48 protein-coding genes and 1 tRNA gene (1 of these 49 cut by a window edge) are annotated in these 57,271 nt (G+C 63.0%); 27 read left to right on the top strand and 22 right to left on the bottom strand.

All coding sequences use genetic code 11. From position 1 onward, the window contains the following. From nuoN to ACP2WS_RS02035, 4 genes are all read left to right on the top strand, one after another. Window positions 1-285, top strand: the final stretch of a protein-coding gene (gene nuoN / locus ACP2WS_RS02050; protein ID WP_374491004.1) for an NADH-quinone oxidoreductase subunit NuoN. 1,212 nt of this gene lie to the left of the window's left edge; 285 of the gene's 1,497 nt are visible here — the last part of the coding sequence; its start codon lies off the left edge, out of view; it ends in the stop codon at window positions 283-285. 30 nt (window positions 286-315) lie between these two features. Next, entirely contained in the window at window positions 316-639 is a 324-nt protein-coding gene (locus ACP2WS_RS02045; RefSeq protein WP_374491002.1) for a DUF2818 family protein, read from the top strand. A 143-nt stretch (window positions 640-782) separates the two neighbouring features. Then, on the top strand, window positions 783-1,403 hold the full coding sequence (locus tag ACP2WS_RS02040; RefSeq protein ID WP_426459572.1) for an NUDIX domain-containing protein: 621 nt from the start codon (window positions 783-785) through the stop codon (window positions 1,401-1,403). Continuing rightward, window positions 1,400-1,879, top strand: coding sequence for a DUF1178 family protein (locus ACP2WS_RS02035; protein WP_426459270.1), 480 nt, complete (start codon window positions 1,400-1,402; stop codon window positions 1,877-1,879). The genes ACP2WS_RS02040 and ACP2WS_RS02035 overlap by 4 nt, the downstream gene beginning before the upstream one ends. Window positions 1,880-1,957: 78 nt before the next feature. Here ACP2WS_RS02035 and miaA read toward each other — a convergent pair whose 3' ends face one another. The 6 genes from miaA to ACP2WS_RS02005 all read right to left on the bottom strand — a co-directional run bounded on the left by miaA (window position 1,958) and on the right by ACP2WS_RS02005 (window position 7,189). After that, window positions 1,958-2,956: a tRNA (adenosine(37)-N6)-dimethylallyltransferase MiaA gene (gene miaA / locus ACP2WS_RS02030; RefSeq protein ID WP_426459269.1), complete on the bottom strand. Its 999-nt coding sequence runs from the start codon at window positions 2,954-2,956 to the stop codon at window positions 1,958-1,960. A 182-nt stretch (window positions 2,957-3,138) separates the two neighbouring features. Further along, window positions 3,139-3,214 (bottom strand) — tRNA-His (locus ACP2WS_RS02025). Window positions 3,215-3,271: 57 nt separating this feature from the next. Further along, window positions 3,272-5,206 (bottom strand): SurA N-terminal domain-containing protein, encoded by a 1,935-nt coding sequence (locus ACP2WS_RS02020; protein WP_426459268.1) that lies wholly within the window; start codon window positions 5,204-5,206, stop codon window positions 3,272-3,274. Between the two features lie 177 nt (window positions 5,207-5,383). Next, the gene (locus ACP2WS_RS02015; RefSeq protein ID WP_426459266.1) at window positions 5,384-5,977 is read right to left on the bottom strand and encodes an LOG family protein; all 594 of its coding nucleotides are present in this window, start codon (window positions 5,975-5,977) and stop codon (window positions 5,384-5,386) included. 196 nt (window positions 5,978-6,173) lie between these two features. Further along, the gene (locus tag ACP2WS_RS02010; RefSeq protein ID WP_426459265.1) at window positions 6,174-6,611 is read right to left on the bottom strand and encodes a diacylglycerol kinase; all 438 of its coding nucleotides are present in this window, start codon (window positions 6,609-6,611) and stop codon (window positions 6,174-6,176) included. After that, the gene (locus ACP2WS_RS02005; RefSeq protein WP_426459264.1) at window positions 6,608-7,189 is read right to left on the bottom strand and encodes an RDD family protein; all 582 of its coding nucleotides are present in this window, start codon (window positions 7,187-7,189) and stop codon (window positions 6,608-6,610) included. Before ACP2WS_RS02005 ends, ACP2WS_RS02010 begins: the two co-directional genes overlap by 4 nt. 252 nt (window positions 7,190-7,441) lie before the next feature. Here ACP2WS_RS02005 and ACP2WS_RS02000 point away from each other — a divergent pair, with 252 nt between their 5' ends. The 7 genes from ACP2WS_RS02000 to ACP2WS_RS01970 all read left to right on the top strand — a co-directional run bounded on the left by ACP2WS_RS02000 (window position 7,442) and on the right by ACP2WS_RS01970 (window position 17,285). Continuing rightward, window positions 7,442-9,211, top strand: coding sequence for an acetolactate synthase 3 catalytic subunit (locus ACP2WS_RS02000; protein ID WP_374490989.1), 1,770 nt, complete (start codon window positions 7,442-7,444; stop codon window positions 9,209-9,211). A gap of 176 nt (window positions 9,212-9,387) precedes the next feature. Continuing rightward, complete coding sequence (gene ilvN, locus ACP2WS_RS01995) at window positions 9,388-9,879, top strand: acetolactate synthase small subunit (RefSeq protein WP_374490987.1); 492 nt, start codon at window positions 9,388-9,390, stop codon at window positions 9,877-9,879. A 141-nt stretch (window positions 9,880-10,020) separates the two neighbouring features. Further along, complete coding sequence (gene ilvC, locus ACP2WS_RS01990; RefSeq protein WP_374490985.1) at window positions 10,021-11,037, top strand: ketol-acid reductoisomerase; 1,017 nt, start codon at window positions 10,021-10,023, stop codon at window positions 11,035-11,037. A gap of 186 nt (window positions 11,038-11,223) precedes the next feature. After that, on the top strand, window positions 11,224-11,865 hold the full coding sequence (locus ACP2WS_RS01985; protein ID WP_374490983.1) for a phosphatidylserine decarboxylase: 642 nt from the start codon (window positions 11,224-11,226) through the stop codon (window positions 11,863-11,865). 308 nt (window positions 11,866-12,173) lie between these two features. Then, complete coding sequence (pssA, locus tag ACP2WS_RS01980; RefSeq protein WP_374490981.1) at window positions 12,174-13,046, top strand: CDP-diacylglycerol--serine O-phosphatidyltransferase; 873 nt, start codon at window positions 12,174-12,176, stop codon at window positions 13,044-13,046. Between the two features lie 231 nt (window positions 13,047-13,277). Continuing rightward, a complete protein-coding gene (locus ACP2WS_RS01975) occupies window positions 13,278-14,819 on the top strand; it encodes a 2-isopropylmalate synthase (protein WP_374490979.1) in 1,542 nt (513 codons plus the stop codon). A gap of 342 nt (window positions 14,820-15,161) precedes the next feature. Next, window positions 15,162-17,285: a D-alanyl-D-alanine carboxypeptidase family protein gene (locus tag ACP2WS_RS01970; protein WP_426459263.1), complete on the top strand. Its 2,124-nt coding sequence runs from the start codon at window positions 15,162-15,164 to the stop codon at window positions 17,283-17,285. 96 nt (window positions 17,286-17,381) lie between these two features. Here the strand turns inward: ACP2WS_RS01970 and ACP2WS_RS01965 are convergent, their stop codons facing one another. Together ACP2WS_RS01965 and ACP2WS_RS01960 are read right to left on the bottom strand one after the other, a co-directional pair. Further along, on the bottom strand, window positions 17,382-18,188 hold the full coding sequence (locus tag ACP2WS_RS01965; protein WP_374490975.1) for an IclR family transcriptional regulator: 807 nt from the start codon (window positions 18,186-18,188) through the stop codon (window positions 17,382-17,384). A 115-nt stretch (window positions 18,189-18,303) separates the two neighbouring features. Next, a complete protein-coding gene (locus ACP2WS_RS01960; protein ID WP_426459261.1) occupies window positions 18,304-19,041 on the bottom strand; it encodes an arginyltransferase in 738 nt (245 codons plus the stop codon). 80 nt (window positions 19,042-19,121) lie between these two features. On the opposite strand from ACP2WS_RS01960, the gene ung reads away from it, so the two are divergent. Next, the gene (gene ung, locus ACP2WS_RS01955) at window positions 19,122-19,796 is read left to right on the top strand and encodes a uracil-DNA glycosylase (protein ID WP_426459260.1); all 675 of its coding nucleotides are present in this window, start codon (window positions 19,122-19,124) and stop codon (window positions 19,794-19,796) included. Window positions 19,797-19,804: 8 nt separating this feature from the next. On the opposite strand, the gene mutL is transcribed toward ung, so the two are convergent. Then, entirely contained in the window at window positions 19,805-21,694 is a 1,890-nt protein-coding gene (mutL, locus tag ACP2WS_RS01950) for a DNA mismatch repair endonuclease MutL (RefSeq protein WP_426459570.1), read from the bottom strand. A gap of 151 nt (window positions 21,695-21,845) precedes the next feature. Here mutL and ACP2WS_RS01945 point away from each other — a divergent pair, with 151 nt between their 5' ends. After that, entirely contained in the window at window positions 21,846-22,514 is a 669-nt protein-coding gene (locus ACP2WS_RS01945; RefSeq protein WP_426459259.1) for a DedA family protein, read from the top strand. Window positions 22,515-22,591: 77 nt separating this feature from the next. Here ACP2WS_RS01945 and ACP2WS_RS01940 read toward each other — a convergent pair whose 3' ends face one another. Continuing rightward, entirely contained in the window at window positions 22,592-23,191 is a 600-nt protein-coding gene (locus ACP2WS_RS01940; RefSeq protein WP_374491634.1) for a 5-formyltetrahydrofolate cyclo-ligase, read from the bottom strand. A gap of 133 nt (window positions 23,192-23,324) precedes the next feature. On the opposite strand from ACP2WS_RS01940, the gene ACP2WS_RS01935 reads away from it, so the two are divergent. From ACP2WS_RS01935 to ACP2WS_RS01925, 3 genes are all read left to right on the top strand, one after another. Further along, window positions 23,325-25,325: a lytic transglycosylase domain-containing protein gene (locus ACP2WS_RS01935; protein WP_426459258.1), complete on the top strand. Its 2,001-nt coding sequence runs from the start codon at window positions 23,325-23,327 to the stop codon at window positions 25,323-25,325. A gap of 156 nt (window positions 25,326-25,481) precedes the next feature. Beyond that, complete coding sequence (locus ACP2WS_RS01930) at window positions 25,482-27,329, top strand: ABC transporter ATP-binding protein/permease (RefSeq protein WP_426459257.1); 1,848 nt, start codon at window positions 25,482-25,484, stop codon at window positions 27,327-27,329. A gap of 85 nt (window positions 27,330-27,414) precedes the next feature. Continuing rightward, window positions 27,415-28,707 (top strand): O-acetylhomoserine aminocarboxypropyltransferase/cysteine synthase family protein, encoded by a 1,293-nt coding sequence (locus tag ACP2WS_RS01925; RefSeq protein ID WP_374490965.1) that lies wholly within the window; start codon window positions 27,415-27,417, stop codon window positions 28,705-28,707. Between the two features lie 147 nt (window positions 28,708-28,854). Here the strand turns inward: ACP2WS_RS01925 and ACP2WS_RS01920 are convergent, their stop codons facing one another. The 3 genes from ACP2WS_RS01920 to ACP2WS_RS01910 form a co-directional block, all read right to left on the bottom strand. Next, a complete protein-coding gene (locus tag ACP2WS_RS01920; RefSeq protein ID WP_374490963.1) occupies window positions 28,855-29,439 on the bottom strand; it encodes a BPSL1445 family SYLF domain-containing lipoprotein in 585 nt (194 codons plus the stop codon). 190 nt (window positions 29,440-29,629) lie between these two features. Continuing rightward, window positions 29,630-30,760, bottom strand: a complete 1,131-nt coding sequence (gene mltB, locus ACP2WS_RS01915) for a lytic murein transglycosylase B (RefSeq protein WP_426459256.1) — start codon at window positions 30,758-30,760, stop codon at window positions 29,630-29,632. 99 nt (window positions 30,761-30,859) lie between these two features. Beyond that, entirely contained in the window at window positions 30,860-32,113 is a 1,254-nt protein-coding gene (locus ACP2WS_RS01910) for a cytochrome-c peroxidase (RefSeq protein ID WP_426459254.1), read from the bottom strand. A 275-nt stretch (window positions 32,114-32,388) separates the two neighbouring features. On the opposite strand from ACP2WS_RS01910, the gene acpA reads away from it, so the two are divergent. After that, window positions 32,389-34,086, top strand: a complete 1,698-nt coding sequence (gene acpA / locus ACP2WS_RS01905) for an acid phosphatase (RefSeq protein ID WP_426459253.1) — start codon at window positions 32,389-32,391, stop codon at window positions 34,084-34,086. 120 nt (window positions 34,087-34,206) lie between these two features. Here the strand turns inward: acpA and ACP2WS_RS01900 are convergent, their stop codons facing one another. From ACP2WS_RS01900 to ACP2WS_RS01890, 3 genes are all read right to left on the bottom strand, one after another. Then, on the bottom strand, window positions 34,207-36,360 hold the full coding sequence (locus ACP2WS_RS01900) for a transglutaminase TgpA family protein (RefSeq protein ID WP_426459252.1): 2,154 nt from the start codon (window positions 36,358-36,360) through the stop codon (window positions 34,207-34,209). Continuing rightward, window positions 36,353-37,402, bottom strand: coding sequence for a DUF58 domain-containing protein (locus ACP2WS_RS01895; RefSeq protein ID WP_426459251.1), 1,050 nt, complete (start codon window positions 37,400-37,402; stop codon window positions 36,353-36,355). The genes ACP2WS_RS01900 and ACP2WS_RS01895 overlap by 8 nt, the downstream gene beginning before the upstream one ends. A gap of 95 nt (window positions 37,403-37,497) precedes the next feature. Continuing rightward, a complete protein-coding gene (locus ACP2WS_RS01890) occupies window positions 37,498-38,430 on the bottom strand; it encodes an AAA family ATPase (protein ID WP_374490948.1) in 933 nt (310 codons plus the stop codon). A 132-nt stretch (window positions 38,431-38,562) separates the two neighbouring features. Here ACP2WS_RS01890 and ACP2WS_RS01885 point away from each other — a divergent pair, with 132 nt between their 5' ends. Next, window positions 38,563-39,519, top strand: coding sequence for a histone deacetylase family protein (locus tag ACP2WS_RS01885; protein ID WP_426459249.1), 957 nt, complete (start codon window positions 38,563-38,565; stop codon window positions 39,517-39,519). A gap of 51 nt (window positions 39,520-39,570) precedes the next feature. Here the strand turns inward: ACP2WS_RS01885 and ACP2WS_RS01880 are convergent, their stop codons facing one another. Continuing rightward, window positions 39,571-39,891 (bottom strand): c-type cytochrome, encoded by a 321-nt coding sequence (locus ACP2WS_RS01880; RefSeq protein ID WP_374490942.1) that lies wholly within the window; start codon window positions 39,889-39,891, stop codon window positions 39,571-39,573. A gap of 127 nt (window positions 39,892-40,018) precedes the next feature. Next, complete coding sequence (locus tag ACP2WS_RS01875) at window positions 40,019-40,720, bottom strand: TetR/AcrR family transcriptional regulator (RefSeq protein WP_426459248.1); 702 nt, start codon at window positions 40,718-40,720, stop codon at window positions 40,019-40,021. Window positions 40,721-40,906: 186 nt separating this feature from the next. On the opposite strand from ACP2WS_RS01875, the gene ACP2WS_RS01870 reads away from it, so the two are divergent. The 4 genes from ACP2WS_RS01870 to ACP2WS_RS01855 are packed head-to-tail and all read left to right on the top strand — an operon-like array spanning window position 40,907 to window position 46,102. Next, the gene (locus tag ACP2WS_RS01870) at window positions 40,907-41,959 is read left to right on the top strand and encodes an HlyD family secretion protein (RefSeq protein ID WP_426459246.1); all 1,053 of its coding nucleotides are present in this window, start codon (window positions 40,907-40,909) and stop codon (window positions 41,957-41,959) included. Beyond that, window positions 41,956-43,809 carry an ATP-binding cassette domain-containing protein gene (locus ACP2WS_RS01865; protein WP_426459244.1) on the top strand — a complete coding sequence of 618 codons (1,854 nt, stop codon included), beginning with the start codon at window positions 41,956-41,958 and terminating at the stop codon, window positions 43,807-43,809. The genes ACP2WS_RS01870 and ACP2WS_RS01865 overlap by 4 nt, the downstream gene beginning before the upstream one ends. Further along, window positions 43,806-44,978, top strand: a complete 1,173-nt coding sequence (locus ACP2WS_RS01860; RefSeq protein WP_426459242.1) for an ABC transporter permease — start codon at window positions 43,806-43,808, stop codon at window positions 44,976-44,978. Before ACP2WS_RS01865 ends, ACP2WS_RS01860 begins: the two co-directional genes overlap by 4 nt. Before the next feature lie 5 nt (window positions 44,979-44,983). Beyond that, on the top strand, window positions 44,984-46,102 hold the full coding sequence (locus ACP2WS_RS01855) for an ABC transporter permease (RefSeq protein WP_426459241.1): 1,119 nt from the start codon (window positions 44,984-44,986) through the stop codon (window positions 46,100-46,102). A gap of 106 nt (window positions 46,103-46,208) precedes the next feature. Here ACP2WS_RS01855 and ACP2WS_RS01850 read toward each other — a convergent pair whose 3' ends face one another. Then, the gene (locus ACP2WS_RS01850) at window positions 46,209-47,234 is read right to left on the bottom strand and encodes a class 1 fructose-bisphosphatase (RefSeq protein ID WP_374490929.1); all 1,026 of its coding nucleotides are present in this window, start codon (window positions 47,232-47,234) and stop codon (window positions 46,209-46,211) included. A gap of 486 nt (window positions 47,235-47,720) precedes the next feature. On the opposite strand from ACP2WS_RS01850, the gene ACP2WS_RS01845 reads away from it, so the two are divergent. After that, a complete protein-coding gene (locus ACP2WS_RS01845; protein ID WP_426459240.1) occupies window positions 47,721-48,203 on the top strand; it encodes an Lrp/AsnC family transcriptional regulator in 483 nt (160 codons plus the stop codon). Window positions 48,204-48,392: 189 nt separating this feature from the next. Here ACP2WS_RS01845 and pepN read toward each other — a convergent pair whose 3' ends face one another. Together pepN and prfB are read right to left on the bottom strand one after the other, a co-directional pair. Continuing rightward, window positions 48,393-51,134 carry an aminopeptidase N gene (gene pepN / locus ACP2WS_RS01840; protein ID WP_426459238.1) on the bottom strand — a complete coding sequence of 914 codons (2,742 nt, stop codon included), beginning with the start codon at window positions 51,132-51,134 and terminating at the stop codon, window positions 48,393-48,395. A 197-nt stretch (window positions 51,135-51,331) separates the two neighbouring features. Next, window positions 51,332-52,454, bottom strand: a protein-coding gene (gene prfB, locus ACP2WS_RS01835; protein WP_426459237.1) for a peptide chain release factor 2 whose coding sequence is annotated in 2 segments (ribosomal slippage) — window positions 51,332-52,372 and window positions 52,374-52,454 — 1,122 coding nt in all. Because the reading frame shifts where the segments join, the coding sequence is not laid out codon by codon here. 307 nt (window positions 52,455-52,761) lie between these two features. On the opposite strand from prfB, the gene ppa reads away from it, so the two are divergent. The 4 genes from ppa (at window position 52,762) to ACP2WS_RS01815 (ending at window position 56,386) form a co-directional block, all read left to right on the top strand. After that, window positions 52,762-53,292, top strand: coding sequence for an inorganic diphosphatase (ppa, locus tag ACP2WS_RS01830; RefSeq protein WP_374490922.1), 531 nt, complete (start codon window positions 52,762-52,764; stop codon window positions 53,290-53,292). Window positions 53,293-53,483: 191 nt separating this feature from the next. Next, complete coding sequence (locus tag ACP2WS_RS01825; RefSeq protein WP_374490920.1) at window positions 53,484-53,693, top strand: hypothetical protein; 210 nt, start codon at window positions 53,484-53,486, stop codon at window positions 53,691-53,693. After that, entirely contained in the window at window positions 53,690-55,201 is a 1,512-nt protein-coding gene (tadA, locus tag ACP2WS_RS01820) for a tRNA adenosine(34) deaminase TadA (RefSeq protein ID WP_426459235.1), read from the top strand. Before ACP2WS_RS01825 ends, tadA begins: the two co-directional genes overlap by 4 nt. Window positions 55,202-55,294: 93 nt before the next feature. Continuing rightward, window positions 55,295-56,386, top strand: a complete 1,092-nt coding sequence (locus ACP2WS_RS01815) for an LD-carboxypeptidase (protein ID WP_426459233.1) — start codon at window positions 55,295-55,297, stop codon at window positions 56,384-56,386. An 81-nt stretch (window positions 56,387-56,467) separates the two neighbouring features. On the opposite strand, the gene ACP2WS_RS01810 is transcribed toward ACP2WS_RS01815, so the two are convergent. Further along, complete coding sequence (locus tag ACP2WS_RS01810; RefSeq protein ID WP_426459232.1) at window positions 56,468-57,136, bottom strand: riboflavin synthase; 669 nt, start codon at window positions 57,134-57,136, stop codon at window positions 56,468-56,470. Window positions 57,137-57,271 lie beyond the last annotated feature (135 nt).

The raw sequence follows: 57,271 nt of genomic DNA, 5'->3' as shown, positions 1-57,271 counted from the left end.
CTGACAGTGCTGCAAGTTCTGGTGGCTTCCGGACAGACATTCCAGATTGGACTTGCCATTTTTGCGGTGCTCATGTCCCTGATTGGTGCGTTCTATTATCTCCGCGTCATCAAGGTCATGTACTTTGATGCCCCGAATCCCCAATTGCCAAAGGAATTGCATGCAGGACTGGATGTTCGTGCCGTACTGTCCATCAATGGCGCGTTGGTGCTGCTGTTTGGATTGATGCCGGCAGGGTTGATGGCTATCTGTGCATTTGCCATCCATCGCATGCTCAATGCCTGAAATTCTCAGTGTAATAACAGGAAATATCCCATGAGTCAGCAGTTCTCTGTGCTGTTGGTTGTGCTGGTGGCCTTTATCGCGGCCAATCTTCCTTTTCTTAATGGCCGTCTTCTGGCGTGTGTCCCCTTGACAAAAAAAGAGGGGGAGCACAGCAGTGGAAAAAGATTAGGGCTTCAGTTTATGGAGTGGATATTCCTGTATATGCTCACAGGGCTGTTCAGCCGTTGGATTGAGTCACGTGCCGGGCAGGTCTATTCACAAGGCTGGGAATTCTATGTCACTACGGTGGCCTTGTTTGCCACTTTTGCATTTCCGGGGTTTGTGTACAGCCATATGACCAGATCAGGAGAATGAGCGACTCCGCTTGCTCTTTCGCCATTCAGGGAATATTGAATGCTTCGCACGGTCACCTTATGGTGACCGTGCGATTGTTTTTTGCAGCATTCTGGTCGAAAAGACATCCAATGGAGTGATCCACCATGCGTAAAAACGAGGAAATGAACCCTCTCGTATCTGACCTTCTTGCTCATATTGCAACAGGATCGTCTGATCTGAATGAGAGCGTCCTTGAATCAGAGACAGTATGGACTGGGCGATTTCTGAAGGTCCAGCGTGACAGGGTGGGGTTACCTGATGGGAAAGAGGCTTCGCGCGAGTTTATCCGTCATCCAGGGGCAGTTGTAATAGTGCCGCTTCTGGAGGATGGAAAATATCTCGTAGAACGCCAGTATCGACATGCTGTGGATCGCGTCATGATCGAATTTCCTGCTGGCAAGCTGGATCCTGGCGAAGATGGTCTAGCATGTGCCCGTCGCGAACTGATTGAAGAAACGGGATTCGATGCGATGGAATGGGCTTATGCAGGCGTGATGCACAATTGCATAGGATATTCGGATGAGCACATCGACATCTGGTTTGCCAGGAGGCTGTGTTTCAAGGGGCAGCACTTGGAAGAAGGAGAGCTGTTGCATGTGCATGCAGCAACCCTGGAGGATCTGCTCGAATGTGTTCGCCAAGGAGAACTGACAGATGCCAAGACACTCAGCTGTCTGCTCTGGATGCAGAACCTTGATGGCAGAGGATGGACTTTGCCATGGAAGCAGGTGACAGTCACATGAAGGTGCTGGATCTGGAGTGTGTGGTTGGACATCGCTTTGAAGGATGGTTCGCTTCTGAGGGTGAGGCTGTTGTACAGCTTGAGCGCAAGGAAGTGCTGTGTCCGGTCTGTGGGAGTTCCTCCATCGTCAGGCGACTGTCTGCTCCTCGGCTGAATCTGGGGCATCATGCATCTACGCCTCCCCCATCTGCTGCCACCATACACAAGAATCAAGACAAGCTACCAGAGCAAAACCTACCCATGTCCCCTGCGATGCTGACAGCGGTATACGAACGCATGGTGCAGCAGGTACTTACCCATACCACGGATGTGGGGACAGAGTTTGCACGTCAAGCCAGGGACATGCACGAAGGTCACAGAAAGCCAGAAGCTATTCGTGGACAGGCGACTGCACAAGAGGTACGTGAGCTGCGGGAAGACGGGATCAAGGTGTTGGCGCTACCTGTGCCGAAAAGCTCCAAGCAGTCCTTGCAGTGAATGTGCGCTTCCTGAGCAGAGGAAGAACAGATGCTGCCGCGAGCAGAAGGCGCAACACACGATCAGCGAGGGGTGGGTTCAGAGCGCGGAGAAAAACTCGTGGGTGCGCAAGGCTGTTTCCGTGAGCTGGAAAACTTGGTGTGCGGCATCGGGAGCTTCGCATGGAACGATTTTCCGAGCAGGCATGCTTCTGAGCCAGGTGAGCTGACGCTTGGCAAGTTGTCGGGTTGCTGCAATCGCCTTCTCTCTCCATGAGGAGAGAGGCTCTTGATTGTCCAATCCTTCCCAGGCCTGGCGGTACCCTACGCACCGCATGGAAGGGAGCCCGACATGCAGGTCGGGTCTGGCTCGCAGGGCATGCACTTCTGCCATGAAGCCCGCGTCCAACATGGCATCGAAGCGTTGAGCAATGCGCTGATGAAGCCAGGCACGATCCATCGGCTCGAGAGAAATCAGAGTCAACGGAGGCCAAGGTGGGAACTGACTGGAGCTGCGGTCTGCCTGCCATTCCGAAAAGGGCTTTCCTGTTGCCAGCCATACTTCCAGTGCACGACCGATGCGTTGGCTGTCTTGGGGGGACAGTCGCTGTGCAGCCAGAGGATCGACACGTGCCAGTTCGGCATGCAGGGCTGGCCAGCCTTGTTGAGCAGCCTGGGCCGCTACTTGCTGCCGTATCTGCGGGTCAGTTTCAGGAAGATGACTCAGTCCCTCGAAAAGAGCCTTGTAGTACAGCATCGTGCCGCCGATCAGAAGGGGGAGATGGCCACGGTCGTGGGTAGCCCGTATGGCTGCCGTGGCATCCTGGAAGAATCGTGCAGCGCTGTAGGTTTCCGACGGATCGAGAATGTCGATGAGATGGTGTCTGGCGCGCATGCGCTCTTCCGCGCTGGGTTTGGCAGTACCAATGTCCATGCCCTGATACACGAGCGCAGAATCCACACTGATGATCTCCAGCGTGATTCCCCAGCGGGCTTCGGTTTCTTCTGCCAGATACAAGGCTGCCGCAGTCTTGCCGCTGGCAGTGGGGCCAGCCAGTGCAAGATAGGGCAGGGATGAGGGAGCGGAGGCAGCAGGCACAGTACTTGAATGTCGGCTTCAGGAGAACCAAGAGCAGATAAATGGGCAAGCACGAGAGAACTCTGCCGTTCTCAGGGCACATGGACGCATGTACGTATCCATGCGAGGAATCCTGCCGGCAGTTTTGCGATGCATGAAACCGCAAAAAAAAGCCCTGATGAAAACTCAGGGCTTTTGATATCTGGGGTGGCTGATGGGGCTCGAACCCACGACAACAGGAATCACAATCCTGGACTCTACCAACTGAGCTACAGCCACCAGAAAGAATAAATTATAGCTTGTTTTTTGAGATGTTCCTCAGCGACACTTCAAAAATTACTTGATGGGACGAGAGGTGGAGCCGAGGGGGTTGGCCACCAGGATTTGTACCTTCAGGAGTTTCTTGAGTGCCTCATAGTACGCCACCATGCTGGCTTCATTGAAGGCTTGTGCCACTTGGGGGCGCTGCTGTGCCTGAGCGGCGGCAGTGACGGCATCTGCGGGAAGGATCTTGTTGACGCGGACCACAGCGTAACCCTGAGGGCCCAGATCGACACCCTGAAGCGCCGGGAGATGAGAAGGGCTGACCCGCAGTGCGCCATTGATGACCGTTTGTGGTGTGCCATTCGGTTGTGTGCGGGACACGTCCATAGTGGCAGGCATGGGAGCCTGCGCAGGATGGGGTTGCCATTGCTTGAGGGCTGCTTCACCTGCAGCCTTGGCCAGTTGTGCTGCCTTGGCTTGAGTCACCTGGCTTTCGATGGTGGCTTTGACCTCGTCAAAGGTCTTTTGTCGTGCCGGGCTATAGCTGATGATGCGTCCACTGGCCAGCTGGTTGGCACCGATCTCCATCGGCGCGATGTTCTGCTTTCCGGACAGGGAGCTGGCTGTGAACAAGGCATTCAAGAATGCGGGCTGAGCCAACGGGCCCTGTGCACCGGGAACAGGGGTACGGCCAATGTTCTGGGCAGTCTGGATCTGCAGGCCAAACTTGTCAGCCACAGCCTTGAGGGACTGCGGTTGTTTGAACACGTCTTCCTTGAAGGCCTCTACGGCTTCGCCGAATTTCTGCTGGGCCTGCTGTTTCTTGAGCTCGGCTTCGATCTGCGGCTTGAGTGTGTCGAAACTCTGCTGCCCACTTCCTCCGCGGATTCCAGTCAGTTTGATGATGTGATAGCCGTAGTCAGTTTCCACCACCTTGCTGATTTCGTTTTGCTTGAGTGCAAAGGCAGCTTCTGCGAAGGGCTTGACCATGGTGGTGCGATCGAAATATCCCAGGTCTCCTCCCTTCTTGGCAGAGCCGGGATCCTGGGAGTACTTCTGTGCCAGCTGTGCAAAGCTGGCGGGGTCTTTCTGGACCTGCGCCAGAATGTCTTCGGCTTTCTTGCGTGCTGCTTCTCGCAGGGTGGAAGAGGCCTTGGCATCGGCTGCGATCAGAATGTGGCTTGCACGGCGCTCCTCGCGCGTACCGAATCGGTCCTTGTTCTGTTCATAGAATTTCTGGAGGTCGGCCTCACTGACCGTGAGGTGCTTCTGCACTGAAGCCAAATCCAGCACCACATATTCGATGGAGGCCTGTTCGGGGGCACGGAATTCTGCAAGATGGCTCTTGTAGTAGGCTTGCAGATCGTGGGCAGAAGGATGAACCTGTGCCTTGTAGGATTCAGGCTTGAAATAGATGACGCTGATGTTGCGTCTTTCGAAGAAAGGGCGTGTTACCAGGTCAGCCAGGGAGGCTGGCATCCAGCCGCCGGCACCCGACACGCCCTGCAATACCTGCCGGCTGGTGAGTTGGCTGCGGACCATGGCCTCATAGCGCTGTGGCGTGAGTCCCTGTGCGGCCAGGAGCTGCGCATAACGGGTTTGATCGAGCTTGCCATCGCTTCCCCGCAGTGCAGCGATTGCAGGATCGCTGATCAGTTCCTGCGCAAGGCGCTGGTCGCTGATGAACAGCTTGAGCTTGGATGCGGCTTCTGCCAAGACACGGTTCTGCACCATGCGCTCCAGCGTGGCGTACTTCGCGGCCGGAGAATCCAGGAGCTGGGCATCGATGCCGGGTTGACTGGCGCGGAGCTGATCCACTTCCTGCCGATGGGCATTGTCCCATTCCGCCTGCGTGATCTTCTGGCCGTTGACAATGGCCACGGTGGTATGCCCCGCGTCGTTCATGCGCTGATAGTTGTCGACGCCCAGCATGACGAATGAGGGAATGACCAATGCGAACAGCATGATCATGAACAGCTTGTTGTGCTTTTGGATGAATTCGAACATGCCATGTCCTGAAGCAATGAAAAAAGGCGAACGATCAGTCCGCCTTTCAGGGGGACAGAGGCCACAGGTGTGGTTCCTCTGAGGGCGCGCAGCGCGGCAGCAGCCCCCGTGCAGGGGTCTGCCTGATGCATTCTGTGGTGCCCGGCCTGGATCGATGGATTGTAGCAGGCGTGATTTTCACGCGCTCCCCTCTGGAGGAGCCTGCAGATCGAGCCGACTCCCTGCGGCATCTGCCACACGGGCTTCCGCCGGGCCAGCAAGATAGTGCAGGACGTCAGGCACCTCTGTGCCTACGTGGATCATTTCCATCTGTGCATGACGCATGAAGCCTGAGGTCACCGATCCTTCGAGGAACTGGAGAAGGGTGTCGTAGTAGCCGGCCGTGTTGAGCAGGGCGACCGGCTTGTGGTGGTAGCCCAGTTGGCGCCAGGTCCAGGCTTCGAAGAACTCCTCGAATGTGCCAATGCCGCCCGACAGTGCCAAAAATGCCGTGGCTCTCTCGGCCATCATGAACTTGCGCTGATGCATGTTGTCCACAATATGGAGTTCAGTGCATCCATGGTGTGCGAATTCACGATCGACCAGTGCCTTGGGAATGATGCCGACGACCCGGCCACCTGCCTGCAGTGTGGCGTCCGCCAGGATGCCCATGAGGCCCGCGTGGCTGCCGCCATAGACGAGCTGTCCGCCGTGGCGTCCAATCCAGTCGCCTACCGCATGAGCGGTCCGGCTATGAATGGGATCCCGACCCTGCTGCGATGCGCAGTACACGCAAATGGAAAACGGAGGGGCGTGGGGGCCGAAGAGGGCGGTATTTTCAGCGAAAGAAGGTGCAGACTTGGAAACTGAGGGATCGCGCATGAGGGAGATACATCAAGGAATAGGCGTGCTTCATCATACGCGTGCACATCCGATGCACTGTGTCGGATCCGTCATCGCTTTCCGCGGGCTTGCCGGCCATGTGTTTTCATGCGGGCATCCAGCGTGACCAGGCGAAGGCTCCCCATGTTCCGATGGCAGTCAGCGTGCTCAGAAATACGGCGGCACTGCCGAAGTCCTTGGCCTGCTTGGAAAGAGGGTGGAGTTCATAGCCCACGCGATCTGTCACGGCTTCGATGCCACTGTTGAGCAATTCGACGATGAGCAGCTGCCAGGTGGCGACCCACAGAATGACCACCTCCATCCAGCTGCGCCCCAACCAGCAGGCTACGGGCAACGCGAGCAGATTGAGGCATGCCTCCAGCCGGAAGGCAGGAGATTCTCGGAAGGCAGCGAACAGTCCGGCCAGAGAGTAGCCCGTGGCGTAGTACAGACGAATCAGGCCCTTGCGCCGTTTCTGGGGATGGGGACCAGCCGGCGCACTGGAGATGGAGTCTGCCGCCGCATGCTGTTTGTCCGCACTCACAGCTGCCACCATTTGCGCTTGGATTCCGCGTCCTTGGGCGGTTCCTGGGAGATCAGGCGGGTTCCGGCCATCAGATCATGTGCGAACTGTCTGCCCGGCATCAGACGGGTCAACAAGGCCCAGAACAGTACCCATCCCAGCAGCAGCATGATGGCCAGTCCGCCATGCCTTTGCCATGTGCCTGCCAGATACAGTGCTGCAAGCGGGGGGAGAAACCACAGCCAGCTCCACATGTACCGCAGCAAGGCGCGCCACTGGGCAATCGGCTTTCCTGTCCGATCCGTCACCCGGATGTGCCAGGTCTTCATGGCCAGGGTCTGACCCTTGCTCCAGAACCATGCGAAATAGATGCCCAGCATCAGAAACATAAAGCCCTGGAGTGCATGGCGGTTCTGTGTTCCGCTGCGGGTCTGGGTGAGGGCGCTGAACAGGTATCCCGTGATGAAGACCACACCGAAGAGCAGGACTCCTTCATAGAGCCAGCATGCCATGCGTCGCCATAGGGGAGGGGCCTGGAGGACGGACGAAGAAGACGAATGCACGGCAGGAAGAGGCGAAGAGGACGACTGCGAGGACATCGGCCGAGTATATCGGGATGTCGCTCGGGGCAGACAGCATGGGCTGGTCATGCAAAAAATGGCGGGGGACTGACTTTTGCATTGCAACAATGCGATAATGAAACTTGTCACGCAATACGGCAAACGGGTCACTGCCCGGCGCGTTACCAGAGCGCTCATGGTTTTGGCCTCAAGTCTCGACGCCCTTCCACAAGAAGGACGCTGAGAGGCACCCAAGGTTTTTCTGTATAGAAAATCACAAAAGGTTCATCAATGGATACAGCTCAAGTTCAGGCGGCAACCGCCAAGCCCGCCCCCAAGGTTCCCATGCTCATGGGATCCGAAGCACTCATCAAGTGTCTCGAAGCAGAAAACGTCAAGCACATCTGGGGATATCCCGGTGGTGCGGTGCTCTACATCTACGACGCCCTCTACAAACAAAGCTCCATACAGCACGTGCTCGTGCGGCACGAACAGGCTGCCGTGCATGCGGCAGACGGTTTTGCGCGCGCGACCGGTGAAGTCGGGGTGGCTCTGGTCACGTCAGGTCCAGGGTTGACCAATGCGGTCACCGGAATCGCCACTGCCTACATGGACAGTGTGCCGCTCGTGGTCATTTCGGGTCAGGTGTCCACTGCCGCCATCGGTCAGGACGCCTTTCAGGAATGCGATACCGTGGGTATCACGCGTCCGATCGTCAAGCACAATTTCCTGGTCAAGGACCCGCGCGACATTCCGCAGGTCATGAAGCGCGCCTTCCATATTGCGCGTACTGGACGTCCCGGACCGGTGGTGGTGGACATTCCGAAGGACGTGTCGTTCCAGAAAATGGCTTGGCATGGCTATCCGGAAACCGTGGAGATGCGTTCCTACAATCCGGTGCGCAAGGGTCATGCAGGCCAGATCCGCAAGGCACTCCAGCTGCTGCTTGCTGCCAAGCGGCCCTATGTGTATGCCGGCGGGGGGGTGGTCATGGGCAACGCCAGCAGTGAGCTTCGAGCCCTCGTCGATGCTCTTGGTGCGCCGTGTACCAATACCCTCATGGGTCTGGGATCCTATCCGTCCACCGACCCCAAGTTCCTGGGCATGCTTGGAATGCATGGTACGGTCGAGGCCAACAATGCCATGCAGAACTGTGATGTGCTGCTGGCTGTGGGGGCACGGTTCGACGATCGCGTGATCGGCAACCCCAAGCACTTTGCGCAGAACGAACGCAAGATCATTCACATCGACATCGATCCTTCCGTCATTTCCAAGCGGGTCAAGGTGGATGTACCCATCGTGGGAGATGTCAAGGATGTCCTGGCCGATCTGCTCACCGCGATCCACGATGCACCGGTACAGCCGGATCCTGCAGCCTTGGCTCCCTGGTGGGACACCATCAACAAATGGCGCAGGACCGAATGCCTCAAGTACGATCGGGATGACAAGGAAGTCATCAAGCCGCAAAAGGTGGTCGAGACACTTTGGCAGATGACCCGAAACGATGATGTGTACATCACTTCGGATGTGGGGCAGCATCAGATGTGGGCGGCCCAGTACTACCGTTTCAGCGAGCCTCGCCGCTGGATCAATTCCGGTGGGCTGGGGACCATGGGCGTGGGGATTCCCTATGCCATGGGGATCAAGCTGGCGCGTCCCCAGAGTGAAGTGTTCTGCATCACTGGTGAAGGTTCGGTGCAGATGAACATCCAGGAACTCTCGACCTGTCTGCAGTACAACACGCCCATCAAGATCTGTGCGCTCAACAATCGCTATCTGGGCATGGTGCGTCAGTGGCAGGAAATCGAATATTCTGGTCGCTACAGCCACAGCTACATGGATGCATTGCCCAACTTCGTGAAGTTGGCCGAGGCCTATGGCCATGTGGGCTTGCTCATCGAGGACCCCAAGGACATTGAGCCGGCACTGCGCGAGGCACGCAAGCTCAAGGACCGCACGGTTTTCCTGGATTTCCGGACCGATCCTTCCGAGAACGTCTATCCCATGGTGCAGGCAGGCAAGGGCATCACCGAGATGCTGCTTGCGTCCGAGGAGCCCTGATCCATTCCAGCCACCGCTGCCGGTCTTTCAGGCAGGAGGGGCTGGTTGGTCTGCGCCGAGTGCTGCAGCAAATTCTGCAGCTGGCCAGCGGTGGCTCTCACGTTGGAATCTATTGTCCGCCAAGTCCCGTGCTTACCGGTACGGGAGGAGGGCGACGAAAAGAGGAAACACTCATCATGAAACACATTATTGCCGTGCTGCTCGAGAATGAGGCTGGCGCCCTGTCCCGTGTGGTCGGGCTGTTCTCTGCCCGTGGCTACAACATCGAAAGCCTGACGGTTGCTCCCACTGAGGATGCCAGCCTGTCGCGCATGACCATCGAGACCAGCGGGTCGGATGATGTCATCGAGCAGATCACCAAACACCTCAACCGTCTCATCGAAGTCGTCAAGGTGGTGGATCTGACCGAAGGCGCCTACATCGAGCGCGAGCTGATGATGGTCAAGGTGCGCGCCGTAGGCAAGGAACGCGAGGAAATGAAGCGCATGGCGGATATTTTCCGTGGGCGCATCATCGACGTTACCGACAAGAGCTACACCATCGAGCTCACCGGGGACCAGTCCAAGAACAACGCTTTTCTCAATGCCATCGAGCCCAGTGCCATTCTGGAGACCGTGCGCACGGGAGCCAGTGGCATCGGGCGTGGAGAACGCATTCTGCGGGTCTGATTCCCCCTTTTACCAGGCCCCAGCGTGTCGACGGGCTCAACGCTGGCGGTTTCTCATGAAGGCGAAATGTCGATGCGTTCGCCCTGAGCCTGTCGTAGGGCAATTTCGCCATTTCCCCCATTCTTTCCATTGGAGAGCTGTATGAAAGTTTTTTACGACAAAGACTGTGACCTGTCCCTCATCAAGGGCAAGACCGTAGCCATCATCGGCTACGGAAGCCAGGGCCATGCCCATGCACAGAATCTGAACGACAGCGGTGTGAAGGTTGTTGTTGGTCTGCGCAAGGGCGGCGCCAGCTGGCCCAAGGCCGAAGCTGCGGGTCTGACCGTGAAGGAAGTCGACGAGGCAGTCAAGGACGCCGATGTTGTCATGATTCTTCTGCCTGACGAGAACATCGCCAAGGTGTACAAGAACAATGTGGAACCCAACATCAAGAAGGGTGCCTCTCTCGTGTTCGCACACGGTTTCAATGTGCACTACAACCAAGTGGTTCCCCGCGCCGATCTGGATGTGTGGATGGTGGCGCCCAAGGCTCCCGGTCACACCGTGCGCAGCACCTACAAGCAAGGCGGCGGTGTGCCTCACCTCATCGCCGTGCAGCAGGATCCGTCCGGCAAGGCCCGTGAGCTGGCTCTGAGCTATGCCATGGCCAACGGAGGGGGCAAGGCAGGCATCATCGAAACCACCTTCAAGGAAGAAACCGAAACCGATCTGTTCGGCGAGCAGGCTGTGCTGTGCGGTGGTGCCGTGGAACTGGTGAAGATGGGCTTTGAAACCCTGGTCGAAGCCGGCTACGCTCCTGAAATGGCTTACTTCGAGTGCCTGCACGAGCTCAAGCTGATCGTGGATCTGATCTACGAAGGTGGCATTGCCAACATGAACTACTCGATTTCCAACAATGCGGAATTCGGCGAGTACGTGACGGGGCCCGAGGTCATCAATGACAAGAGCCGTGAAGCCATGCGCAATGCCCTCAAGCGCATCCAGAACGGTGACTACGCCAAAATGTTCATCCAGGAAGGCGCCATCAACTATCCGGCCATGACGGCACGTCGTCGCAACACGGCGGCTCACCCCATCGAAGTGGTCGGTGGCAAGCTGCGTTCGATGATGCCCTGGATCGCCAAGAACAAGCTGGTCGACCAGACCAAGAACTGATGATGGCAGGGAGCTGTGCCATCCGGCCGGTTCCCGATTCATGCCACAATAGGCCTCTGTCCGCTTCAAGGCGGCAAGGCATGCAGAAAAAGCCACTGTCAGTGGCTTTTTCCGTTTCTATTCCCTCTCCACTGCGCCATGTTCCGGGCATCGCCTGCGGAGCATGCCCCGACGCGAAGAAATGCAATGAGCAAGAACTATCCCCACCCTCTCCTGGCACGCGAAGGATGGCCTTTCATCGCCACCAGCATTCTGGTGGCTGTCCTGATGCAGATATTTTTCGGTTTTGCAGTGGCTGCGGCATTTTGGCTGATTGCCCTGTTCGTGGTGCAGTTCTTTCGCGATCCGCCGCGAAACATTCCCCAGGATGCAGGCGCCGTACTCTCTCCTGCCGATGGCCGCATCGTGAAGATCGAGAAGGTTCGCGACCCGTATGCGGACCGCGATGCGTTGCTCATCAGCGTGTTCATGAACGTGTTCAACGTGCACAGCAACCGTGCTGCGGTCGACGGGGTGGTGCGCAAGGTGGCGTATTTTCCAGGCGCCTTTGTCAATGCCGATCTCGACAAAGCCTCGACGGAGAATGAACGCAATGCAGTCGTGATCGACAGCCATGGCACCACGGTGACCCTGGTGCAGGTGGCAGGACTCGTGGCCCGGCGCATTCTCTGCTATGTCAAGCCCGGGGATACCCTGGCTCGAGGACAGCGCTATGGGTTCATTCGCTTCGGGTCCCGCGTGGACGTGTATCTCCCAGTGACGGCACGGCCGTTGGTGGCGCCGGGACAGAAGGTGTCTGCCACCACCACCGTACTGGCTGCTCTTTGATCGGTGCATGAGCCCTCTTGCCCTGCGTCTAGTGTGGCTTCAGGATGCGGTCACGCATGTGTGCAGGAAGTCGGGGCATGACGTCGGCAGCGCGCTGAGCTCGCTATGATAGGCGGCAACCGTCATGGGAAATTGCGGCGCCTGTTCCTGTGCCCTTCCCGGCATGGTTTCGGGCATCGAGAAATCCTGGCATGCAGGAGCGCGGGGATGAGCCCTCTTTCTTGTCCGGGCGAGGTGCTGGAGGCAAGGCGGCCGTGTGTGGGCCCTGTATGTTCCGCACTTTTTTCCTGCAATCATTGAAAGTTCGTATGGATTCCAACCATCTTTCACCAGCCGAAGGAGGCCTGAGGCCACATCCCCGTCTGCGCAAGGGGATCTACATCCTGCCCAACCTGTTTACGCTGGCAGCTCTTTTCGGAGGGTTCTACTCGATCGTCATGGCCATGAACGGCCGATTCGATCTTGCCACGATCGGGGTCTTCTGTGCCATGGTGCTCGACAGTCTGGATGGTCGTGTGGCCCGCCTTACCCATACCCAGAGTGCCTTTGGGGAACAGATGGATTCGCTGGCCGACATGGTGAGCTTCGGCGCCGCCCCTGCGCTGATCGCCTATGAATGGGCTCTGCGTCCCATCGGGCGCTGGGGATGGATTGCTGCATTCGTCTATTGCGCCTGCGCAGCCCTGCGGCTGGCGCGTTTCAATGTCAATACCGGGGTGGTGGACAAGCGGTACTTTCAGGGGCTCCCTTCCCCCGCAGCCGCAGCTCTGGTCACAGGGTTCATCTGGCTCACGAATGAGATGATCGGGGCGCATCGCGAGGTGCCTTGGTTCAAGGCATTCATCGAGTTGTTCACCGGAAGTGGGATCGTGCGCGGTGATCTGTCCTGGTTCATGTTTGCCCTGACGCTGTTCGGGGGCCTGACCATGGTCACCAATATTCCCTATTACAGCTTCAAGGATTTTGGTGGCAGACGCAGTGTTCCCTTTACCCTCATCGTGGCGCTGGTGCTGGTCATTGCGGTCATCAACATCGAGCCGCCCACGATGCTGTTTGCCTTTTTCGTCTGCTATGCGCTGAGCGGCTACATCGTTTACGCCTGGCGCAAGTCGAGGGGGGAGGCTGTGAGCATCGTCAGCACCTCCACCAGTGAGCCGGACGAGCAGGGATTGCACAAGTGATTGGCGGCTCTGGGCTGCCTGCACAGTGGAAGCCATTTTGTGCTACATTGAATGACATGAAAATATTTGCACGTGCTCTACTACTTCGCAACGTCCAACGGGCGGGGTGATCAGCGCGCGCAATACCCTTTCTGCACAGGCCCGTTTGCAACCGCAACGGGCTTTTTTGTTGTCTGCATTGCGGTTGTCAGGCGAATCTTTTTCACTGCACCATTTGCTGAAGGAATGTCCATGACCGACAAACTCATCATTTTCGATACCACTTTGCGTGACGGCGAGCAATCTCCGGGCGCATCCATGACGCGCGACGAAAAGATCCGCATTGCCCGGCAGCTCGAGAAACTGCGGGTGGATGTGATCGAAGCCGGATTCGCTGCCAGTTCCAATGGCGATTTCGACTGTATTCGGGCGATTGCCAATACGGTCAAGGATTCCACCATCTGTTCGCTGTCGCGCGCCAATGATCGTGACATCAGTCGTGCGGCCGAGGCGCTCAAGGGGGCCAATAGCAGCCGGATCCATACCTTCATTGCCACCAGTCCCCTGCACATGGAGAAAAAGCTCCGCATGTCTCCCGAGCAGGTGCTGGAGCAGGCGCGACTGGCAGTCCGGTTTGCCCGCAATCTCGTGGCCGATGTGGAATTCAGCGCGGAAGATGGCTATCGCAGCGACATGGATTTTCTGGTGCGTGTGTGCGACGCGGTGATCAAGGAAGGGGCTACGACCATCAACATTCCCGATACCGTGGGGTATGCCGTGCCGGAGCTGTATGGCCAGTTTCTCAGAACCCTGCGCGAACGGGTGGTCAACAGTGACAAGGTCATCTGGAGCGTGCATTGCCACAACGATCTGGGCATGGCGGTGGCCAACAGCCTTGCGGGGGTCAAGCTTGGTGGTGCGCGCCAGGTGGAGTGCACCATCAACGGGCTCGGAGAGCGAGCGGGGAACTGCTCACTCGAAGAGGTGGTGATGGCCGTGAAGACGCGACGCGACTTCTTCGGGCTGGAGGTCGGCATCGATACGCACCAGATCGTCCCGGCCAGCCGCATGGTGAGCCAGATCACCGGATTTGCGGTGCAGCCCAACAAGGCCGTGGTCGGTGCCAATGCCTTTGCCCATGCGAGCGGCATCCATCAGGATGGCGTTCTCAAGGCGCGTGATACCTATGAGATCATGCGCGCCGAGGATGTGGGCTGGTCGGCCAACAAGATCGTGCTCGGCAAGCTCAGTGGGCGCAATGCCTTCAAGCAGCGCCTGCATGACCTTGGCGTGTCCATGGACAGCGAGGCGGACATCAATGCGGCCTTTGCACGTTTCAAGGATCTTGCCGACCGCAAGAGCGAGATTTTTGATGAGGACATCCTGGCACTCGTGAGTGATCATCAGGTGGGAGGTTCGCCCGAGCATTTCGGATTCGTTTCGCTTGCTCAACGCAGTGAAACTGGCGAACAGCCTGCAGCGACGGTGGTGTTCACGCTCGATGGCAAGGAAGTCACTGGGGAATCGACTGGCAATGGCCCGGTCGATGCCTCTCTCAAGGCAATCGAGTCGCATGTCAGGAGCGGTGCCGAAATGGTGCTCTACTCCGTCAACGCCATCAGCGGCAATACCGAGAGCCAGGGTGAGGTGACTGTGCGGCTGCAGCAGGGAGGACGCATTGTCAACGGGGTGGGAGCCGATCCGGATATCGTGGTGGCATCGGCCAAGGCCTATCTGAGCGCGCTCAACAAGCTGCACAGTCAGGTGGAGCGTGTGCATGCGCAGGGAGTGTGAGGCTCTGCACGTGCTGGGCTGAAGAACCTTTCCCTGCAGGGTGAATGCAGGGAAAAAGCCGGAGTTCCCCTGGAGCTCCGGCTTTTGTGTTTCAGGAGGAGAGAGCGCAGGTGGCTCGTGTGTCAGCACTTCGACAGGAGAGGTTCGCGATTGCTTACAATTTATCCTGTCATTGCATTATGTTGTTCAAGTGCTTGATATTGTGGATTTTTTTCAATGGCGTATAGTCACGCTATCTTTGAAGACACTGGAAAATCGACCATGCCGACCGATGAAAAGTTTGTGACAGCAGGAATTCTGAAGTACCTGTCACAAAGTGCAATCTGCCTGGGTGCCGCCTGCATGATTCTGGCATTGCCTGTTCAGGCACGTACCGAAAAAACCGATCATTCCAAGGTGGTGGTCAAAAAGCATGTCGTGACCAAGAACAAGTCCAGCCACGACGATGACGAGGAAGATGCAGCGCCGAAACGCAAGGCATCTGCCCGGAGCAGCGGCACGACCAAGTCCAGGACAGACTCCGGCAAGGCCAAGGTATCGCGGTCGGCCAGGGCATCCGACGACGAAGAGGATGATGGAGATTCTGTACGGAATCTCCATGGCAAGCGGGGAACTACCGCCAGCAAATCCAAGGATGGAGCCAAGGCGCAGGACAAGGCTCGCAGCAAGGCTGCTGCCCACAGCCGTGCCGATCAGGCAGACGAGGAGGACGCGTCTTCCTTGCCTCGCAAGGGCAAGAAGGGAGGGGCGCACGCTTCTGCTGATCGGCAAGGCAAGGAAACCAAATCGATGCGCACTGCGCGTCGCAGCGCGGCATCCGACGACGATGAGGATCAGGCGACCGCTCCTGCCACGGCACGTCGACTGAAATCGGCAAAATCCCGCAAGGCGGAAAGGCTGGTCGAGGAACGCAGACAGCAGGTGGCCGAAGAGGCGCGCCAGGCACGCATGGAAGCCGCAGCCCGTGAGCGCCAGATGGCAGAAGCGCGTCGTGCCAAGGAAGCTGCTGCCGCAGAGGCTGCCCGCCAGCAGCAGCTGCGCGAGCGCAAGCAGGCCGAAGCACGTCGGGCGCGTGAACGCGCGCTGGAGGAGGATCGCCTTGCCACGGCTGCAGCTGAGCGCGATTCACGTGTGCGGGAGCTTGCGGCGAATGCGTTGGCCTCAGATGGCAGGTCTGCTGTTCGTGCCGTGCCCGCCGCGCAGCCTCAGGGGATTTCTCGCATGTCGGTGCCTCCCGCGGCCGCTGCGGCCACAGCTGTGCTGGCAACCGAGGCTGTGCGGACCTCGCCGCGCATCGGCAACGGGGCAGAAGGGGGGAGCTCCCATCCCATGACGGTGGCTTCGCTGCCTTCGGTGAACAGTGTGGTGTCGTCCGATGCCTCGCCTGCAGCGCAGCAGCCTTCTTCCCTGCAGAGTGCCACGTCCCGTGTGGCGTTTCCTGCAGCGGCAAGCTCCACCTATCGCGTATCGTCGCGTGCACCTGCATCAGCCATGGGCGTGGCTTCAGCGCAGGGAAGTGGTGCGGTCTATACACCCGTGGCACGCTATGCGCCCACCGCACAGTCGGTCATGCGCATCTCTGTGCCACAGCGGGACAGCATGGGGCAGATTCGCGGCCTGAGCAATGTGCCGCCGGGAGCGCCGACGGATCTGAATTCGCACGTCGCCTACGTGATGGATCAGAACAGTGGGCAGGTGCTGCTCAACAAGAATGGCGGGCTGGTGACTCCGATCGCTTCCATCAGCAAGCTCATGACGGCTGTGGTCACCATGGATGCGAATCTTCCCATGGATGAGATGATCACCATCACCTATGACGATGTGGATCATCTCAAGGGCAGCAGTTCACGCCTTGCCGTGGGCACGACCCTGACCCGCCAGGAAATTCTGCATCTGGCGCTGATGTCGAGTGAAAACCGTGCGGCTCATGCCTTGGGGCGCACGTATCCGGGCGGGATGGAGGCCTTTGTCCGGGCAATGAACATGCGCGCCATGATGCTGGGCATGCGCGACACCCACTATGTCGAGCCGACCGGGCTCAACAGTGCCAACCAGTCGAGTGCTCACGATCTGGCGCTTCTGGTGCAGGATGCCTATCGCTATCCGCTGATTCGCAATTACACGACCTATCCGGCAGCCGATTTTCCGGTCAATGGGCGCATCGTTCATTTTCATAACACCAACCGTCTGGTGCATGACGTGAACTGGAACATTGGCTTGCAGAAAACCGGATACATCTCCGAGGCGGGGCGCTGTGTGGTGATGCAGAGCAATATTGCCGGGCGCAATGTCATCATTGTGCTGCTCGACTCGGGCGCCAGCTCCAAGCGGGTGGAAGATGCCGAGGCCATTCGTTCCTGGGTGGAGAACGGTCAGCAGGGACGGGGCGCCTATCCGGCTACTGTGCGGGTGATTGCACAGCAGGGAAGGCCAGACCGTAACGGGTGGAGAATTTCGGCATCTTGATGCCGCACTGTACGGCAACCGCTTTTGTACAGCGGTTCAGGTGCTGAGCAGAAGCCGCCTCGCATCGTGTGAGAGGCGGCATGGCGTGGGGAGCGGTCAGACGCGGCCAGTGTCCATGCCGGTGCCACGGTAGCCCAGCGAAGCGGAGATGCGCTGGGCGGCCTCGCGCAGCCTGTCCATCCACCCTTCGTCAATGCGGTGGGCAGGCGCGGAAATGGAAAGTCCTGCCACCAGTGTGCCCTGGTCGTTGTAGATGCCGGCGGCCATGCAGCGCACGCCCAGTTCCAGCTCTTCGTTGTCGCGCGCCACTCCTGTCTGCCGAGCCCGTACCAGCTCGCGTTCGAGCTGGGGGAGCTGGGTGATGCTGTTGCGTGTGTTGCCATGCAGGCCTGTGCGCATGGCGTAGGAGCGCACCTTCTGGGGATCATCCATGGCCAGGAAGAGTTTGCCTGTCGAGGTCAGGTGCAGGGGAGCATGGGCACCGATGGCACGCACCACCTGCATGCCGGAACGTTCGCTGTAGGCGCGTTCGATGTAGATGATCTCGTCTCCCTGGCGCACGCTCAGGTTGATGGGCTGCTGGATCTGATGGTGCAGCTCGCGCATCACCCGGGCCGCGGCTTCGCGCACGCTGAGGCGGGCCTTGACGAGATTGCCCAGTTCCAGAAAGTGCATGCCCAGGCGATAGGTGCCGGTGTCCGGGCGTTCCACGAAGCGGCCGATGACCAGATCGTTCAGGATCCGGTGAGTGGTGCTGGGATGCAACCCGGCCTTTTCGCTGATTTCCTTGAGGCTGACCGGCTCGTCATGGGCCGCCAGGATGTCAAGCAGCAGAAACATGCGCTGCAGGACCTGGATGCTGATGCCTTCGTAGGCGGAGGGGGCGAGTTCGGTATCGGACATGGAAAGAGGCCGGAGCGAGGCGCAGGACGGCAGCCGTGTCGGCGTGGGGCTCGGCCCTGCTGGTGGAAGAACAGGTTACATTTTATGTCGTGAAATGATCGGATGGCGCATGCTGTCACTGCGAATGCAGCATGGCGCGTTCCCAGGAGGATTCACGCAGGATTTCACATGGTTGGAAACGGGTCTTGTAGCGCATCTTGCGGCATTCCTCGATCCAGTATCCCAGATAGACATGGGCCTTGCCGGTGGCCCGTGCATGGGCAATCTGCCAGAGTACGGCGTAGGTGCCATAGGCCGCATGGGGGATGTCGTCGTAGAAGGTGTAGACGGCGGACAGCGCCCGTGGGAGGACGTCGACGAGGGCCACCATGCGCAGGATGTCTCCCTCGCGGAATTCGACGAGCACGCTGTGGACGGGGCTCGCGAGGATGAAGTCGCGGTATTCCTGCGGATCGTCCACGTCCATGCTGCCGCCTGCATGGCGGGCATGCTGATAGCGTCGGTACAGGGCATAGTGCTCCTCGCTGAAGTGCAGGGGGAGTACGGTGGCTGCCAGTGTGCCGTGGTGTTTCCAGGCCCGTCTCTGGCTGCGATCTGGATGGAAGGCATCTGCCGGAATGCGCAGCGGGATGCAGGCGCTGCAGTGGTCGCACCAGGGGCGGTAGATGGTCTGGCCGCTGCGACGGAACCCTTTCTCGATCAGCTGGGCATATACCTCCGTATCGATCTCGTTGCCGGGAATCACTACCTGCGAGCGTGCCTCATGTGCCTCAAGGTAACTGCAGTCGTAGGTGGCCGTCGCATAGAGATGCAGCACCAGCTGGCGGGAGTGTGCGGAGGAGGGGGCAGACATGCCGGAATGGTAGCGCAGGCTTCCTCGGGCCGAGAGACGGTGCCGTATGATGGCGGAGCTTTGTGGAGGGATGATGGGTGATGGACGGAGCAGCGATACACACATGGCATGAGGCCATCGGGAACGAGAAGACGCAGCCTTATTTCAGAACGCTGTGGGAGCGTGTGAGACATGCACGTCAGTCCGGGGCTGTCATCTATCCGCCTTCGGCGGAGGTGTTCAGTGCCTTTGCCTCCACCGAATTCGACCGGGTGAAGGTGGTGATACTGGGGCAGGACCCGTACCACAATGCCGAGCAGGCTCATGGACTGGCTTTTTCGGTGCGGCCGGAGGTGGACATTCCTCCATCGCTGCAGAACATCTACCAGGAGCTGTCCAGGGACATTCCGGGATTCGTGCGTCCTTCTCATGGCCATCTGCAGAAATGGGCCGAGCAGGGGGTGCTTCTGCTCAATACCGTGCTGACGGTTCAGGCGGGGCAGGCCCATTCGCATGCGCAGTGGGGGTGGGAGACCTTTACCGATCGCGTGATCCGGCAGCTCAACGATCACCGTGATCATCTGGTGTTCATGCTGTGGGGGAGTCATGCACAGAAGAAGGGAGCCATGATCGACCGGTCACGGCATCTCGTGCTGCAGGCGCCCCATCCTTCCCCTTTGTCGGCGTACCGCGGTTTCTTTGGCTGCAGGCATTTTTCGCAGGCCAACGCCTATCTCGTGGCCCATGGGGAGACTCCCATCGACTGGCAGGTGTGACGCCTTGGTCAGCGGCCGCGCAGGAACAGGGCATCGAGTTCGCGCATGGAGAGCTGCCGCCAGGTAGGGCGGCCATGGTTGCACTGGTCGGCGCGTTCGGTGGCTTCCATCTGCCGGAGCAGGGCGTTCATTTCTTCCAGGGTCAGGTGCCGGTTGGCGCGCACGGCACCGTGGCAGGCCATGGTGGCCAGCAGCTCGTTGCGGGCGCGTTCCAGAACCGTGCTGGCATCATGCAGGGCCAGTTCGGCCAGCACCTGCCGGGCCATGTCCACCGCGTGGTCGGTGGACAGGGTTTCGGGGACGGTGCGGATGGCGAGAATCGTGGGAGACAGCGGTTCGATGTCCAGACCGAGCTGGTGCAGGGTTTCGGCACACTGCACCGCAGTGGCCAGTTCCTGCGGCGTGGCCGTGAAGGTGGGTGGAATGAGCAGGGGCTGGGCCTGCATGGACTGGCGGTCGAACTGCTGCTTGAGACGTTCGTAGACGATGCGCTCATGAGCGGCATGCATGTCCACGACGACGAGGCCCTGTGCATTCTCGGCAAGGATGTAGATGCCATGCAGCTGTGCAATGGCGCGCCCCAGGGGCCAGGTGTAGGGAGACTGTCCCGTCTGGGCAGCAGATGTCTGGGGGTGGGGCACGAGGGAGGCGCCGTCTGCAGAAAAGGGGGCGCCGTCGTCAGCCAGCGTTCTATCGGTGAGACTTGCGGCCCCCGGCACCTGTGAAGAGAGGGGCCAGCCGTTCCTTCCGGGCAAACTGGAGAGCCCATAGGGCACGGTGGCTTCCTGCAGTGCCATGCGCTCCTGCTGCCAGAAGGGGCGGGAGGGCGCCGAAGACGGCAATGCATAAGAGTCAGCAGGCGACATGGACAGGGAAGAGGCCAGGGGGCTGGCGGCCTCGCCGGCATGTGCGGCGCGGGACGGCGCCAGGGCCTGGTCGAGCGACTGGCGCACGGCCTGGTGGATTTCGCGGCTGTCCCGGAAGCGTACCTCGATCTTGGTGGGGTGGACATTCACGTCCACCCGTGCTGGCGGCAGGGCCAGGTGCAGCACATAGACGGGCTGCCGATGACCGTGGAGGACATCTTCGTAGGCGCTGCGGGCTGCATGTGCCATCACCTTGTCGCGTACATAGCGATGGTTGACATAGGCGTACTGCTGATCGGCACGTGACCGGGCAAAGTCTGGGAGACCGCATCGGCCCTGGATCTGCACTTCGCCGCCCGCCGTTCTGAGACGGAAATCCACAGGGAGGCTGTTGGCAAGAAAGTCGCGTCCCAGAACATCCGCGATGCGCTGGTCCAGGCTTTCCACGGCACGCCACTGGTCGAGCAGCTTGCCTTCGTGCCAGATGGCAAATGCCACGTCGGGACGGGTGAGCGCGTGACGGCGAATGGCTTCGAGGCAGTGGGCCAGCTCCGTTGCCTCGCTTTTGAGGAACTTGCGGCGGGCCGGAGTGCTGAAAAAAAGCTCCTTGACCTCGACCGAAGTGCCCCGTGCCCGTGCAGCTGGAGCCAGTTCGCCGCTGCGTGCATCCAGTGCATGGCCGTGCGCAGCGCCTTCCACCGCCGACAGCAGCGTGGTGTCGGAGACCGAGGCAATGGCGGCCAGTGCTTCACCCCGAAAGCCCATGGTGGCCACGGATTCCAGATCGTGGAGGCTGCGGATCTTGCTGGTGGCGTGGCGCAGGATGGCGAGGGGGAGCTGCTCGGCCGGAATGCCGCAGCCATCGTCCTCTACCGCGATGAGCCGGATGCCGCCAGCCCGCAGACGCACGGTGATCTGGCGTGCGCCGGAGTCAAGGGCATTGTCGAGGAGTTCGCGCACCACGGAGGCAGGGCGCTCGATGACCTCGCCAGCGGCGATCTGGCTGATCAGCTCGTCCGGCAGCAGCCGGATGCCAGTGACAGAAGAGAGGGGGGCCGTGACGTCGAAGGCCGGAGAGTCGGAAGGAGGAGGGTTCACGGAGTCATTCTACTTTTGCAGCGTCTTCATCCTGGCGGTGGATAATGCAAGGCTTTCCTGCATCTGGCCTTCCGGCGACATCTCCATGGAAATCATCAGCTTCCTGATCGACTTTATTCTGCATATCGACAAGCACATCCTGACCTTTGTGCAGGCGTATGGGCCGTGGGTGTATGCGCTGCTCTTTCTGGTCGTGTTCGTCGAGACGGGGCTGGTGGTGATGCCTTTTTTGCCCGGGGATTCGTTGCTGTTCATCGTGGGGGCACTCGGCGCCACGGGAAGCCTGCATGTGGGCTACGCGGTGCTGGTGCTGATGGCGGCAGCGATTCTGGGCGATCAGGTCAATTTCAGCATCGGGCGCCGCGTAGGGCCGCGTGTGTTCCAGTGGGAGGATTCGCGGCTGTTCAACCGCAAGGCCTTTGACAAGGCCCATGCGTTCTATGAGCGCTATGGCGGAATCACGGTGGTGCTGGCGCGTTTCATGCCGTTCATTCGAACTTTCGTGCCGTTTGTGGCTGGCGTGGCCGCCATGCACCGCAGCCGATTCACGCTGTTCAACATGGCGGGGGGTGTGCTGTGGGTATGCGGTGTGACGGCTGCCGGTTATCTCTTCGGCAACATTCCCTGGGTCAAGGGAAACCTGGAAATCATCATCTGGAGTCTGATCCTGGTGCCGGGGGGAATTGCGCTCTATGGTGCCTGGAAGGCAGGACGGACTTCGGACGGGGCAGCACCCCGCCCCCGCAGCCATTGATTCCCGGGGCGGCCCAGTCCTGAAGGCTCTTCAGTCGCCTGAGTGGCCGCGCTTCAGGTGACCAGAGCAGAGCCGGCTCAGTAGCCGTCGTCTCCAAGGGGCCAGATGGCCCCGTTTTCATTGAGGATGGCATCCAGGGGAATGTCATGCGGTTCGGGCACGAGATCGTCGACGTAGCCCTGCGTGAATCCCAGCCCGGCGGTGTACGGATGGGGTTCCAGGGAGGCCAGGGTGCGGTCATAGAAGCCTCCGCCGTATCCCAGCCGATACCCTCCCGGCCCGTAGCCCACGCACGGCACGAACAGCAGGGTCGGCACCACGAGCTCGGTGTCCTTGGGCTTGGGAATGCCGTAGGCGTCTTCTTCCATGGGGCAGCCGGGATACCAGGCATGGAAGCTCAGGGTACGGGTCTCCCGGTCGATGACGGGCAGGCCGATGCGGCGCAGCTGGGGATTTTCGAGCAGCTCGCCGTCCTCTTTCCAGCGATGCAGTGCAGGCAGAGGGTCAAATTCTCCCTTGATCGGCCAATAGGCGCCGATGACGGTGTCAGGGCGACTCATGAGCCAGAAGCGCATGACGCGCTGGAGTTCCTCGGATCGTTCCAGCCGATCGGCAAGATGTAACCGTTCGGCGATGAGGCGTTCCCGCAGGGCTTGTTTGTTGGATTTTTTCTCCATAATCGGTTCCATGGAAAACAAAAGAGCTTCCCGGGCCGCATGCGCGCGTGGCCGTGCTTTTCGTCTCATTGTGACATGTCTGGCCGCGTCGCTGGCCTGTCAGGTCGCATCCGCACAGCGTGAAGACGAGAATATGGATGTGTCCGATGGAGGTGTGAGGGAGGTGGTCGGTGGCGCATCCGGTCTGCCAGCCCGCATCGCAGCCAGTGAAGCGACAGGCCAGAATGCCTCGTCCGGGGCCGATGATGCCGTGCTTCGCATGGCCACGGCCTACAGACGCCACGACACTACCACGCTGACTGCCTTGCTGCCCCGTGCGCAGGGCAGCGTACTGGAACCCTGGGCTGCCTACTGGGAGCTGGGAGGCCGGCTTTCCACGGCAACACCACAGGAAGTCGAGGGTTTTCTCCGGCGCTATGCCGGGACCTATCAGGAAGACCGCCTGCGCAACGATTGGCTGCTGCAGCTTGGTCGGCAGCGCGATTTCCAGACCTTTGCACGGGACTATGCCGCCTATCGGATGCGCGACGACCGGGAGGTGGCTTGCTATGCGCTGGTGGCAGGGGTAGAGCGCAGTGCCGATCCTGCAGAGGTGTTGCGGGCCAACTGGTATCCCCAGAAGGACGCAGGTGACGCCTGCCCCCTGGCGGCGCGCACCCTGCTCGCACAGCATCGCATTGCTGCGCGCGACGTGTGGCGCAAGGCGTGGCTGGCGGCGGCCGGCAATCGACAGGCGGCGGCCAAGGCGGCCGTGGCTGTGGTGGACTCCGCAGCGGCAGAAGGGCTGTCGGGCCTGTGGAGCGATCCTGCTGGCTATCTGGCTGCGGCCGGCAGCATGCCCCCAGCACCCGAAATGGCCGTGCTGGCGCTCACCCGCGTGGCGGCTGGCAATCCGGGACAGGCAGCAGGGCTGATGCAGATGGGCTGGGCTTCGCGGCTTGATGCAGCCTCACGCGACTGGGTCTGGGCTGACATCGGTCGGCAGTCGGCACTCAACCTGGAGCCCGATGCCATCAACCACTACAGCCAGGTTCGCGATCTCTCTGTGCTTTCGCCCGATCAGCTGGCCTGGATGGCGCGTGCGGCGCTGCGCATGGGGTACTGGCCGCAGGTGCGTCAGGCCATCGAAGCCATGCCGGCAGCCATGCAGCAGGAGCCTGTCTGGACCTACTGGAAGGCCCGGGCGCTGCAGGGGCGGTTCCATCTGGGACGCAAGCCGGACATCGAAGCGGCCACGCTGTATCTGCGCATTGCGGGCAATCAGGGCTTCTACGCCATGCTGGCACAGGAGGCACTGGGGCAGCGCATCGGCATGCCCACGCCTGCACCCGCTCCCCTCACTGCAGCGGAGCGTCAGGCCGCACAGGCCAACCCAGGGCTGGTGCGTGCGTTGCGTGCCATGGATCTAGGGCTGCGCAGCGAGGCGACCCGCGAATGGAACTACACCACCAATCTCCATACTCCTGGCGGGATGCGGGACCGCGAGCTGCTTGCCGCAGCCGACCTGGCCTGTGCCCGCCAATGGTGGGATCGCTGCATCAACACGAGCGAGCGCACCCGTTCCGTGGTGGACATGCGCCAGCGCTATCCGCTGCCGTTCCGGGACAGCATCGTGACGCACAGCCAGGAAACCGGGGTGGATCCGGCCTATGTGTATGCCGTGATCCGGCAAGAAAGTCGGTTCACCACCTCGGCCCGTTCCGGGGTGGGTGCGGCAGGGCTGATGCAGGTGATGCCCGCCACGGCGCGCTGGACGGCGCGCAAGCTGGGAATTCCGTATGACGGCAGCCTGCATGATCTCGACACCAATCTGCGCATCGGCACGGGCTATCTCAAGCTGCTGCTCGATGACTTTGGAGGATCGTTGCCCCTGGCCGTGGCTGCCTACAATGCAGGGCCCAATCGACCCAAGGCCTGGCGCAACGGCCCGGTGCTCGAAGGGGCCATCTGGGCAGAGAACATTCCATTTGGAGAGACACGCGACTACGTGCAGAAGGTGCTGGCCAACACCACCAACTACGCAGTGGTGCTCGGCGGACAGCCTCAGTCGTTGCTGGCACGGCTGGGGCAGGTGGGGCCGCTGCTGCAGGTATGGAACAATCCCCCGATCCGCGAGGGCGCGGCCTCGGACTGAGGTTCGTTCTCACGATGCAGCGCATCTTGTGGTCGCAGCGATGGTAGGCCTGCCCGGACCCCGTCACAAGAGAGATGGAAGGGCCGGCCGGCCGCATGCACAGCACACCGCAGACCGATCTGAGGCAGCCGTTTTAGCGATCCGATACCGATTCTCATGACCTCTACGCACTCCCTTCCCGATCCCTGGAGCGGCCCGGACCGCACGTGGCGCAACTTTCTGCGGGATGCCTGGCATCTGGCGCGGCCCTACTTTCAGCAGTCCGAAGACCGCTGGAAGGCACGGCTCATGCTCGCGCTGATCGTGGCGCTCAACCTGGGCTCGGTGTACATGAGCGTGCTCTTCAACGAGTGGTACAACGTGTTCTACAGTGCGCTGCAGGACAAGAACGCCTCGCTCTTCTGGCAGCAGATGGTGCGTTTCAGTTGGCTGGCGGCCATTGCGATCGTGATTGCGGTCTACAAGTTCTACGTCACCCAGCTGCTCGATCTGCGCTGGCGCGCGTGGATGACCAGGACCTACATGGCACGGTGGCTGTCGGGCTGCCGTTACTACCATCTGGAGCTGGCGCAGGGCAGTGGTGCCATGCTTTCGGACAACCCGGATCAGCGGATTCAGGAAGACATCGGAGGCTTCACCGGGAGCGCGCTCGGCATCAGCATGGGGCTGCTCAATTCCGTGGTGACGCTGGTGTCCTTCATCACCATTCTGTGGAACGTCTCGGGCAGCATCAGTTTCTCGCTCTGGGGCAGTGCCCACACCGTGCCCGGGTACATGGTCTGGGTGGCTTTCGGGTACTGTGCCGTGGGCAGCGTGATTGCCCACTATATCGGGCGCGCACTGATCCGGCTCAACTTCTGGCAGCAGCGGCGCGAGGCCGACTTTCGCTACAGTCTGGTACGGGTGCGCGAGTACAGCGAAGCAATTGCCTTCGATCGGGGGGAGGCGGCCTCCAGCCAGCAGCTCGACGGCAGATTCTCCCGGGTGCTGGCCAACTATCTGCAGCTCATCAAGGCCCAGAAGCGTCTGGTGTGGTTCACGTCCTTTTTCCAGCAGGCGGCGATCATCTTTCCGTTCCTGGTGTCGGTGCCCCGCTATCTGAGGGGCAGCATCAAGCTCGGGGACGTGATGCAGATCGCCAATGCCTTCGGCAAGGTGCAGGATGCGCTGAGCTGGTTCATCGACAGCTATCCGGCCCTCGCAGGCTGGCGTGCCACCACGGAGCGTCTGACGAGCTTCGACCGGGGCATTGCACCAGCAGAAGTCGCAGCCAGCGAAGCGGTCACGGAGCGAGCGCTGCCGCCGAGCCAATACGACGTGCAGGGCGATACCCTGCACGTCGAGGGACTGACCTGCTGCCTGCCTGACGGTACACCGCAGCTCGGCGCCCAAGCCCTGCAGATGAAACCTGGGGAGACGGTGCTGTTGCAGGGGCCATCGGGCAGCGGCAAATCCACCTTCCTGCGTGCCCTGGCCGGCATCTGGCCGCATGCGCACGGACAGGTGACCCTGCCGGTGGACAGCATGTTCCTGCCCCAGCGGCCCTATCTGCCGGTGGGGACGCTGCGGGCGGCGCTGGCCTATCCGGAAGAAGTGGGGCACTATGCCGATGCCGACATGCGGGCTGTGCTGGACCAGGTGCGCCTGGGGCATCTGGCCGTCTCGCTCGACGCAGAGGACAACTGGAGCCAGAAGCTGTCGGGCGGCGAGCAGCAGCGCGTGGCCATTGCCCGTGCGCTTCTCAAGCAGCCGCGCTGGATCTTTGCCGATGAAGCCACCAGCGCGCTCGATGCAGCCACCGAGACGCGTGTCTATCGCCTGCTGGTGGACATGGTGCAGAGTCGCCAGGGGGGCATGCTGTCGGTGGCGCACCGGCACCGTGTGGCGGAATTCCATGCCGCGTGCTGGTGCATGCGTGCGGCAGCAGAGCCGCAGGGGCCCGCCGAACATGTGTTCTGGACCATCGAGCCGCAGGCGGATGGAGCTCCTTGTCCCGAGGAGTGAGCACCTGAAGAGTGCGTGGCGGGTGATCCGTTGTGGAACAGGTGTGCGACACTAGACGCCGATTTCAATTTCGGAGCACTTCTTCATGGCTATCGACCCTACGCAATACAAGCCCGAAACCCTTGCGCTGCACGCCGGCTACTCGTCGGACCCTACCACCCGCTCGGCTGCCGTGCCGATCTACCAGACCACGTCCTACACCTTCGACAACACGCAGCATGGTGCGGATCTGTTCGATCTCAAGGTGCCGGGCAACATCTACACGCGGATCATGAATCCGACCCAGGAAGTGCTGGAAAAGCGGGTGGCAGCACTGGAGGGCGGCATTGGGGCACTGGCCATGGCTTCGGGGCTGGCAGCCATCACGGGAGCCGTGCTGACCCTGGCCGAAGCGGGCGACAACATCGTCTCGGCGAGCACGCTCTATGGTGGAACCTACAACCTGTTCGGGCACACCTTCCCACAATACGGCATCACGACCCGGTTCGCCGACTATCGTGATCCCGACAGCTTTGCGGCGCTGATCGACGATCGCACCAAGGCCATCTACTGTGAATCGGTAGGCAACCCGCTGGGCAACGTGACGGACTTCGAGCGCCTCTCGGCGATTGCGCATGCCCATGGGGTACCTCTCATCGTCGACAACACGGTGCCCAGCCCGTACCTGTGCCGGCCGTTCGAGCATGGGGCCGACATCGTGGTGCATTCGCTCACCAAGTACATCGGGGGGCATGGCACCACGCTGGGGGGCATCATCGTGGACAGTGGCCGCTTCCCGTGGGCAGAGCACAAGACTCGCTTCCGCCGTCTCAACGAGCCTGAAGTGAGCTACCACGGCGTGGTCTATACCGAAGCGCTGGGCCCGGCTGCCTTCATCGGGCGGGCCCGCACGGTACCGCTGCGCAACATGGGAGCAGCCCTCAGCCCGTTCAATGCCTTCCTGATTCTGCAGGGGCTCGAAACGCTGGCGCTGCGCATGGATCGCATCTGCGAGAACGCGGTCGACATCGCCCGCTTCCTGCAGCAGCATCCCAAGGTGAGCTGGGTCAACTACCCCGGTCTGCCTGACCATGCCGACTACGGACTGGTGCAGAAATACATGGGGGGCAAGGCGTCCGGCCTGCTCAACTTCGGCGTCAAGGGCGGTCGCGAGGCGGGCGCGCGCTTCCAGGATGCGCTGCAGCTCATTCTGCGCCTGGTCAACATCGGGGATGCCAAGACGCTGGCCACCCATCCGGCCAGTACCACCCATCGCCAGCTCTCTCCCGAGGAGCTGGCCAAGGCAGGGGTGACCGAGGACATGATCCGTCTGTCGGTGGGCATCGAGCACCGCGACGATCTGATGGCCGATCTCGATCAGGCGCTGGCACAGGCCTGACCGTTCAGTCGGGAGATGTGCGGGAGCACCTCGTTTCCGCACATGTCGCACAACGCAAAGGGGAACCCGAGTGGGTTCCCCTTTGTGCATGCAGTCTTCCCGGATGGAGGCCGGGAAGATGCCGAGCGGGAGTGTGCAGGGCGTCGATCAGGGCGCCGTGCGGGTGATCTTGGCACCCTGCACCGAAGCACCAGCGGCCAGACCCACATTGTTGAGCACGAAGCTGATGACCGGCTTTTCGAGCGTCTGGGTGTCCAGAGAGCCATTCGCGCCCAGCGTGGCCACGGCCACATTGGCATCGACTCCGGCGGTCCAGCCGTTGCTGGCGCGGAACTTGTCCAGGGCGTCCTGCGTGAGGAACACATACACCACGGCCTGCGACTGTGCACCTGCCTGCAGCCCGATGGATGCGCCCGTCAGGCTGTAGTAGCCAGCGGTGGCTCCGTCCACGCGCAGGGCCCCCTTGCCGTGTTCTGCACCCACGATCAGCGAGCCGCCGACCACGGACGGGAATACCAGCACCCCCTTGGCACGCGCCACCAGCTCATGGGAGCCGGGCACCTGGTGGTAGAGCTTGGAGAGCGTGGCATCGACCTGCGAATCGATGGAGGCACGTGCGCTGGGAGCGCTGGCCTGTGCGTTGGGGCCGGTGGTGGTGCAGGCGCTCATGGCGAGGCCCGTGGCGGCGATCAGGGCCGTGATGCCCAGGGTGCGAACGGAAATCTGACGCATGGAATGCTCCTTCTTGTAGGGATGGGACGCCTGGAGCATCCGCTGTGCAGCGGATGTTGCAGGAACCGGGAACTACCTTAGCAGTCTCTGGCCCTGCATGCGTAAGCAAGTGCAAACCGTGTGTCCCGCTCCGAGAACTTGCGTAAGCACCGGTGTCGGGCGGAACGGTGCGTGTGACGGGGTGAGGGACTCAGCCCCGCATGGCTTTGTCGACCGCATTGCCCAGATCGATGACGGACTGGGCGTAGTAGCTGCTGTTGTTGTAGCGGGTAATGACGTAGAAGTTCTGGGTGCCGGCGTAGTAGCTTGGCGCATCAGAGCCGTTCTCCAGCTCGATCAGTGCCAGCTGGCCGTGGAAATCGGCGGGTACGTCGCGGGGAGTGGCGCCGAGTGCCGCCATGGCGGCAGGGGTGAAGGAGGGCACGATGTCCGGGGCGAGCAGGGTGTCGAGGTGCAGGCCCTGCGGCTCGAAAGTGACTTCGAATTCCGGTGGCATGCCGTTCACCCAGCCATATTGCTGGAAGTAGTGCGCGACCGAGCCGATGGCATCGGCAGGGCTGTGGAAGAGGTCGATGTGCCCACGATGGTCGAAGTCGACGGCGTACTTCGCCCAGCTTGATGGCATGAACTGGGGCATGCCCATGGCTCCGGCATAGCTGCCGCGCAGTTCGAGGGGGTCGTCGTGGTTCTTCCAGGTGAGCCGCAGGTACTGTTCGAGCTCGTTGCGGAAGAAGGCATGGCGCTCGGCTGCACGCGGATGGGAAGGCGGAAAGTCGAAGCTCAGGGTGGAGAGGGCATCGATGACGCGGATGTTGCCCATGTTGCGCCCGAAGATGGTCTCGACGCCCAGGATGCCCACCACGTACTTGGCGGGGACGCCGTAGCGGCTTTCGGCCTGGCGCAGGGTGTCGGCATTCTGCTGCCAGAACGCCACGCCGGCGCGGATGCGGATGGGCTCGACGAAGCGGCTGCGGTACACCCGCCAGTTGCGGCGCACGCCACGGCCGGCCGGGAGGATGAGGCGCTGGACGCTGGGAATGAAGTCGGCGTTGCCGACGGCCACGCGCACGTATTCTTCCGGCAGTCCGAGCTGGCGGGCCATGCCGGGCACTTGCTGCATCACGTCCTCGCGCTGGCCGTAGCTGCCGCGCAGACCCAGGTCATGAGGGGTGCGCTGCGGGGGCACATAGGGGGGCTGGACGGGTTTCTGGGAAGTGGCACAGCCGGCCAGACCCAGTCCGGCACCTGTGGCCAGGGCACCCAGCAGGCGCAGACGGGTGCGGTCGGGATGGTCGGGAGAATGGGGCAGCGAAGCAGACATGGCAGAAGGGGCAGCAAGCGGTGGCACCGGCAGGGAAAGTCCTGCCGGAATGAAACGATGCGTCACAGTGTAACGGCTGCCTCCAGGAGCGTCAGGGGGCTACGGATGCCCAGGCGCCCGATGTGCAACAGGAACGTAACCGTCGGTAAGCGTGTGCAGGAAGGCGACCACATCGCGGATTTCGCTGGCGGTGAGGGCGTCGGGTTGGCCCGGATGGCGTCCGAAGGGGGGCTGCTGGTCGATGTTGGCGTGGTAGCGCGTGGGCAGGTCGTTGTAGAGCTGCACCTGCCCCTGGGCATTGCGGGGGTAGTAGCGTTCCGGGTGGGTGTCGCGCTGGGCGTAGAAGCGCACGACGTCCTCCAGGCGGGACATGAGGCCGTTGTGGAAGTAGCGGCGCTTGAGGGCCACGTTGCGCAGGGTGGGGGTCTTGAAGAGACCGCAGGCAGAGGCGTTGCCGGCCAGGTCGGTGCGCTCCGGGCCACAGAGGCCAAGGTCGACATGTGCCGGATCGCGGTTGGCCGGAATGTCCGGGTTGCGCGGTACGCCGAGCGCGACGAAGCCGAAGTCGGTAAAGGCAGGAAAGCCCCCGGCGCGGATGCTGTCGACGTGGCAGCGGGCGCAGTTGCCGCGATCGGGGGCGTTGAACAGGGCGAGGCCCCGGCGTTCGGCCGGTGCCAGTGCGACCTGTCCGCGCAGAAAGGCGTCGTACTTGCTGGTGTAGGGGGCAAAGGTGGCGGGGTCCTGCTGGTACACCTCCAGTGCGAGGCGCATGCCGTTCCATGCCTGCAGGGCGTGGTCAGGCTGGAGCACGGCGGGGCCGAACGTGGCCTGCATGCGCGCGGCATGGGGTGAGCGTCGCAGGCGGGCGAGGACTTCTGGCACGCTGCGGTTGGCCATTTCCAGGGGTGAGAGCAGGGGGGCGACGACCTGGTCGTGCGGGTGGGCAAAGCGGCCATCCCAGCCATAGCCGCCAGCCGGGCCCTGGTCCTCGCTGTCGTTGCCGTCCGATTCCGTGGCATGCGCAGAGAAGGCAGGGGTGCTCTGCAGGTATTTCAGTGTGGGCACTGCCCGTGTGCCCCAGTCTGCGAGACGGAGGCCGCCCGGCTGGACTGCAAGGGCATTGGCAGGTGTCATGCCATGGGAGGGATCATGACAGGTGCTGCAGGCCATGCGGCCCGAGGCCGAGAGGGTGCGGTCCGTGAACAGGGCCTGGCCGAGCAGGCCGAGTTCACGCACGCTGGGAGTGCGGTCGTAGCGGGTGGCGTAGAAGCCGGCAGGAGTCTGCGCCCTGCCCGTGCCGGGGGCAGTGCCTATGAGCGCAAGGAGTACCCCCACCAGAACGAGAAGCGACACGCCCGGCGGGCAGGTCCGGGGGCGCAGCGCGCGTCTGGAGAGGACTGGGAGCGGGAAAAACGGAAGTGGAAATGGAAAAAGCACGGCAGGAAAGACGCGTCAGAGGCAGGGAGCCGCAAGGCGAGACCACGGTATAGCGCAGGCTTTTGACACGCTGGTGAAAACAGGAAATGGGCCGGGGCCCATGGATACAGATGTTCACCCATTTGACACATCGATACCCCACAATCCGGCCCCATCTCGAACCACTCGACGGAGCAAGCGCCATGCGGCACATGACACACAAGGTTTTTGGTACCCGGTCCATGGCATGGGGAGCGGTGACTGCCGCCTGCCTGATGCTGGGAGCATGCGGTACCGTGGCCCCCGGAGCGGACTCCGCGGCAGCGGCACCGGACAGCGCCACCACGCGGGCCCTGCGCGAGAAGGTGAAGCACGTGGTGGTGATCTATGCGGAAAACCGGTCGTTCGACAATCTGTACGGAAATTTTCCGGGAGCCAATGGCCTGTACGACCGCCAGGGGCGGCCCAAGTCGTTTCCGCGTCAGCAGGACCGCGACGGCACCGTGCTGTCTGCACTTCCCCCTACCTGGGGCGGCGTGACCATGCCCGGACAGGACCGGACCGTGACCCAGGCACAGAGCATGGGGCTGCCGAATGCCCCCTTTGACGTGGCCACTGCATTCCGCACCTCGGCCGGGGTGACGCTCGACAGCCGCACGGTGACCCGGGACATGTACCACCGGTTCTTCGAAAACCAGATGCAGATCCATGGCGGTGCGAACGATCAGTTCGTGGCCTGGGGAGATTCGGGGGGGCTGGTGATGGGGTATTTCGATTACAGCAAGTCGCCCCTCTACCAGCTGGCACGGGAATACGTGCTGGCCGACAACTTCTTTGCGGCGGCCTTCGGCGGATCGTTCCTCAATCACCAGTATCTGGTATGCGCCTGTGCGCCGGAGTATCCGCAGGCCGACACGGCGGCAGCCAAGCCCTCGATTGCCGTGCTCGACCATGACGCCCAGGGGCACTTTCTGCCCCGCCTGAGCACCGAGGCCACCAGCCCCCGTTCCGCCATGGACGGCAAGCCTGCCTTTGTGAAAAGCGGCAACCTGACCCCCAAGGGCTACCTGGAAGCGGGCAAGTTCCACGCCGTCAACACCATGCAGCCTCCCTTCCAGCCCAGCGGCAATCCACCGGTCACGGGTGGAGACAGCCGACTGGCCGATCCAGAACGGGCCACCACGCTGCCCGCGCAGACCGCGACCACCATTGCCGACCTGCTCGACCGCAGGCAGGTGAGCTGGAAGTGGTATGCAGGCGCCTGGGATGCAGCCCAGGAGGACGGACAGAAGCCCGCAGGCGACAAGCGCACCGTGATCTATGCGGGCGATGCCCATGGCGTGGCCGACCGTTCCGCAGTGGATTTCCAGCCGCACCATCAGCCTTTCAACTACTATGCAGCGTTTGATCCGGCCTCACGGGCCGATTACCGTGCGCAGCATCTGCAGGATGGCGCCGACCTGCTGCGCGATGCCCGCAGCGGCCAGCTGCCTGCCGTGGCGTTCTACAAGCCCGAGGGCCTCTACAACCAGCATCCCGGCTATGCCAATCTGCAGGATGGGGATGCCCGCATCGTCGAGGTGGTGCGAGCCCTGCAGCAGAGCCCGCAGTGGAAGGACATGGTGATCGTGGTGACCTATGACGAGTTCGGCGGCTCGTGGGACCATGTGGCCCCACCCAAGGGGGATCTGATCGGTCCGGGGACCCGCATTCCGGCCCTCATCATCTCGCCTCTGGCCAAGAAGGGCACGGTGGACCATACCCAGTACGACACCGCTTCAGTGCTCCGGCTCATCACGCGCACCTTTGGGCTCGATACCCTGCAGGGGCTGCGCACGCGTGATGAGGCTCTGCGCGCGCACGGGGAGCGCCCCATGGGCGATCTCACGCAGGCCCTGAACTTGCGCTGAGTTCTGCGCCCTGCGTCCGTGCAGGCGCAGGGCGGGATGGAGCCGGGAAAGAGGAGGAATTTTCCGGCTCTTTCTCTCCACTCTCCATGCCTTCCTGCCCCGCTGTCTGGGAAGTGGGGCTCATCGACCGCCTTTCGGGGCGGTTTTCTGCGTGGCGGGCGGGGCTGCAGGGCGGGGGCGCCCCAACGAGGGCAACTGTCGGGCGCGTTTGCGCAGCAGTGTCAGTTCGGCGGGGGACGCGCCGCGAGCTGCGTAGCGCCAGGTTTCGAGTGCCGTGAGCCAGTCGATCCAGGCCTTGCGCGCGGGAGTGGCTGCAAAGGTGGCCAGCACCCAGTTGCGCAGCTGCCCCGGGGTCGAGGCGGGCTGGTTGAGCGTTGCCGGAAGCCCCCATTGGGCGAAGCGCTGGCGTGCGCGGGCAAGCAGACGCAGCCAGGGATCGGTGGTGCGGTGCTCCAGCAGGCTCCAGAGGCTGCCTGCCAGCGCCAGGGCGATCAGCAGTCCGGCCAGAACCTGCACCAGGGTAGTCCAGTTCACCTGCCCAAAGCCGAGCTGCCGCAGCAGATCGAACTGTCGGTCCTGGGTGTAGTTGATGATCCAGCTGTTCCAGCGGGTGTTGGCTGCGTCCCACAGGTTGCGCAGGCTGCGGCCGATGCGGGGTGCAAACCCCGGGTCCAGCCGCTCGACCATGGATCCCAGGGCTCCGGGGCGAGGTTCCAGACGAGCCAGACTGCCGGTGCGCCCGGGCGACACGGCGGAAGTGGGGTCGATGCGCACCCAGCCGCGGCGGGGGAGCCAGACCTCGGCCCAGGCATGGGCATCGCGCTGGCGGACGGTCCATAGGCCATCCACCGGGTTGCGTTCGCCCCCCTGATAGCCGGTGACCACGCGCGCGGGAATGCCCAGGTCGCGCATCAGCACCACGAAGGCGTTGGCGATGTGTTCGCAGAAGCCCTGCTTGCTGTCGAACCAGAAAGTGTCCGCCGGATCCGTGCCCGTGGGGCCGGGTTCGAGCGTGTAGGTGTAGCCGCCCGTGCGCAGCCGCTCCATCACGGCTGCGACCAGGGCGTCGGGGCCGGCCTGTGCGAGTCGGAGATCGGCCCTGAGCGACTGGGCCAGTGCCCGTGTGCGTGGATTGGCTGCGGCAGGAGAATAGAGATCTGTGCGCAGCTGCTGCGCAGAGGTGTCGGCACCGGCCACGTAGTGCAGGGCGCTGGTGGCGCGGTAGCGCAGCACGTCGGTGACGGGGCGGTTGGTGATCCATTCGTAAGCCGGCATCTGACGGCTGCTCCAGCCGGCCGGGAGCTGGGGGGGCTCCACGGTGGCATCGAGCAGCAGCAGCCACTGCTTCTGGTGGGGCTGCAGCAGTACCTCGTAGCGCACGGAGGCGGGGGAGGCGGCCACCAGTCCCGCTGTGGTGGCGGGAGGGCCCCGGAAGGGGAAGGGCTCCTGCAGCGCGTGCCACTCATGGCCATCGAAGCGCTCCATCACCGGCCCCCTGAAGTACAGAAAAGGCTGTGGAGGAGGCTCTCCCTCGAAACGCACCCGGAAGGCCACGCTGTCATCTTCCACCAGCCGGGCAATGTTGCCCAGCCGCATGTCGCCCGACAGGCCCGTGCGCGCCATGTCGTTGGAAGGCATGCCCCACAATGGCGCAAAGCGTGGGAAGAGCACAAACAGCACCAGCATCAGCGGCGTGCCCCAGGCGGCCATGTGCAGGGCAATGCCGAAGGACTGGCGCAGCGGTGGGTAGCCGGCCCGGAGCTGGGCGTTGACCAGCCCGGCCAGCAGCGCGATCACGCCGATCAGAATGCCTGTTGCCGTGGCCAGCGACTGCGAATAGAAGAAGTGGCTCAGCAGCGTAAAGAAGCCGAGAAAGAAGATCACGAAGGCGTCGCGCCGGGCGCGAAGCTCGAAGGTCTTGAGCACCAGCAGCAGCACGATCAGCGTGCTGCCGGCATCGCGTCCGGCGATGGTATGAAAGTGCAGCGCCGTGCCTCCCACGCAGGCCACGAGCAGTGCCACGCGCACGGGCATGCCGGGCAGCGGCTGATGCTGCCACGTCATCGCTGCGCGCCAGGCCAGCAGCCCTCCTGCCAGGGCGGATGCCCAGAGCGGAATGTGGGGAGCCTGGAGCAGCACGATCCAGGCCGTGATGCCGAGCAGGAACAGGGTGTCCCGGCTTTCGCGTGGCCATCCCGCAGACAGGGAAAACAGCCGTCGAAGCCCCCGTGAAGGGACCGTGGTGGCACGTGCCGCTTGTGGGGAGTCAGCCATGGCGGGACTCCGATGGGGCTGGACGGCCGTATGGGCTGGAGGTGGATGGGGCCTCGGCTGTCGTGGTGCCGGCGTGTGGAGGCAGGCCGAATTCCGCCAGGGCCTGCAGGCAGCGCATGCGATGCGCGGTGCCGATGGCTGGTGCGACCCAGGTGCTGTCCCCGTGCCGCGAAGGCAGCATCAGGCCGTAAGGCAGTCCCGCCGCATCCGCAGCCAGGACCCAGGCGCACAGCCGTTCGAGCGTCGGCTCGGTGCCACGCTCGGGGGCGGCATCGCTCCAGCGCAGCCATTGTGTACCGGCAGGTGGGGGGGCACTGCGATGCCGGCTGACCAGTTCGCCCGTGCGGGCCGCTTTCTTCCAGACGATCTGGCGCAGGGTGTCCCCCCGGCGGTAGGGGCGCACTTCGTCGGGCAGGTCATCGCTGGAGGGGGTGGAGCGCATGGCGTGCGAGGCGTCATCGCGGGGGCCGGGCGCGCCTGCGGGGCTGGCGGGAGCAGGGGCTTCGGGCGTGGGATAGCACAGCACTTCGGCCGCCGGGCGCCACAGGCTCCACACCCGGAAGATGCCCAGCGGAAAGCGTGTTTCGATGCGGATGGGGGGCACCGAGTGCCAGCCCCGGGAAGGAGCCGTCCAGGCCAGCTCCACCGTATGCTGTGCGGCCGGAGGACAGTCGGTCCACACGGCTTCTTCGGAGGAAGCCACGGGAACCAGCTTGGCATCGAGCAGCATCAGTCCCAGCCCCCGGCGCCAGCGGGTGTCGGGATTGTGCAGCCCGATGGACAGCGGCACGGCCTGCCCGGCAAAGGTGGGTCGGGGAGCGCGCAGATGCAGCTCCAGCCCCAGCAGGGTGCGGTGGGACATGGGCACGCTCACCACCGCGCACCCTGCCACCAGAAAGGTGAGCAGATATCCCAGGTTGAGCTGGTAGTTGATGGAGCCCACCAGCAGGGCAAGCAGGGTGGCGCCCAGCAGCCAGCCTGCCCCTGTGGGCAGGATGTAGAGATTGCGCTGGCCCATGCGGTGCTGGTCGCTGGCTGGCATGCGTGCCCAGAACCATCGCATCCAGGGGCGGCGGTGCAGAAGGCCGCGTGTCCGTGGGCGATCTGCAGGGGAGTATGGTGCGGGGGCGGGTGTGTTCACTGCAGGGGCACGCTGCGCAGCAGGGCGTGGATCTGCTCCACCGCGCCCCGGCCCGCCGTGGACACGGGCACCAGCCGGTGTGCCGCCGTGTGCGGCAGAATGACCTGCACGTCGTCCGGTGCGACATAGTCCCGGCCGGACAGCAGGGCGCGCGCCTTGGCTGCCTGCAGAATCGCCAGTCCGGCGCGGGGAGAAAGTCCCTGCTCGAACCAGCGGCCGTCGCGGGTGGCATCGAGCAGGTTCTGGAGATAGTCGATTAGGGCGTCCGAGACGTGCACCGCCTGCACGGCCTGCTGCAGCTGGGCCAGTCCGGCCGGATCGAGCACGGGCTGCAGATTGCGCAGCGCATCGCGCCGGGAGGAGCCGGCCAGCAGGGCATGTTCGGCCTGCCGGTCGGGATAGCCCAGGCTGAGCCGCATCAGAAAGCGGTCGAGCTGCGACTCAGGCAGCGGATGTGTGCCCTGCTGTTCGAGGGGGTTCTGGGTGGCGATCACAAAGAACGGGGCAGGCAGCCGGTAGGTGGTGCCTTCCACGCTCACCTGCCGTTCCTCCATGGCTTCGAGCAGCGCACTCTGGGCCTTGGGACTCGCCCGGTTGATCTCGTCGGCCAGCAGCACCTGGGAAAACACGGGGCCGGGATGGAACACGAACTGCTCCTTGCTGCGCTCGTATACCGAGACGCCCGTCAGGTCGCTGGGCATCAGGTCGGCCGTGAACTGCACGCGGGAAAAGCGCAGTCCCAGACTCGCCGACAGTGCCTGTGCCAGCGTCGTCTTGCCCACGCCGGGAACATCCTCCAGCAGCAGGTGTCCCCCCGCGAGCAGGCAGGTGATGCAGTGGCGCAGCACCTCCTGCTTGCCCAGAATGATCCGGTCGAGTTGCGCGAGCAGCGCGGAAAGAATCGAGGTGTTGGCTGGCTGTAAGGACATGAGGGGATTATCCGGAAAATAACAGACCGACGCCCCCCCGAGGGGCCATGCCGGACCGGTGCAGTCCCACTGCCCGGTCTTCCACGGCAGGCCACCGCAGGCAGGGGCGCGGCACAGACACAGGAGACACACATGGCGGCCACGGGCTATTACATTCACCGCGACTGCAAGTTGCACGACATGGGCGCAGGACACCCCGAGTGTCCCGAACGCATCGATGCCATCGAGGATCGTCTGCTCATGACGGGCGTATCCGATGTGCTCGATCGCCGCGAACCCCAGCCCGCCAATCTGGCCGAGATCAAGCTCGCCCACCGTCGACTGCACATTGCCTCCATCCGGGGCATGAGCGACTGGCTGCACGAGGACGACGTGGCCGCCGGCGAACCACAGCACTTCTCGCTCGATACCGACACCTCCATGAACAGCCACACCTATCGTGCGGCACTGCTGTCGGCCGGTGCGGCCGTGCAGGCCACCGATGCCGTGCTGGCCGGCGAGCTGGAAAATGCCTTCTGCTGCATCCGCCCGCCGGGCCACCATGCGTGCGGCGACAAGGCCATGGGGTTCTGCTTCTTCAACAATGTGGCCATTGCGGCCAAGTACGCCGTGGAGCGGCACCGGCTCGAGCGCGTGGCCATCATCGACTTCGACGTGCACCATGGCAACGGCACCGAGGACATCGTTGCCGGCGACGAGCGCATCCTCATGGTCAGCTTCTACCAGCACCCCTTCTACCCCGAGGACTGGCCCATGCGGCAGGCGGACAACCTGCTCAACATCCCGGTGCCGGCCTATACCAAGGGCATGGACATCCGGGAGCTGGTCGAACAGGCGTGGATACCGAGGCTCGACGCCTTCCGGCCCGAGCTGATCTTCATCAGTGCGGGCTTCGACGCCCACCGCGAAGACGACATGGGGCAGCTCGGTCTCACCGAGTCCGATTACCAGTGGATCACCCAGCGCATCAAGGAAGTGGCCTGGCGCCACTGCCAGGGACGCATCGTGAGCTGTCTGGAAGGCGGCTACAACCTCGAATCTCTGGCGCGCAGCGTGGAAGCCCATGTGCGCGTGCTTGCCGATCTGTAGCACACGGCGGGTGCGTGGTGCAGGGCGCGGCCTGGCCCGTTCCACAGCGCATCAACGCATTTGCAGGATCCAGTCCACCAGACGCCGGGCTTCGGCCGGTGTGACCTGGGGACTCGGAGGCATGGGCACGATGCCGAAGTTCCCTGATCCGCCATGCAGCACGCGGTCGGTCAGCATGCGCGTGACCTCGGGATGATGGCGGTACTTCTCTGCGATCGAATGGAACGAGGGGCCGATCACACGGTCGCTCGTCTTGTGGCATGCCAGACAGTTGCGGCTGGCAGCCAGGGCCATCTCGTCGGCCGCCCGGGCAGGAGACAGCAGCAGTGCCGACAGGCTGGCCAGGAGGAGGGCGGGAAAAATTCTGGTCATGGGCAACAACGGACTCACTCAGGGGCAGAAACGGGACGCGGCGCGACCGGCGATGGCACCCTGTGCGCAGGGCTTCGGGCCCCGATTGTAGGAAATCCAGGGTCCCTTCTGTGCTGCCCTGCGCACGTCAGGCGGAAACTCCTGTGTCAGGCCCTGCAGCAGCGGGGGCGTGCTGCAGCGCATCCAGCCCTGCCAGTGCCCAGTGCCGAAAATGGGCCGAGAGCGCTGCTTCCTCGCCCTGGAAGTCGCGGATCACGCGGCGCATGGTCTGGCGATGGATCAGGAAGAGCATCAGGATGGGGCCCATGATGCTCAGCAGGCACGCGGGCACGCGCGGGTCCGATTCGGGCAGGCCGGCCGCTTCGGCAATGAGCCGCCACATGATGGTGCGCTTGGGCAGGATCTCCTGTTCGATCAGCGGATCGAGCAGCGGCGAGGGCATGATGAGCGCACGCATGAGCAGCGGCAGATGCCAGCCATGCTCCCGACACGAGGCCTGCACGAAAGCGTCGATGGCACGGCACAGCCGGGAGCGGGCATCACCCGGCGTCTCGGCAATGGCGCGCAGCAGATCCAGCCCGATCCAGTGTCGGTGCGCCTGCACCAGCAGTTCGGCATACAGGGCTTCCCGGCTGCCGAAGTGGTAGTTGATGCTGGCCATGTTGACCCCGGCTGCCTCGCAGATCTGTTTGCTGGTAGTGGCATCGAAGCCGCGCTCGGCAATGAGCTGCCCCGCCACGTCCATGAGGTGCTGGCGCGTGACCATGCCATCGCTGCGCCCATGGCGTCCCGAAACCGGGGCTGGAGAAGAGGGGGAGGACTGGGGCATGGCGACTCCGCAGACTGGAAACGGAAGGAACAGGGCCCTGCACCGCAAGAGGCAAGTCCACATGCGCATCATACAGTTCAAATCACTATTTGAACTATGGGCGGATCGGCGCTACACTGCGCAGCAGCAGGGCGCATTCTTGCCATGCATGCCAGGTGGAGGGTGTCCACGAATGTCGGGTCTGTCATGAACAAGAAAATCACCATTGCAGCAGTTGCCCTGGCCGTCTGTGCGGCCGTGGGAGGCGGGCTCTACCAGCGTCACCGGCTGCAGCAGCGCGAAGCCGGGGAGCTCACGCTGCAGGGCAACGTGGACATGCGACAGGTGTCGCTCGGCTTCAATGCCACCGGGCGCATCGCGCGGCTGCTGGGGCGCGAGGGAGATCACGTCCGCAAGGGCCAGCTGCTCGGCGAGCTCGATACCTCTACCCTGAGCCTGCAGGTGGCCCAGGCCCGGGCCCAGCTCGGCGCCCGGGACGAGCAGCTCCGCCGGCTGCGCACCGGGGCCCGGCCGCAGGAGATCCGGCAGGCCGATGCCAATGTGCGCGGAGCCGAGGCCCAGCTCCGGCTGGCCCGCATCCAGCTCGCGCGGCTGGAGGGGGCCTCCGGCGTCAGTGCGGGGGAGGCGGTGAGCGCCACGGAACTCGACAATGCGCGCGCCAACCGCGACGTGGCACAGTCCCGGCTCGATGCCCTGCGCGAGGCCAGCGCACTGCTGCATGCCGGGGCACGGCGCGAGGATGTGGCCGAAGCCACGGCCCAGCGCAATGCCGGACAGGCCCAGCTGGCGCTGCTGCAGCGCAATCTGGCCGATGCACAGCTGGTCGCACCGCTCGACGGCACTCTTCGCAGCCGGCTCCAGGAGCCTGGAGACCTCACCAATCCCCAGAAGCCGGTCTACGCTCTGGCGCTGACCGACGGGAAATGGGTGCGCGTGTATGTGCCGGAGTCCGCATTGGGCCGCATCCGACCGGGCATGGCGGCCCGCATCCGCATCGACAGCGCGCCCGGGCATCCGCTCGATGGCACCGTGGGCTACATCTCGTCGGTGGCCGAATTCACGCCCAAGACCGTGCAGACCGAGGAGCTGCGCAGCTCGCTCGTCTATGAGGTGCGGGTGCAGGCGCAGGATCCCCAGGATCGGCTGCGGCTGGGCATGCCGGCCACAGTGACGATCCCGCTGGGCGCCGCTCCTTCCTCGGGCTCTGCCGCCGGGACGGGAACCGGCCACGCGTCATGAGTACCCCCACGGGCGTGGGGGTGCCGCAAGAGAAGCGCTGGGCCGTGCAGGCACGGGGGCTCGGCATCGACTTCGGCACTTCCCGCAAGGGCGCTCCCGTGGTGCATGCCCTGCATAACGTCTCCCTGCAGGTGGCCGAAGGGGCCCTCACCGCCGTGGTCGGCCCTGATGGCGCTGGCAAGACCACACTGCTGCGACTCATGGCGGGCCTGATGCTGCCCGACACGGGCGAGCTCGCCGTGCTGGGGCTCGACCCGCGCACCCAGTCTGCAGCCCTGCAGAGCCGCATCAGTTACATGCCCCAGCGCTTTGGCCTCTATGAAGACCTGACGGTGCAGGAAAACCTCGATCTCTATGCCGATCTCCATGGCGTGCCGGCTGCAGAACGCCGGGAGCGCTATGCGCGGCTGCTGCACATGACCGACCTGACCCGCTTCACCGCTCGCCTGGCAGGGCAGCTCAGCGGCGGGATGAAACAGAAACTCGGGTTGGCCTGCACCCTGGTGCGCGCCCCCGATCTCCTCCTCCTCGATGAACCCACGGTGGGTGTCGATCCGCTCTCGCGCCGCGAACTGTGGGAAATCGTCCAGCGCCTCCTGGAGCACGAGCGCATGAGCGTGATCGTCAGCACCTCCTATCTCGACGAAGCCGAGCGCTGCGATCAGGTCGTGGTGCTGCACGAAGGATGCGTGCTGGCCCAGGGCCGGCCGGCTGACCTGCGGGCAGAGGCAGAGATTCAGGTGCGGATGCGCGAGCCCGCTCCGGCAGAGCCGCCCCGCATGCTGCAGGCACGCCTCATGGACGATCCGCGTACCGTGGATGCCGTGCCCCAGGGCGGGGCCGTGCGCTGGGTGCTGGGCCGGAACGTGAGCCTGCCCTCCCAGGAGGCCGGACGTCCTGTGCCCGAACGGCTGGAAGATGCCTTCATGTTTCTGCTCTGGCAGAAGCGTCGGCAGAACGTGGCCGCTGCTTCGGGCCCTGCGTCTGATGCCGTACCGACAGCCCATGCCCAGGCAGCGTCGCCTGCGACGGCCAGGGCTGTGCAGGAGGAGGCTCCCGTCATCGAGGTTCGCGATCTGGTGCGTGCCTTCGGAGACTTCGTGGCCGTGGACCACACCACGTTCCAGGTGCGCAGGGGGGAAATCTTCGGTCTGCTGGGCCCGAACGGTGCCGGCAAGACCACGACCTTCCGCATGCTGTGCGGGCTTCTGCCCGCCACATCGGGCACCTTGCGGGTGGCGGGTGTCGACCTGCGCACGGCCCGTGCCGAGGCCCGCAGGCGCATCGGCTATGTGGCGCAGAAGTTCTCGCTGTATGGCGACCTCACCGTGCGCGAAAACCTCACCTTTTTCGGCGGTGCCTATCGCCTGTTTGGCCACCCCCTGCAGGCGCGCATCAAGGAGCTGCTCACCACCTTTGGGCTGCGGGAGCATGACCACACGCCCACGGCCCGGCTTCCGGGCGGATACAGACAGCGCATGGCCATGGCGGCTGCGCTGCTGCACCGGCCCGAGATCCTGTTTCTCGACGAGCCCACGAGTGGGGCCGATCCGCTCGCGCGGCGCGACTTCTGGCGTCGCATCACCACGCTGGCCGCCGCAGGCACCACGGTGGTGGTGACCACCCATTTCATGGAAGAGGCCGAGTACTGCGACCGCATTCTGATCCAGGATGCCGGCCGGATGCTGGCACTTGGCACCCCCGCCGAGGTGCGGGCCCGGGCCGCGCAGGAAGGTGCCAGAGTGGACACCATGGACGAGGCCTTCATCGCCATTGTCGAAGACGAGCGCCGTCACGCCATTCCTCATCCATCTGGGGCATCAGTGGCATCAGGGGAGAGCCCGACATGAGCCGATTCACTTTTCGCGCCCTGGTCGGGTCAGGCTCCTTGCGCCGGATCATGGCACTGGTGCGCAAGGAACTGCACCAGCTGCTGCGCGATCCGGGCAACCTCGCCGTGGGCATGGTGCTGCCCATTGTGCTGATCCTGCTCTTCGGCTATGGGCTGTCGATGGATGTGCGCCATGCCCCCGTCGCCGTGGTCATGCCCCATGATTCCGCCGAGGCTCAGGGGCTGATGGCCGGCCTGCGTGGCAGCGGCACGCTGCAACCGGTGCTTGTGCGCAGCCAGGCCCAGGCCGAAACGCTCCTGCGTGACCGGACGGTCGATGCCATCGTGCAGCTGCCTGCCGCGCTGGATGCCGATCTGGTGCAGGGGCAGGCCAGTGTGCAGGTCATCGTCAACGGGGTCGAGGCCAACCGCGCCCGGCTCGTCATGCTCTACCTTCAGGCCGCACTGGGACAGTCCGCGCAGGTGGCACTCGACCGGCAGGGCAGCGCAGGGGTCGGCAGTGGCCTTGCCGGCACGGGGCAGGTCGGCATCGAGCCCCGCGTCTGGTTCAACGCGGCCAACAGCAGCACCTGGTATCTGGTGCCGGGGCTGGTCGTCATCATCATGACCATTGTGGGGGCCTTTCTGACCTCGCTGGTCATGGCACGCGAGTGGGAACGCGGCACGCTCGAATCCCTCTTCGTCACTCCTGTGCATCCTGTCGAGATCCTGCTGGGCAAGATCATTCCGTACTTCGGAGTGGGCATGATCGGACTGTTTCTGTGTCTGGCTGCGGCGCGGTGGCTGTTCGGCGTGCCGCTCGAAGGCTCGCTCGCGGTGCTCATCGGGGTTTCCATGCTGTACCTGCTGGTGTCGCTGGGCATGGGCCTCGTCATCTCGGCTGTCACCCGCAGCCAGTTCCTGGCGAGCCAGATATCCCTCATCCTCAGCTTCCTGCCTGCGTTGCTGCTCTCGGGATTCCTGTTTGACCTGCACAGCGTGCCGACCCCGGTGCAGGTGGTCGGGCACCTGCTGCCGGCCACCTACTATGTGGAGCTGCTCAAGAATCTCTTCCTGGCCGGGACGCCCTGGCCCCTTATCCTGCGCGATGCGGCCGTGCTGACGGCCTACGCCGTGTTCTTTCTGCTCATTGCCCTGCGGCGTACCCGCAAGCGGCTCGAAGGGTGATATCCATGCGGATCTGGCTGCTGTCCGTTCTCTATCTGTGCCGCAAGGAACTGCTGGCCATTCTCAAGGACCCCAAGAGCCGCGTGGTGCTGGCCGTGCCGGTGATCGTGCAGTCGCTGCTCTTCGGGTATGTGGCCACCTTCGACATCCCCCATGTGAGCTACGCCCTGCTCGACGAAAGCCGCGGGGCCGCTGCGGCCGACTTCATCGCGCGGCTCGAAGGCTCTGGCACCTTCCAGCGCGTGGAGACCCTGCCCAATGCCAGTGGCATCGACGGCGCCATCATGGACGGGCGTGCCATGGCCGTGGTGCATTTCGGCCCCCGGTTCGATGCCGATCTCCAGGCAGGGCGGACAGTGCCCCTGCAGCTCGTGCTCGATGGCCGCAACAGCAACACTGCAGCCATTGCAAGCAGCTATGTGCAGACCGTGGCGCAGGACTTCAATGCCCGCTGGCGTGCCGAGCACGGCGGTGGGAGCATTCCCCTGCGCATCGAGAGCCGGGCGTGGTTCAATCCCCAGCTCGACACGCGCTGGCAGTTCATGCCCAGCCTCATCGCTTCCCTGAGCATTCTGCAGACGCTGCTGCTCACGGCCCTGTCTGTGGCGCGCGAGCGCGAGCAGGGCACCTTCGACCAGCTGCTCGTCACGCCGCTCACTCCCGCACAGATCATGATCGGCAAGGCCATTCCTCCCATTCTGGTTGGCGTGGTGCAGGCCACACTCGTGCTGCTGGTGGCACGCTGGTGGTTCCGGGTGCCCATGGCGGGCGGGGTCAGTACGCTGTACCTGGGGCTGTTCCTGTTCACGCTGGCCAGCGTAGGCATTGGGCTGGCCATTTCGGCGTTCTCGGCCAACATGCAGCAGGCCATGCTCTATGCCTTCGTGTTCATCATGCCCATGATCATGCTCTCCGGCCTTACGACCCCCGTGAGCAACATGCCCGAGGCCATGCGCTGGATCACGTCCGTCAATCCGGTGCGCTATGCCATCGATCTCGTGCGCCGGGTCTATCTGGAAGGGGCCAGCACCTGGGAGGTAAGGGAAGACATCTGGCCGCTGCTGCTCATTTCAGCCGGCAGTCTGCCCGTGGCAGCCTGGCTGTTTCGCCACCGCATGACCTGAGCCTGGTCTGCGCTTTCCGGGGCACAGGAAAGACAGGCTTCCAAAAACACACGGCCCCGGAATGCATGGCAGCATTCCGGGGCCGAAGGTGTGGCGGTGAGGGCGGTCAGGCCTTGGCCGACTGCGCCTCTTCCTCGTGGTAGCGCTGCACGCGCTCCACCTCGTTGCGGCTGCCCAGAATCACGCTCACACGCTCATGCAGGGCATGGGGCTGCACATCCAGAATGCGGCCCTGTCCGGTAGTGGCCATGCCGCCGGCCTGCTCGACCAGCCAGCTCATGGGATTGGCTTCGTAGAGCAGGCGCAGCTTGCCGGGTTTCTGGGGATCGCGCTTGTCCCACGGGTACATGAAGATGCCGCCCCGGGTCAGGATGCGATGCACGTCGGCCACCATGCTGGCGATCCAGCGCATGTTGAAATCCTTGCCGCGCGGACCTTCGGAGCCCTGCAGGCATTCGTCGATGTAGCGCTTCACGGGTGGAGCCCAGTGGCGCATGTTGCTCATGTTGATCGAGAATTCCCTGGTGTCGGCCGGAATCTGCACGTTGTCCTGCGTGAGCACGAAGCTGCCGAGATCGCGGTCGAGCGTGAACATGGCCACGCCATTGCCTACCGTGAGCACCAGTGTGGTCTGCGGGCCATACACACAGTAGCCTGCGGCAACCTGCTGGCTGCCCGGCTGCAGAAAATCCTGCTCGCTCACTGTTTCCTGGCTGGCCGGCTTCTTGAAGACACTGAAGATCGTGCCGATGCTGACATTGACATCGATGTTGCTGGAGCCGTCGAGCGGGTCGAACATCAGCAGGTATTCCCCCTGGGGATAGCAGGAAGGCACCACATAGATGGTGTCCATCTCCTCGCTGGCCATGGCTGCCAGGTGCCCGCCCCATTCGTTGGCTTCGATCAGCACCTCGTTGGCGATGATGTCGAGCTTCTTCTGCACCTCGCCCTGCACGTTCTCGCTGCCGGCAGAACCCAGCACGCCTCCCAGCGCTCCCTTGTTCACGGCATTGCTGATGCGCTTGCAGGCGCGGGCCACCACTTCCAGCAGCAGGCGCAGATCCCCGGGAATGGCGCCATGCAGGCGCTGCTGGTCGACAAGATAGTGGGTAAGGCTGACAGAAGAGGACATGATGGATGTGGCTTGAAGCTCAAAGTCTATGGATGCATCCGATTATAGATTTCCCGCTTGTTCGTGGCAGGAAGGAGACAGGCACTTGCAGAGCACGCAGGGCAACGGGCGAATTGTCAGCCAGATGACCTGCAGAGATGCATCTTTGTGCGATCGTTGTGAATATGCGTTCATTTTTTGTAACATAGTTGGACGCTATCCCGTTTAGTACGGGAGCACCAGTGTGAGCGGTGACGCATGAGCCTTTTGAATGCGACGGCTTGCACTGGAATGGGGGGCATACCTGCGTGCGGGCTCACAAAGAAGAGCGAACTTTTGCAGCATTTTAAATTAATCTAAAGTATTAATCAAATACGGTAGGTTGCCACCATGAAGTGCAGGTTTTGTGGTTCCATATGCTGCGAAAGACAAGGTACTTCTTCACACCGACCAGCAGGATTCTCCAGTTTTTTAATTTTCGTGCATTAAATATGCATAATTAAATCCATGAACAAGGGAATCATTCTTGATGAGCTGGATCGCAAGATTCTTCAGGCGCTGCAGATCGACGGGCGCATGACCTATGACCAGCTAGCAGAAAAAGTACAACTTTCGCCTTCGGCTGCCTTGCGCCGGGTCCGCAAGCTGGAGGAATCCGGCGTCATCGGCGCCTATGTTGCATTGATCGAGCAGGATCACGTGGGGCTGGGGCTGACTGCCTATGTGCATGTGCGCATCCAGCGTCCGGGAATCGCACCGGGACCCGATCCCATGGAGCGCTTCAGGGTGGATGTGCAGAACTGGCCCGAGGTCACCCAGTGTGCTTCCCTGACGGGCGAGATGGACTATCTGCTGCGTGTGGTAGTGGGCGACATGGGGGAGTATTCCCGCTTCATGCTGCAAAAGCTGCTCAAGCATCCGAGCGTGCAGGACTGTGCCACCAGCTTCGTCATGGACTGGGTAAAGGACACCACGGCTCTGCCGCTGTGAACTGAATCCAGAGGCGGCATGGAACGGGGCCGAGTCTGCAGCTCGAATGCCCCGCCGTATCCTTGTCCCTGCGGCAATGCATGCCGCTTCATGCCGTTTCCCATGCACAAGGGCGCCCCGGAGGGCGCCCTTGTGGTGTCCGGAGCCTGATCGGTCAGGCTCCGGAACGTGCGAAGTCTCGCAGGGTCTTCAGTCGGCCAGTGCGCGGCCGATGACTTCGCGTACATCGGGGCTCAGGTCCGGCTTGGCTGCCACTCGCCGGATGGCCTCGCAGGCAGCGCTCCGGTAGGGTTCGGCCAGACGCTTCCAGTGGTCGAGCGCACGGGCCAGGCGGGCAGCCATCTGGGTATTGATGGCATCGAGTGCCAGTACCTGATCGGCCCAGAACACATAGCCGGCAGCATCCCTGCGGTGGAACGCACCGGGGTTGTAGTGGCAGAACGCCGACAGCAGGTTGCGCACGCGGTTCGGGTTGGTCATGGTGAAGTCGCGGTGCTGCATGAGCTGGCGTACCGTGCCGAGCACGCTGCCATCGACGTCGGTGCGGCTGGCCTGCAGGTTGAACCACTTGTCGATGACCAGCGCCTCCTCGCGGAACATCTGGTAGAAGCGATCGAGGGCAGACTGCGCAAGCGGGCTCTGTGCTTCGAGCAGGGCTTCCAGCGCGCCCATGCGGTCCGTCATGTTGCTGGCGTCCTTGAAGCGCTGAAGGGCCTTGCCCGGCCAGATCTGGTTGCCGGTGTCGCGGGCAGCACGGCACAGGCAGGTCAGGGCCAGATTGGCCAGGGCACGACGTCCCACGCTGATGGGGTCTGGGGAATAGGCCCCGGTGCAGCGGTTGTCTTCCCAGGCCTGTTCCCATTCACGGTTCAGGGCATGCGACACCTGCTGCCACATGGCTTCGCTCACGGCCTTGACCTTCTGCGGGTCGACTTCATCGAGCTCCTCGGCGATTTCGTCCTCGTCGGGCAGGCTCAGCACCAGCTCCTTGAAGGCGGGGTCGAGATCGGGGTGGCGCAGCACGCCGCGCAGGGCCTCGATGGTGGCCGCATCGAGCACTTCACGGGGGGCTTCGTCGGCCTCGACTGCCTCGATGGCCTGATCCATCATGAGGCGCTGGGCAGCTTCCCAGCGGTTGAAGGCGTCGGAGTCGTGGGCGAGCAGGTGCAGGCGGTCTGCCACGTTGCGCGCATCGGTTGCTTCGTCATCGTCCTCGGTTTCGTTGACCGACAGCCACACAGGAGCCGAGAACTGGCGCAGCAGCGAAGGCACGGGGCGACTGTCCACGTCCGTGAAGACGAAGGTCTGCGTGGCTTCGGAGAGCACCAGCACGGTGTCGAGCAGCGGGGCAGCATCGCCTGCGGTGGAGGTGTCGCCAGCGAGATGCAGGGGCACCGGGCGGCCGTCGGTTCCCACGAGTCCCATGCGCACCGGGATCAGGAAGGGTTCCTTGGTGGGCTGGTTGGGAGTGGCGGGGCAGGTCTGTGTCAGCGTGAGGGTATAGGTGCGCGCGCTGGCGTCGTACACGCCCTGAGCGTCCACCTCGGGAGTGCCGGACTGGCTGTACCAGCGCTTGAACACGTCGAGATGCCGGGCGAGGGCGCTGTCGGGATTGGCATCGGCAATGGCCTGCGCAAAGTCGTCGCAGGTCACGGCATGGCCGTCATGGCGCTGGAAGTACAGGTCCATCCCGCGACGGAAGCCGTCCACTCCGACGAGGGTCTGGTACATGCGGACGACCTCGGCCCCCTTGTCGTAGACGGTGCTGGTGTAGAAGTTGGAGATTTCCTGGTACTGGTCGGGGCGCACCGGGTGGGCCATGGGGCCCGCATCCTCGCTGAACTGGTCGCTGCGCAGGTCGCGCACGACGGCGATGCGGCGCACGGCTCGGGCCGTGGCGGTGCCGGCCATGTCTTCGCTGAACTGCTGGTCGCGGAAAACCGTGAGGCCTTCCTTGAGGCTGAGCTGGAACCAGTCGCGGCAGGTGACGCGGTCGCCTGTCCAGTTGTGGAAGTATTCGTGGCCGATCACGCTTTCGATGGCGTCAAAGTCTCCATCGGTGGCGGTGGAAGGCTTGGCCAGCACGTACTTGGTGTTGAAGATGTTGAGGCCCTTGTTTTCCATGGCCCCGGCATTGAAGTCGCTCACTGCCACGATCATGAAGCGTTCGAGGTCAAGGCTCAGGCCAAAACGGGCCTCGTCCCAGGCAATGGCGTGCTGGAGCGAGCGCATGGCGTGCTCGGTCTTGTCCAGATCACCGGCGCGCACATAGACCTGCAGCAGGTGGTCCTTGCCGGCACGGCTGGTGATGCGCTGTTCGCGGGCGACGAGCTGGCCTGCCACGAGGGCAAAGAGGTAGCTGGGCTTCTTGAAGGGGTCCTGCCACACCGCATAGTGGCGGCCGTCTTCGAGCGGGCCTTCTTCGAGCAGGTTGCCGTTGGACAGCAGCACCGGGTAGCGCTTGCGGTCGGCACGGACAGTGACCTTGTAGACTGCCATGACGTCCGGGCGGTCGAGGAAGTAGGTGATGCGACGGAAACCTTCTGCCTCGCACTGGGTGAAGAAGCAGTCCTGGCTCATGAACAGGCCCATGAGCTCGGTGTTCTTGCTGGGGGCGCAGGTGGTGAAGATTTCCAGCGAGAACGGTTCATGGCCGGCCGGCAGGTTCTCCAGCACGAGCTTGTCGCCTTCCATCTTGAAGGAGGTGCCTTCGCCGTTGACGAGCACGCGGGCCAGATTGAGTTCCTCCCCGTCCAGGCGCAGGGGCTGCTCGGGCACGTCCGGATTGCGGCGCAGCGTCATCTTGTTGAGCACGCGCGTCTTGGCAGGATCCAGGTCGAAGGTCAGGTCGACCGTGTCGATCCAGTAGGCCGGAGGCTGGTAATCCTTGCGGTAGACGGTGGGAGCGGGAGAAAGCGATTCACGGTACATGGTGTGATCCAATCGATGCAGACATGCGCGGCTCCGGAGGAGCGGCGCGGAAAGGGGAGTGGCAGGATGTCTCCCACTGGTCGGGGAGACGGGTTGGAAGGCCGGCCATCATGGGCCCATGTGCGTCCATGACGGCTCCCAACGATAGCACTGCCCGGGCTGCCCTGTGCAGCACAGGCGCAGCCGGGCCATATCGCTTACTGGGGTCGCACGCTGCCCACGCCTGCCTTGAGCGAGGCTTCGATGAAGGCGTCCAGATCCCCGTCGAGCACCTTCTGGGTGTTGCTGATCTCGACGTTGGTGCGCAGGTCCTTGATGCGGCTGTTGTCGAGCACGTAGCTGCGGATCTGGTGGCCCCAGCCCACGTCGCTCTTGGTGGCTTCGAGCTGCTGCTGGGCTTCCATGCGCTTGCGCATCTCGTAGTCGTACAGCCGGGCGCGCAGACGCTGCCACGCCACGTCGCGGTTCGAGTGCTGGCTGCGGCTGTCCTGGCACTGCACCACGATGTTGGTGGGGACGTGCGTGAGACGCACGGCCGAGTCGGTCTTGTTGATGTGCTGGCCGCCTGCGCCCGAAGCGCGGTAGGTGTCGACCCGCACATCGGCCGGGTTGATCTCGATGTGAATGGAGTCGTCGATCTCCGGGTAGACAAACACGCTGGCGAAGCTGGTGTGGCGGCCGCCGGAGGAGTCGAACGGGCTCTTGCGCACGAGCCGGTGCACGCCGGTTTCGGTGCGCAGCAGACCATAGGCGTATTCGCCCTCGATCTTGATGCTGGCGCTCTTGATGCCGGCCACATCGCCGGGCGTCTCTTCCTGGATCTCGACTCCGAAGCCCTTGCGCTCGGCGTATTTCACATACTGCCGCAGCAGCATGCTGGCCCAGTCACACGCTTCGGTGCCACCGGCTCCGGCCTGGATGTCGATGAAGCAGTTGTTGGGATCGGCCGGCTGGTTGAACATGCGGCGGAATTCCAGCGACTCGATGCGTTCGCGGATGGGCTGGGTGTCGGCCTCGATGGCCGCGAGGGCATCGTCGTCGCCTTCTTCCTTGCTCATCTCGAACAGTTCGGTGCTGTCGGACAGCTCCTGCGACAGGGTGTCGAGCACGACGACGACGTCATCGAGCTGCTTCTTTTCCTTGCCGAGTTCCTGTGCCTTCTTGGGGTCGTTCCAGACGGCGGGATCTTCCAGGGCCGCGTTGACGGTTCTCAGACGTTCTGCTTTGGCAGGGTAGTCAAAGATACCCCCGTAGGTCATCGGTCCTCCGGCTGAGGTCCGCCAGGGTGTTGCCGATGCTGTTGATGCGTTCTGCTTCCATGTTGATGGTTCCTTGCTGGAATGAGAGAGGATTGAAATAAATAGAAAGGGGAGAGGAGGGGCAGGGCCCTGCACCGCCCAGCCTGGGTGGCCACGATGCGATGGTGCGCTGGTCAGGGAAATCCCCAGTCGGGAGCGCGATCGCAGGGGCAGAAGATGCTCCTGGCCTGCTCCCGAGAGTGGGCAGAATTGTCGCACGCTTCGCTCCCGCAAGACCCGGGTCAGCATGCATGGGCTAGAATCGTGCGGCGGTTTTTCCGGTCTTTCCATCGGATTTTCATTCACTTACCTCACCCAAGAGAGCATTCATGTCACTCGACAAAGTCACCCCCGGTTCCAAGCTGCCCGAAGTCTTCAACGTCGTCATTGAGATCCCCGCCAATGCCGCCCCCGTGAAATACGAAGTGGACAAGGAATCCGGCGCCGTGTTCGTGGATCGCTTCATGACCACCGCCATGCACTATCCCGTGAACTACGGCTATGTGCCCCAGACCCTGTCGGGTGACGGTGATCCGGTCGACGTGCTGGTGATGACTCCCTTCGCGCTGCAGCCTGGCGTGGTGGTGCCCTGCCGTGCGCTCGGCATCCTCAAGATGGAAGACGAGGCCGGCGTGGATGGCAAGGTGCTGGCCCTGCCCACCGCCAAGATCTGCCCGCAGTACAGCCACATCAACAAGCTCGAAGACCTCAACCCCCTGACGCTGCAGACCATCAGCCACTTCTTCGAGCACTACAAGGATCTCGAAAAGGGCAAGTGGGTCAAGGTGCTGGGCTGGGAAGGACTGGAAGCTGCCGCTCAGGAAATCACCGACGGCGTGGCCAACTACAACAAGGGCTGAGCAGCCCCCTCCGGGCTGGGATACTGAGTCTCCGGCTCGCTCTGCACGACAAGGCACTTCGGTGCCTTGAGTTTTTTGTGCGCAGCCTTTTGTCCTCTTCGGGAAGGCCGGCAGGCAGGGCCTGACGCGGCACAATGAGGGGCAGTGCGCTGGAATGCACGGGGAGGCGAAAGATGCGGAGTATTTTTTCTATGGTGGGGTTGCTGGTGGTAGTGCTCCTGATCGCGGGCATGGTGCGCAAGCAGCTCACGGCCGTGGCGCCTGCGCCGGCCTCCAGTTCCAGCGTGGCGGCGGGGGCGCAGGGAGCCGTGAACGTGCGGGATGCCCAGCGCCAGATGGAACAGGCCCTCAAGGCAGCCCAGCAGAACCAGCAACGCGAGCTCGACAAGCAGTCCGAATGAAGCAGGAATTCATGGATGTCCGTGAACAGGGTGGTGACGCGGCGGCCGATGCTCACTGGATGGGCATGGCGCTGCAGGAGGCCCGCCTGGCTGCCCAGCGAGGCGAGGTGCCGGTGGGAGCGGTGGTGGTTGCTCCCGATGGCAAAACCCTGCTGGGCCGGGGAGGCAATGCCTGCATTCAGGGGCCCGACCCGAGTGCCCATGCCGAAGTGCAGGCCTTGCGGGAAGCTGCGCGGCAGTTCGGCAACTACCGGCTCGAAGGCTGTACTCTCTACGTGACGCTGGAGCCCTGTGCGATGTGCAGCGGGGCGATGCTCCATGCCCGCCTTGCGGAAGTGGTGTATGCGGTGGCCGATCCCCGGACCGGAGCGGCCGGATCGGTGGTGAATCTCTTTGCACAGGAGGCGCTCAATCACCAGACCCGTGTCCGTCTGCTGGGGGCCGACGAAGTTCCCATGCCGGAAACCCTGCGCAAGGTGCAGCAGGAATGTGCCACGGTGTTGCGCGCCTTTTTCAGGGAGCGGCGCGAGCGGAGTGCCATGCGTCGCGATGATCCGGCGCATGCGCCACTGCGCGAGGACGCGGTGCGCCTGCTTCGGCAGGTCTGCGCCATGTTTCCTCTGTGGAATCCGGAAACCAGCCATTGGGCACTGGTGCCCTGCGTGCCGGAAACAAAGGCTCCTGCCTGGCGCCTGCACTACCACGACAGTGCGCCCGGTGACACGACTCGCCCCTCGGTGGTCCTGCTGCATGGCTATGCGGCGCAGGCGGCGCAGTGGCAGCCGTGGATAGCGGCCTTGCATGCGACGGGATGGCGGGTGCTGGCACCGGACCTTCCGGGGCATGGCCTGAGCGACAAGCCCAAGAAGACTGCCCAGCATTCCCTGCAGGGGCAGCTGGACTTGCTCATGCAGTGGTGGGAGCAGCTGACCCCGGCGGCCGGCATGGCTCCCGCACTGATCGTGAGCCACGACAGTGCGGCCATGCTGGCCGCCCGGTGGGTGCGACAGTCTGGGCAGTCCAGACAATCCGGGCAGGGTGAAGCCGATGCGCACGAACGCGGCCCTGTCTGGCAGGCGCTCGACCCCGTATGGGGCGATGCCTGGGAAGTGCTGAGCCGTCAGCCTGCCCGTGCCTGGAGGCTGGCCTGTGCCCGCAAGTCTTCGTTCGATCCGGGCAGACACTGGGCCAGCAGCATGCACGGGGAGAGCCGGGAAGTCTGGACCTTGCCCTGGCCGGATGCCGGACACCGTGCCGCATGGCGATGGCCCGCCTGGAGCGCAGTGCTTCCACCTGCCCCCCAGGATGCGGCTTTTCTGGACGTCGAGGCGCATTCTGACGCAGTGTCAGGGCAGGGCGACGCCTGTCCGGCACTGGCCGAGGGACTGGAGCCTGGCTGCTGCGGTGCCGCGCTGCTCGCATGGCTGGCACGGCATGCGCAGGACCATGCGCAGGCGCTGGCGCCGCTGATGGTGCAGCTTCGTGCGCAGCAGACGCAGGGGCCATGATGGCTCCTTGGCCCGTGCCCACCGGGACGGGCTCCCCTCTGTCGGGGCATGGAGAGCCCCCTGTTCATCGATAGCAAGAAAGGAAGTCCGCACATGGCGCACATCTACATTTATTCTCCTTCGGGGGCCGTTCGGGACAAGGCGGCCTATCGGCGCGGCATCAAGCGGCTGGAGGCGCTCGGACACCAGGTGGAGCAGGATCGGGATGCCCTGTCGACCTTTCAGCGCTTTGCCGGCGACGACGAGGTTCGGCTGGCCGCCATCGCGCGTGCAGCGGCCAGCGGGGCCGACATGGTGCTGCCCACGCGGGGCGGCTACGGGCTCACGCGGCTGCTGCCGCGCCTGCCTTATCGGGACATGGCGCATGCCATTGCGCATGGCACGCTGTTCGTCGGGCTGAGCGACTTCACGGCCCTGCAGCTGGCCCTTCTGGCGCGCGAGGGGCTGGAAACCCCCACCTGGGCCGGCAATCTTCTTCTTGCCGACTGGGGGCAGGCCGAGGAGCCGGACGACATCACCCAGGCCTGCTTCGAGGAACTGCTGGATGGGTCGAGCGAGGGCGCAGGCTGGTATGTGACCAAGCGGCAGGAGCCCGAAGACGAGCTCCCCGCGCTGGAGGCCCCCGTGCGGGATGCGACCCTGTGGGGGGGCAACCTGTGTGTGCTCACGAGCCTGCTGGGGACTCCCTATTTCCCGCATGTGGAAGGGGGCGTGCTGTTTCTGGAGGATGTGGCCGAGCAGCCCTATCGCATCGAGCGCATGCTCACCCAGCTGCTGCATGCCGGCGTGCTGGATCGGCAGCGTGCCATCCTGCTGGGGCAGTTCACCGATTACAGGCGTCTGCCCCAGGATCGGGGATTCGGCATGCCAGCCGTCGTGCGCTGGCTCCGCACACAGACACGCACCCCCATCTTCACCGGGCTTCCCCATGGGCATGTGCCCACCAAGGTGATGCTGCCCGTGGGCGCACGGGTGGATTTCGAGGTGGAAGGGCGCGACCGTCTGCTGATGTGGGGACACAGTCCCTTCCCTTCGCATGACCATGACCATGACCATGACCATGACCATGACCATGACCATGACCATGACCATGACCATGACCATGACCATGACCATGACCATGACCATGACCATGACCATGACCATGACCATGACCATGACCATGCGGGACGTCCCGCTGCATAGGCAGGGTGCCGGAATGGTGCGGCAAGACCGGCACGGCACGCAGCATGATGCAGCTGCGATGGGGCATCTTCTCGGCCAGGGTCAGCAGGAGGCTGCTGTTCCCAGGCCGGGGCTGACCGCGAGCATGCGTTCGACGTAACGGGCAATCAGGTCGATCTCCAGATTGACGCGCATGCCGGGCTCCAGCACGCGCAGGGCCGTGTTCTGCACGGTATGGGGAATGAGGTTGATGCTGATCTCGCAGCCATACCCGGTCGAGGCCGCTTCCTGCCCGGACAGGTCGGTGACCCGGTTGACGGTGAGGCTGACGCCGTTGACCGTGATCGAGCCCTTGTAGGCCAGAAAGCGGGCCAGAGAACGCGGAACCAGAATGCGCAGTTCCTGGCTTTCGCCCACGGCATCGAAGGAGCGCACCATGCCGATGCCATCGACATGGCCGCTCACGATGTGTCCACCCAGGCGTTCATGGGCGCCGAGCGCCTTTTCGAGATTGACCAGTCCTTCGCGATCCAGTCCGGAGGTCTTGTCGAGCGATTCGGCCGAGATGTCGATGTCGAAGGTGCTTGCCTGCTGGTCGAATGCCACCACGGTCATGCAGGCACCGTTGATGGCGATGCTGTCGCCCAGGGCCACGTCGTCCAGATAGCCTGCCGGCGCCTGGAGGGTCAGCCGCTTGCCATGGGCAGCGGTATCGCCCAGGGGCGTGATGTGGCGAATGTGGCCAGTGCCGGTGATGATGCCTGTGAACATGGGCAGAAACTCCTGAAGGGCAGGGGAGGACAGGAAGCTTCTGGAGCCGTGCGGCCCCCCTTCATCCTCCCAGATAGAGAAATGGCGAAAGAACGTCAAGGCCCCGGGAACGGCTCGTGGCCCTTGTGGCCGTTG

Origin of the sequence: Brachymonas moutaii (nom. illeg.), assembly GCF_049977365.1 — a bacterium.
In the GTDB taxonomy this organism is placed as follows: domain Bacteria; phylum Pseudomonadota; class Gammaproteobacteria; order Burkholderiales; family Burkholderiaceae_C; genus Brachymonas.
The sequence above is the reverse complement of the archived record's forward strand: the minus strand, read 5'-3'. Positions and strand labels throughout refer to the sequence as shown.

Bases quoted from the DNA above. Each gene is read 5' to 3' on its own strand.
- ACP2WS_RS01875 (WP_426459248.1), bottom strand. From the start codon at position 40,720: ATGCCCCAGTCCTCCCCCTCTTCTCCAGCCCCGGTTTCGGGACGCCAT.
- ACP2WS_RS01870 (WP_426459246.1), top strand. From the start codon at position 40,907: ATGAACAAGAAAATCACCATTGCAGCAGTTGCCCTGGCCGTCTGTGCG.
- ACP2WS_RS01825 (WP_374490920.1), top strand. From the start codon at position 53,484: ATGGTGGGGTTGCTGGTGGTAGTGCTCCTGATCGCGGGCATGGTGCGC.
- ACP2WS_RS01965 (WP_374490975.1), bottom strand. From the start codon at position 18,188: ATGTCCGATACCGAACTCGCCCCCTCCGCCTACGAAGGCATCAGCATC.
- ACP2WS_RS02000 (WP_374490989.1), top strand. From the start codon at position 7,442: ATGGATACAGCTCAAGTTCAGGCGGCAACCGCCAAGCCCGCCCCCAAG.
- mltB (WP_426459256.1), bottom strand. From the start codon at position 30,760: ATGTCTGCTTCGCTGCCCCATTCTCCCGACCATCCCGACCGCACCCGT.
- ACP2WS_RS01890 (WP_374490948.1), bottom strand. From the start codon at position 38,430: ATGTCCTTACAGCCAGCCAACACCTCGATTCTTTCCGCGCTGCTCGCG.
- ung (WP_426459260.1), top strand. From the start codon at position 19,122: ATGGACGGAGCAGCGATACACACATGGCATGAGGCCATCGGGAACGAG.
- ACP2WS_RS01935 (WP_426459258.1), top strand. From the start codon at position 23,325: ATGGATGTGTCCGATGGAGGTGTGAGGGAGGTGGTCGGTGGCGCATCC.
- ACP2WS_RS02005 (WP_426459264.1), bottom strand. From the start codon at position 7,189: ATGTCCTCGCAGTCGTCCTCTTCGCCTCTTCCTGCCGTGCATTCGTCT.
- ACP2WS_RS02035 (WP_426459270.1), top strand. From the start codon at position 1,400: ATGAAGGTGCTGGATCTGGAGTGTGTGGTTGGACATCGCTTTGAAGGA.
- ACP2WS_RS01895 (WP_426459251.1), bottom strand. From the start codon at position 37,402: ATGCCAGCCAGCGACCAGCACCGCATGGGCCAGCGCAATCTCTACATC.
- ACP2WS_RS01960 (WP_426459261.1), bottom strand. From the start codon at position 19,041: ATGTCTGCCCCCTCCTCCGCACACTCCCGCCAGCTGGTGCTGCATCTC.
- ACP2WS_RS01865 (WP_426459244.1), top strand. From the start codon at position 41,956: ATGAGTACCCCCACGGGCGTGGGGGTGCCGCAAGAGAAGCGCTGGGCC.
- ACP2WS_RS01810 (WP_426459232.1), bottom strand. From the start codon at position 57,136: ATGTTCACAGGCATCATCACCGGCACTGGCCACATTCGCCACATCACG.
- ACP2WS_RS01850 (WP_374490929.1), bottom strand. From the start codon at position 47,234: ATGTCCTCTTCTGTCAGCCTTACCCACTATCTTGTCGACCAGCAGCGC.
- pssA (WP_374490981.1), top strand. From the start codon at position 12,174: ATGGATTCCAACCATCTTTCACCAGCCGAAGGAGGCCTGAGGCCACAT.
- ACP2WS_RS01975 (WP_374490979.1), top strand. From the start codon at position 13,278: ATGACCGACAAACTCATCATTTTCGATACCACTTTGCGTGACGGCGAG.
- ACP2WS_RS01970 (WP_426459263.1), top strand. From the start codon at position 15,162: ATGATTCTGGCATTGCCTGTTCAGGCACGTACCGAAAAAACCGATCAT.
- ACP2WS_RS01940 (WP_374491634.1), bottom strand. From the start codon at position 23,191: ATGGAGAAAAAATCCAACAAACAAGCCCTGCGGGAACGCCTCATCGCC.
- ilvN (WP_374490987.1), top strand. From the start codon at position 9,388: ATGAAACACATTATTGCCGTGCTGCTCGAGAATGAGGCTGGCGCCCTG.
- ACP2WS_RS01925 (WP_374490965.1), top strand. From the start codon at position 27,415: ATGGCTATCGACCCTACGCAATACAAGCCCGAAACCCTTGCGCTGCAC.
- ilvC (WP_374490985.1), top strand. From the start codon at position 10,021: ATGAAAGTTTTTTACGACAAAGACTGTGACCTGTCCCTCATCAAGGGC.
- pepN (WP_426459238.1), bottom strand. From the start codon at position 51,134: ATGTACCGTGAATCGCTTTCTCCCGCTCCCACCGTCTACCGCAAGGAT.
- ACP2WS_RS01930 (WP_426459257.1), top strand. From the start codon at position 25,482: ATGACCTCTACGCACTCCCTTCCCGATCCCTGGAGCGGCCCGGACCGC.
- tadA (WP_426459235.1), top strand. From the start codon at position 53,690: ATGAAGCAGGAATTCATGGATGTCCGTGAACAGGGTGGTGACGCGGCG.
- ACP2WS_RS01920 (WP_374490963.1), bottom strand. From the start codon at position 29,439: ATGCGTCAGATTTCCGTTCGCACCCTGGGCATCACGGCCCTGATCGCC.
- acpA (WP_426459253.1), top strand. From the start codon at position 32,389: ATGACACACAAGGTTTTTGGTACCCGGTCCATGGCATGGGGAGCGGTG.
- ACP2WS_RS02045 (WP_374491002.1), top strand. From the start codon at position 316: ATGAGTCAGCAGTTCTCTGTGCTGTTGGTTGTGCTGGTGGCCTTTATC.
- ACP2WS_RS01900 (WP_426459252.1), bottom strand. From the start codon at position 36,360: ATGGCTGACTCCCCACAAGCGGCACGTGCCACCACGGTCCCTTCACGG.
- ACP2WS_RS02040 (WP_426459572.1), top strand. From the start codon at position 783: ATGAACCCTCTCGTATCTGACCTTCTTGCTCATATTGCAACAGGATCG.
- ppa (WP_374490922.1), top strand. From the start codon at position 52,762: ATGTCACTCGACAAAGTCACCCCCGGTTCCAAGCTGCCCGAAGTCTTC.
- ACP2WS_RS02020 (WP_426459268.1), bottom strand. From the start codon at position 5,206: ATGTTCGAATTCATCCAAAAGCACAACAAGCTGTTCATGATCATGCTG.
- ACP2WS_RS01885 (WP_426459249.1), top strand. From the start codon at position 38,563: ATGGCGGCCACGGGCTATTACATTCACCGCGACTGCAAGTTGCACGAC.
- ACP2WS_RS01855 (WP_426459241.1), top strand. From the start codon at position 44,984: ATGCGGATCTGGCTGCTGTCCGTTCTCTATCTGTGCCGCAAGGAACTG.
- ACP2WS_RS01945 (WP_426459259.1), top strand. From the start codon at position 21,846: ATGGAAATCATCAGCTTCCTGATCGACTTTATTCTGCATATCGACAAG.
- ACP2WS_RS01860 (WP_426459242.1), top strand. From the start codon at position 43,806: ATGAGCCGATTCACTTTTCGCGCCCTGGTCGGGTCAGGCTCCTTGCGC.
- ACP2WS_RS01985 (WP_374490983.1), top strand. From the start codon at position 11,224: ATGAGCAAGAACTATCCCCACCCTCTCCTGGCACGCGAAGGATGGCCT.
- ACP2WS_RS01880 (WP_374490942.1), bottom strand. From the start codon at position 39,891: ATGACCAGAATTTTTCCCGCCCTCCTCCTGGCCAGCCTGTCGGCACTG.
- ACP2WS_RS01815 (WP_426459233.1), top strand. From the start codon at position 55,295: ATGGCGCACATCTACATTTATTCTCCTTCGGGGGCCGTTCGGGACAAG.
- ACP2WS_RS01845 (WP_426459240.1), top strand. From the start codon at position 47,721: ATGAACAAGGGAATCATTCTTGATGAGCTGGATCGCAAGATTCTTCAG.